The sequence below is a fragment of the Citricoccus sp. NPDC055426 genome (assembly GCF_040677445.1).
Taxonomy (GTDB): Bacteria; Actinomycetota; Actinomycetes; order Actinomycetales; family Micrococcaceae; genus Citricoccus.
In genome coordinates this window covers 1-56,399 of record NZ_JBFARZ010000016.1, presented here as the reverse complement: position 1 = coordinate 56,399, position 56,399 = coordinate 1, and the positions used below count along the sequence as shown (strand labels likewise).

Genomic DNA, 56,399 nt, shown 5'->3' with positions numbered 1-56,399 from the left:
CTGAGGCTGGCGAAATGGGGCAGGTAAGAGCGCATTAACACCGGAGGCATTCCCCTGCACTCGGAGGCTGTTGGCACTTACGGAAGTACTCATGACTACCAGAGCCTGCCCCCAGGGCAGGTGCGCCGTGATGGGTAGTCTCGTCGTCCGGGGAAGTCGGTGTCGTCTTACGCCAGCCCGGTCTCAGCCGCCCGGGTGTCGAAGTGCTCGGCCAGTAGCTCGCCGGAGTTCATCACATGCGTCTCCATGGCAGTGCGGGCTGCCTCAGGATCGGTGGCCTTGATGGCGTCCAGTATGCGGGCGTGGTCCTGTGCTGTCGCCTCCGGCCACCCGGCGATGTTTGCGTAGAACCGCCGCGGGACATACCGCGTGGTCAGTCCCAGAACCCATTGGATCTTGCGGGCCCCGGCAAGGTTGTTGATCTGGCGGTGGAAGGCATGGTTCTTCTCCTCCAGCAGGCCGGTGTCTCTGCGGGCTGCCGCGGCGAGGAGTTCGTGGTGCAGGGCCTCAAGCTCGGCCCGGTCGACCGGGCCGCAATTGTCTGCGGTTCGGAAAGCCAGTTCCCCGGCCAGCAAAGCTTGAGCACGGAAGAGGTCGCGGATATCGTCCCCGGTCAGGGAGGCCACCTGAAACCCCTTCTGCGGCACCAGCTCCAGGAATCCTTCGGCGCGTAATAATTGCAGTCCCTCGCGGGCCGGTGTAGTGGAGATCCCTAGATCCTCGCCTATCGTCTCGGGACGGACTTGGGTGCCCGGTGGGAACTCTCCGGAGATGACCAGGGCACGCACGTGTGCCGCCGCCTCGGCGCTGCGCTGAGGCCGCCGTTGCTGCGTCATTGTCCGCCCTTCGTAAGTGGTCTGGAGTGCAGACGCCAGCTTAGCGGGGGGCGGACAGATGGGAGGCGAACTCTGCCAGGATGGACTCGGTGTGCTCTCCGAGAGGGGACATGCCCCCCAATCCTGACGTTGGCCTCACGGGCAGTCACCGGGGACAGAAGGTTGCCAGTGAAGCCGACCGGGGACTCGACATCACACCACGGCCCAGGGCCTGCAGCTGCGGGTGGGTGGAGAGCTTCGATATGTCCAGCAACTGGGCACTGGGGCCCCGGCGGCATCGAGACGAGCCAGAGCCTCGATGATTCCTAGCCCGGACAGCAAGCCGCCGATTTCGGCATGGAGTTCCTGCCATTGTGCCTCCCCGCTGGATATCGTTGATAAATCGCGGATCCTGCGCTAGCCCCGGGTGGCCCAAGACGGTGGAGCAGAACGCCGCTCACTCGCGCTCGTTCTGGAGGTTGAAGAAGCTGGTGCCATTCGCCACGTCGAACGGGCCGTATGGGGCGATGGTCGCGTGCAGGGCGCTGTTGACCGATAGCAGCCCGGCCTCGCGCTGCACCGACAGGTCCGTAGGTCTTCTTCTGCTCCTCTGGCCGCCGCGCCCGCAACCGGAGATCGAGCCTGGACCAGGCAGGGCTGAATCTCCCTCGCTTCGCCTGGGCTCAGTCCGAGTCGCTCGAGGGCGCCCGGGGCCAAATTCTGGACTAGGACGTCCGCCTCGGTGGCGATCTGCTGCAGGGCCTTGCGGCCGTCGTCAGACTTCACCTACAGCACCACGGATTCCTTGCCGCGATTCAGTCAGACGAACATAGCTAGCCATGCCGTTGGTCTTCTCGTCGTAGCCGCGGGTGACGCCCCCAACATTGCGTTCTATCTTGACCATGCGCGCGCCCAAGCGGCCGGCGAAGGATACAGCCACGGCCTGTTCGATCGAGACGACGGTGATTCCTTCGAGGGCGGCCTGGTCATGAGTGGTTCTTTCCTGCGCGGGTGAGTATCCTGAGCGCGCGCTTGATGACGGGTCGGTCGATCATCTCCCCGTTGGCCTGCGCCGCCCCGGTGTCGGAGACGGTGATTACCTGCTGGGCCCAGTCGATTTCTTCCTGGGTAGGCACGTGGGCCGTGGTGGCGGCCGATAGCTGCGCGGGGTGGATGCATAGTTTGCCGCTGAACCCGAAGCTTCGTCCCAGTCGAGCGTCCTCGGCGACGCGCGCGAGGTCCTTGATGGCGAGTGAGGGGGTGTCCAGCGGCGCGGTGATGTTCGCGGCCCGGGACGCCACGACGATCGCCGAACGCGCGTAATCTAGGGCCCGCGGCTCGCTGCCGGCATCGATGTCCAGGGCGAAGTCCACCGCCCCGAACGCCAACCGGGTGACCCCGGGCACCTGGGCAATGCCCACCGCGTTGGCCACACCCCTGGCGCTCTCAATCAGCGCCACCAGCGCCAGGCCGGCCGGAACTCGTCGGCGGGCGGCCAGCACCTGCTCGGGCTCCTCCGCCTTTGGCAGGACGAACCCGAGCAGTCCATGGCCGGGCTGACTCACGAGTCCCTGCAGTGCTTCGACGTCGGCCTCGAACCAGTCAGAATCCTTCGGGTTCACCCGGACGAGGGCACGGACCGAGGCCTCTGCGCCGGGTGCTAACGCCTGGCAGGCCTGTCGCCGGGCGTTAGCCTTCTCCCCCGCGGCGACGGCGTCCTCTAGGTCGATGATCACGATGTCGGCGTCGGATGCGCAAGCCTTGGCGAAGCGATCGGGTCGATCCCCGGGGACGAAAAGAGCCGTCCGGGCATCAGCCACAGTGGCGAGCACCGCATTACACTCGGGCGTGGAGGCGGTGGCGGTCATGCGTCCTCCTGCACGTCGGGAAGCGAGGACTCATCCGGGCGCGAGCCCTCCACCGAGGGCAGGTGGCCGTGGCGGTAGAGCATGAAGGTGCGCCGGTAGCTGATCACGATCACCCCGTCCTGGTTGAAGCCCTCCGTCGCCACGGTGACCAGGCCTAGGTGCGGGCGGGAGGCTGAGCCGCGCAGGGTAAGCACCTTGGAGCGGGAGTAGATCGTGTCGCCCTCGTAGACCGGGGCCGGCATTCGTACCTCGTCCCAACCCATGTTGGCGAAGACGTTCATAGACAGGTCGATCGTGGACTGGCCGGTGACCAGGGCGAGCGTGAAGGTGGAGTTCACCAGCGGCTTGCCGAACTCCGTCTGGGCACCGAAGTGCGCGTCCACGTGGGCCCTGGATACGTTCTGGGTGCTGAGCGTGAACTGCTGGTTGTCCGCCTGGGTGACCGTCTTGCCGAACGGGTGGTAGTAGATGTCACCCACGTGGAAGTCTTCGAACAATCGACCGGTCCAGCCTCCCACGACGCGCGAACCACTCTGAGGCGATGCCTCAACCTGTGTTTTCATGATGTCCTTCCTCTCTGTTCAGAGCAGTCCTGTCGAAGTAGAATATATTTGCTATCGAAGGCCAGTCTTCCCTGCGTTTCATGAACGGTCAACCCACTGTCGGGGCCTGTATTGGACTCTTGACTGAGCCTAATATATTTCGTAGCTTTTCTCTCAGCAACCGCTTTGTCCGGCTACACCCCAGGGCGTAGATCCCATAACTCCACAGGAGAGACCATGACTGCACAGCCGCTCGATGCTCGCTCGCAGGCCGTCCCGACGCTGGACAATATCCGCCAGACCATCCGGGAACTTTGCGCTGACTTCGGCGACGACTACTGGCGCGCGACCGATCAGGAGCGCCGCTACCCCCAGGAGTTCGTCGACACCCTTACCCGCTCGGGCCTGCTCGCGGCCCTAATCCCGGCCAAGTACGGGGGCCTGGGGTACGGGCTGACTGAGGCCAGCGTGATTATGGAGGAGATCAACCGCTCCGGCGGTCACTCGGCGGCCTGCCATGCGCAGATGTACACCATGGGGGCCCTGCTACGGCACGGCAACGAGTCCCAGAAGACCGCCTACCTGCCCGAGATCGCCGCAGGTCGACTGCGTCTGCAGGCATTTTCCATCACCGAGGACAAGGCCGGCTCCGACACGACCAGCATCGAGACCGTGGCCGTGCGTGACGGCGAGGACTTCATCATTACTGGCCACAAGAGCTGGACGAGCCGGATCGACGAGTCCGACCTGGCCTTCGTGCTGGCCCGTACCTCCCCGAAGAGCGAGCAGCGCACCTACGGTCTGACGCTTTTCCTGGTGGACCTGCGCCAGGTCCGTGCCCAACAGGCCGAGACCCTCGAGATCGTCAAGGTCCGCACCATGTTCAACTACGCCACCAACCAGATCTATTACCATGGCATGCGCGTGCCCACTTCCGCCGTGATCGGCGAGGTGGATCGGGGCTTCGCCTACGTGATCGACGGTTGGAACGCCGAGCGGATCCTGCTGGCCGCCGAGGCTATCGGTGACGGTTACTGGTTTACCCAACGGGGCGCCGACTACGCCAACTCCCGCGAGGTGTTCGGCCGCAAGATCGGCACCAACCAGGGCGTGCAGTTCCCTATCGTGGATGCCTACATGAAGGTCCGGGCCGCAGACATGATGCGCTTCGAGGCAGCCCGTCTATTCGACGCCGGCCAGTCCTGCGGCGCCGAAGCCAACATGGCCAAGCACTTGGCCTCGGACGCCAGCTGGGAGGCTGCGAACGTCTCCCTCAACACCCACGGCGGCTACGGCTTCGTCGACCAATACGACATTGAACGCAAGTTCCGCGAGACCCGCATGTACCAAGTCGCCCCGGTCAACAACAACCTGATCAAGGCCTTCATCGGCACCAAGGTCCTCGGCATGCCCCGCTCCTACTGACCCGCATGATCTAGGCACCGCCGTGGCAGAATCCGAGGCCGCGGTCGAGGATGGGGCGGCCAGCTCCTCCGGCGTCTAGGAAGATGGCCCATCCTTGGTCCTACTCAGCGGTCAGGGCACCGATCGGCGGTGGTGGAACCGTGCTGCCCCGGTAATCGGGCTCTTCGGTCATTGGGTGGGGATCAGGTTGTGAGTCCTCCGGCGACCAGGAGCATGCGGAGTCGGTAGTTTTCACGGTTTCGGTACCCGCGGGCCAGACGACGGTGGAGCTCGATGATTCCGTTGATGGCCTCGGTGCCGCCGTTGTTCGCCCAGTGCGTGGCGAAGTAGGCCAGGAAGGCGTCCTTCCAGCGGAGCAGGGTCCTGCCGAGCCGGGCGATCTCCGGCACCGGGCAGGTATGGAACGTACTCAGGACCTTCTCCGCGATCCTGCGGCCCTCGGCGAGGTCCGTGGCCCGGTAGGCGGCACGGAGGTCCTGGGCGCACTGCCAGGCCAGGTAGACCTCCTCATGGGCCGGGTCAGCCTTCACGGCGGCGCCGATCCGGTCGGCCTGCCGGTCGGTCAGGTTCTCTACTCCGGCCCGCAGGGTGCGCTGGATCCCGTACAGGGGGTCGCCCTTGCGGCCTCGTCGGCCCATGGTCTGCTGCTGTACACGGCGGCGGGCCTCGTCCACGGCCTGGGTGCCGAGCTTGACAATGTGGAAGGCATCGACCACGGCCACGGCGTCGTCGAGTTGGTCCTCGATCGCGCCCTTGTAGCCGGCGAAGGGGTCCAGGGCCGCGACGCGCACTCCGGACCGGAACGCCTCGGAGCGTTCGGACAGCCAGTCGGCGTAGGCCTTCTTCGACCGGCCCGGGACCAGGTCCAGCAGCCTGGCCCGCACCCGGCCCTTGGTATCGCGGGAGAGATCGACCATCCCGGTCAGTTCCTTCGGGCCCCGCCGGCGGGTATCGACATGGTGCCAGATGTGCTCGTCAACGCCCAGCGAGTCGACGCCCTCGAACCGGGACTGATCGGCAGCCATGCGCTCCAGCACGGGCCGGACGGCACCCCAGACGGCCCTCCAGGCGGTGCCGAACTGCCGGGCAAGGCCCGCGATGGTGGCGTGTTCGCGGCGCAGCTGGCCGATGGCCCAGCCCACCGCACGGGTCGTGACCGTCCCACGCGGCGCGACCAGCTCCGGGACCTGCTCGACGAACACCCCACGGCTGCAGTCTGGATCTGGGCACCGCCAGGTGCGTTGGCGCCACCGCAGCCGCACCGGAACGGCCCCGGGAACATCATGCAGCCACCGGTCACGACGGCCCCTGCTCGGGGCCACCACCCCGCAGTCAGGACAGCCCATCAACTGCCAGTGTGTGGAGACGGTCACGGTCATCCGTGACTGACCGCGTTCGACGTGCTCGACGTGGACGCAATCCAGGCCCAACAACACATCGCAGCGAGAACAGGCATTAGTAGTGGCGGGCGCGCTCACGCACCCCGTAGCGTTGGTCAACGTCGAGGTCCTCTGGGTAGATCAGCATGCTTGGTCGCTACTGATCATCGGGGACCTCGACGCCTGCCCCCATCAACTCACCCGGCGAGCCTCACTCCCCACCCAATGACCGAAGAGCCGGTAATCGCCGCTCATCACATGGTGCTGGTGCGATTACTGGGGCACCGGGTTTGGTTCGGCGGCCGACGATGGCGAAGACTCGATGCGCCGACTCATGGGTGACACCGTCGCTGGGGAGATCTGGCAGGCACGGCACTAGAGCGGCGCGTGAGCCGCGGCATAGTCGAACTGCGTCGGCGCTACCGCTCAGGGTAGCGGGTCGGCCACGTTCGACATTGACGGTGATTGACGAGGGACACCCTGAAGTGGTGCCCTAATGTCTGCGTTAGCCGAGGCCGGGGCCATGGCGTTAAGTGCTGAGAGGTCGACTTGTTCAGCCAGGGGACGGCTGAGGACCATGTCGAACACGCTGGCCGCGAGCAGTCGAGCAGCATCTGGGCCGATGAGCTGGCTCGCCTTCGCCTCCAGATCGTCTCTGCTAGCCCGGCGGGGGGGCGAGCCCCGGAAGGCGCCAGTGGATTTGTCGATGACGTTCCCGTCCTTGAGGCGAAGGCGTACCTCGGCCTGCCATGCGGCAGGGTAGGCCGCCTCCAAGTCCTCGGATTCGTAGCAGCGCACCTTCTCGATCCACGGTCTGAGCTCATCCGCGACCGCCGCGGCGCGATCGAACTGCTCCACGGTGGCCGCTCCAGTGGCCAGCGCGACCGCTGCCCCGAAGGGCATGCTGAACTGAGCGTCGACCGAGGTGGTGATCACTCGCTTGCGTTCGGCCGGCACTGCTACCAGGGCTGCCCCTGCCTTGATTACAGCCACCTCGATGGATTCGATGTCCTTGAGGGACAGCTCGGGCATTTCCCGCCGAAGAGCGATGAGCAAGTCGATGTTGCCGTGCATGTATCGGCAGCAGGGGTAGAACTTGATGCTCGTCTCCAAGGCTCCGCGGCCCAACTCTAGATGAAGGGTCCGCCCCGGGATCTGTCCCTGGCCGTACTGGCGCAAAAATCCGTCCCGGCCTTCCAGCGACGTCGCCGGGGCGGTGAATCCGGCCGCGGCCAGTCGAGCGGCTCGGATGCCGGTCGCTGCAGCCTGCCCGGCGTTGAGCCGCTTGGTCCAGGAACCGTCGGAGAGGAACTCCAGGCTGCCTGAGGCCATATCGGCCGCCAAGCCCAGGGCGTGGGTGGTGCGCTCTTCGCCCAAGTCCATAATCGAGCAGACTGCGGCCGTTGCTCCAACAGCACCGGTGATGCCTGTTGGGTGGAAGCCGCGGGCGTAGGACTCCGCTGGCCCCACCAGCACGCCTAGGGCGCACATCACGTCGTACCCGACTGTAGTGGCCTGCAGCACCTTGCCAGCGCTTTCGCCTTGGGCGTCGGCGATTGCCAGGACCGCAGGGAAGATGGCCACCCCGGGGTGAGAGGATGCCTGTTCATAGGTGTCGTCCAGTTCAAGTCCATGAGCGGTGATGCCGTTGACTAGCGCGGCTTCCTCTACAGTGGCCCACGCCGAGATGCCGTGGAGGCTGGCGCACCGCAGCTCGTCAGGTTCCTCCGACAGCGCTGCACTGGCGCGGGCCGCTGCAGCAGAATGGCGGTCCGTGCCTCCGACAGTGACCGTGTAGTAGTCCATGAGCAGGTGACGCATCCAGTCCTGCACCGGTGGTGGCAGCGGCGGGACGTCGATGGTGTGGCGGGCGAGGGTTCTGGCCAGGCTCATCTGGTTACTCCTGAGGATCTACAGGGTGGCAGTGGTTTCGTGCTCTCAGCGTGTGGCATCGCGCCGGGATTGCGAGAAGGGAATCTGGGAGAGGCAACCTCACAGGGAGGAGTGCTGGAGGGCGCGGGCCACCGTTGCGGTGCACCGCAACCCAGCCAGATACCGGATGCGCGGATTGATTAGGCGGCGCGACGATGCCGGCGGCCCGTGAGGTCGTGACCACCACTGACCGGGCATAGGTCAGATGCCATTGCCGCCGTACCGATTCTTGGTCAGCGCCCACCGGATGTGCCTACCGGGATGCGAGCTCCCAGCGATGCCTTGCGGGCCCGTTGGTAGAAGTCGTCACCGTGGTCGTTGATCACGACGAAGGCCGGCAGGTCCTTTACCGTAATCGCCCGGGCGGCTTCCATACCAAAGTCTTCGAAATCGATGACCCGGGAGTCCACGATGCAGTCCTGCGCCAGTCTGGCTGCTGGTCCCCCAACGGTTCCCAGGTAGAATCCGCCGTGCTCGCCGCAGGAGGCAGCGACGTCGGCGGATCGGTTGCCCTTGGCCAAGGTGATCATGCTACCGCCCAGTGGCTGGAAGATCGGGACATAGGAGTCCATGCGGCCGGCTGTTGTGGGGCCGAAGGACCCGGTGGCGTATCCTTCCGGCGTCCTGGACGGCCCGGCGTAGTAGACCGGGTGGTTCTTGAACCAGTCGGGCAGTTCTTCACCGCGTTCGATCAGTGAACGAAGCTCAGCGTGGACGAGGTCCCGCGCCACCACCAGGGTCCCGTTGAGCGAAAGCCGCTCTCCGAGCTCACATTCGGCAAGTTCGGCTAGTAAGGAATCCATGGGTTGGTCCAGGTTGATGTTCCGGGCTTGGCCGTTACGATGCCGATCCGAGGGAAGGTACTTCTCGGGCTGGTGCTCGAGTCGCTCGATCCAGGCCCCGTCTGCGTCGATGCGGCACTCGATCTGCCGGTCGGCGGAACAGGAGACCGCCACAGCGATGGGCAGCGATCCGTTGTGCCGGGGCATGCGGATTACTCGCACGTCGTGACAGAAGTAGCGGCCGCCGAACTGGGCTCCGAAGCCCAGTTCCCGAGTCATTCGGAGCAGTTCTTGTTCAAAGTCGGGATCTCGCAGGGACCAGGACTGCGGTCCGGGTTTGGTGGGCAGGTGATCCAGGTGATGGGCCGAGGCCAGTTTGGCGGTGGTCAGGCACTCCTCGGCGGAGGTGCCACCGATGACGACGGCCAGGTGGTATGGAGGGCAGGCCGAGGTCCCGATCTCGGCGATCTTCTCCCGCAAGAAGTCCAGCATCCGTTCCGGGTCCAGGACGGAGCGGTTCTGTTGGAACAGGAAGGACTTGTTTGCCGATCCTCCTCCCTTGGCCATGATGAGCAGCTCGTAGTCGGAGCCTTCTTCCAGCTCGATATGGATCTGGGCCGGGAGGTTTGTCCCGGTGTTCTCCTCCGTCCAGGTGGTCAGAGGATGCAACTGGGAATACCGAAGGTCCAGGTCGGCGAAGGCCCGCTGGACGCCGCGGGCGATCCATTGCCGATCCTTGCCGTCGGTGATGACTCGATGTCCGCGTCGGGCATGGACGATGATCGTCCCGGTGTCCTGACACATTGGCAAGACCTCGCGGGAGGAGACGACGGCGTTGGACAGCAGGTCCAGGGCCACGAAGTGGTCGTTCGCCGAGGCCTCGGCGTCGTCGAGGATCCCGCGCAGCGAGGCCAGGTGGTCCGGCCGCAGATAGTGGCTGATCTCCCTGACCGCCCGGAAAGCGAGGTCTTCAAGCTGTTTGCCGGCAATGCGGTTCCAGGCCTGATCCGCGACCTTCACGCTCGTGCTGCCCTGACCGATGCGGTCCACTGTCCCGGCGAAGCGCTGGTGGCTGACCAGCGGGATCTGAGTCATAGGCGCATCTTCAGGCATTGCTGCCTCCTTCGCTGATACCTGCAAACTCTACGGCGGGCGCGGTGGTGTCCAAGAACTCAGACAGGACCGCGTCGGTGTGCTGGCCTATCGTGGGCACCGGGCCCCAATGTGGTTCCACGCCCACCGGTGTTGCCGGCGGCACCAGGGCGCGGGCGGTTCCACCAGGCAGTTCGACGGACCGCCACCGGTCACGTTCGGCCAACTGCGGGTGCTGATCATATTCGAACATGTCCCTCATCCGAGCGTTGGCAATGCCGATGGCGTCCAGTCGGGCGATTAGCTCGCCCGAGGCCAGCTTCGTAGTGACCTCCTCGATGATGCCGTGCAGTTCGGGCCGGTTCTCAACCCGGCGTGCGTTCGGGGTGAACCGGGGATCCTCGGCCATCTGTGGGCGGTCGATGACCTCGCGACAGAAGGTCATCCACTCCCGTTCATTCTGCAGGCCGAAGAAGACCGTGCCGTCCGAGGTCGGGAATGGGCCATAGGGAGCGATGGAAGCGTGCTGGGCACCCGAACGCTTCGGTGCCGAGCCGCCGTGCACCGCCAGCAGGTGCGTCTGGGACATCCACTCTCCCAGCGCCTCAAGCATGGAAATCTCCAGAGTCTCGCCCCGCCCGGTGCGGGCCCGTTGCAGCAACGCAGCCAGGATGCCCGAGTAGGTGTACATCCCGGCGGCGATATCGGCCACCGAGACGCCGGCTTTCGCTGGGCTCTCTGGTGTTCCGGTGGTCGAGAGCAGTCCGGCCTCGCACTGGATGATCAGATCGTAGGCCTTGCGCTCCGTGTAGGAACCTCCGGGGCCATAACCGGAGATTGACGCATGGATCAGCTGGGGATTGTACTCGTGCACCGATTGAGCGCCAAAGCCCAGACGGTCCACCGAGCCCGGGGCCAGGTTGGAGACGAACACATCCGCTTGCTCCAGCATGGCGCGCAGAGCTTTATTGCCCAGCTCGGACTTGAGGTTCAAGACCACGGATTCCTTGGTGCGGTTGAGCCAGACGAAATAACTGGCCTGTCCGTGCACAGACTCATCGTATGTTCGCGCGAAGTCCCCGGTGTCACGTTCGATCTTGATGACGCGGGCCCCAAGGTCGGCGAGTTGACGAGTGGCGAACGGCGCCGCCACAGCCTGCTCGATCGACACAACGGTGATGCCCTCCAGAGGGAGAACCGGCTGGATCATTTTCTTCCTTTCGTCCTCGGCCCGACGGTCTTATTCCCTGAATCCAAGAGGCTTACGAGAAGACCGGTCGTAACACTCGCCTTCACCACTCGGAACTGGATCAGCTCCGCGTGATGCTTGACACAAGCAAGTATGCATCACATAGAGAGATCATGCATCCGTTGACTTCTGGTTGCCATTTTCTCGAGCGCTTGTGGCGAACATGCATAATGCATTGATCCCATGCACGAACGTCGTTGACAGGTATGGCTGAGTCATGTGAAGAGGGCCACGCGGCCTGTGCGACTCTCCCGATGCCTTGGACCCTCGGTCGGCTTGGTTTCAAATACCACTACCTTTAGCCGCGGTCCAACGGCTGACCTTAGGAAGGCTATTGATTTTCTGTCGACCAGGGCTGGTGGTTTCGGGGAGCGCTGAGGGACGGGGCCTCCCAACTTGTGTTCCACTGAGTGCCCTCGTCTCACGCCGGCGTCCGGCTTCGACAGTCAGGTCACCACGGCTGGCGGCGGCCCGTGAGTGTGCTCCAATAAGATGCTCCACTGGTTCTGTCAAGGCCAGGGCCGACGTGGGTGCAACTTGATCCGGCGAGCTGAAGAGGCGACTCGGGCCAGGACCTCGATCATCTTGCGGTAGAGGGTGGCGGTGGTTGCCTTGGTCAAGCCGGTACCAGTGATGGTCGCGACAGCCCGGATGAGGTTGACGATGGGCGGCTCAAGCACCAGCCAGGCGGCGTTGGAGGTGAAGACTCCGGAGGGCAGGTATACCAGGGTGCTGTTCTACAGGCCGGTGTCGATCGGGTCGATCACCGAATGCGTCCGGTGGGCTTTGTCCGCGGCGACGGTGTTCAGGGTGCTGGTGGTGAAGAGCGCGTGGAACCGGGGCGCACCAAACAACCCCGGCTGTTCCAGGTTCTTCGGTTCAGCACGGATATCCGGTGCACCACCAACCAGCCTGGTACTCGTCGGACTTCTTGCGGGAGGTGAACACGATGAAGGGCCCCTCGGCGACCTCGGCATTGGAGATCCACCGGTTGCTGGTCTCGTCGTGGATCGCCTCCGAGTACTCGATTTCTGTCCAGACGTCCTCGGCGATGACGGTGATGGTTTACTTCACGGCCGGGTCTACCCGGGCGACGATGGACACATCGGTTCCGGCACTGATCGCCGCGGCGATGGTGGCGCGGCCGTGGAAGGCCCTGCCCATGAGCTGAACCAACCAAACCAAGTATTATTAGGCGTAGCGGTAGAAAGCCGCGGGCAGGAAAGCCCGACTGACTGTACGGGTCGAGTCGCCCTATGATGTGTTGGTAGATGTCACGTTCGGCGTGCGCGACGGTCCCTTAATATCTATTCGTGCATGCCAATTCTCTCGACAGGGCAAAGGCCAGAGTGAAGAGCGCATAAAGGACGCAGTGTGAATGTGTTGAAGCTCGATCTCGGAACGGAGTGGGGATATGCGGGGAGAGCCATGTCCATGAGTCTTCGTGAAAGGAAGAAGGTGGAAACGCACGAGCGACTCTTGGCGTCCACCATCGAGCTTCTCGCCTTAAGGGGCATCGATCAAATAACCACACGAGAAATCGCGGAACGCGCCGGGGTCGGTGAAGCAACCCTTTTTCGCTATTTCCCTAACAAGCGAAACTTGTTTCTATCTGCCTATGGAACGCGGTTCGGCGCTATTGTATCAGGCTACTCGAGGGAGCAGGAGTCCCTTAATGCCGATCCTGGCCTCGGGCACACGGGTCGAGACTACTTAGCTCGGATTCTCAACGGATACAGGGCTTTGGCGGATCTGTATATTTCTGACCCGGAGAATGCCGCGAGCTACATCCGCGAGTCATTCCAACTCGGAAGTGTCGTCGGTGTCGGAGGCCAATCGCACGGGGATCGGTGGATTGGACTAACGACTGACGTTATCCGTAAGGGCCAGGATGTCGGTGAGTTTGTGGTGACGATCGATGCTGACCTTATGGCTCAGAACTGTCACGCGGTCTATGTGCACAATTCGATCAAGACTCATGTTCGGAAGCTGAAGATCGAGAACTACTGGGAGGTATTATCTGCTCGTCTCGAACTTGTTCTCGCACCGCTTCTGCCCCTCAGGCTCGTTTAGAAACAGGACGGTTGCCAGCTTGCCCGCCCATGGCGCGCCTACGCATCAGCCTATGCCAACGAGGTTTGTCGACTTTTCGCCGATCATGCACAGTTTAGGGCTTGAGGTAGGATTGAGGCAGGCTAAATATCAACGGGTGAGAGGTAGGACGTGCCGATTAATACGCCGACTAAGAGAGACGTAATCATCGGTGAGCTTCGCTCTCTCATTGTTTCCGGTGAACTGGCGAGGGGGTCCCATCTTCCTCAGGATGATCTGGCAAAACGTTTTCGAAGCAGCATCACACCCGTTAGAGAGGCCCTTCGTGCTTTGGAAGTTGAAGGGCTGGTCGTATCCGAAGCACGCCGTGGTGTGCGCGTGGCTGGAGTCGATTTTGAACGGGTCAAGGCAACCTACGTTGTCCGTCGGTTGACAGAAAGTTATGCTATTCGTAGGGCCACTATTAGGTTTTCTCCCCATGACATACGTCGGGGAGAGGAACTTCTGGAGGAGCTGAACCAAGCAGCCCGTCTTTCCGGTGCCGAACGTTTGAGAGAACTGAACAAAAAGTATCACTTCTTCTTCTATGAGCGATGTGGCATTCCCGGCTTGGTGAACGAGATCGATACGTTGTGGCGCGCGTTCCCCTGGGACCTGTTGTTGTCTTCCAACGATTCAATGCAACATTCAGAAAGAGAGCACTGTGCCATTCTCGAGGCAGTGCGAAGTGGCCACCCAGATGCGGCCGCCGAAGCAATGGGAAAGCATCTAGAACGCAGCTTCTCAGTCCTTACGACACGGCTCACGGGGCGTCCCGCCAATGATCCTTTCGACATCCACAACGACTGATTCTCGCCCCTGAGGTCGTCGACAGTAAGTGCAACGGCGAACTGCTTCCCTATTGCCCTTGTTGACGCCTGCCCATCAGCACTCTAAAAATGTCATGGGATCTCTACCTTTAACGGCTCCTCACAAATGAGGGTGTAGATGGTGTTCCCGGGCGTAGCGGCGCGTCGATGGCTGGATAGAGGTCGAGACCTTTCGAAGATGGAGGTTCCTACGCCAGCCATCTGAAAGACCTCGACGTGCCTAACGCTACCTTCGACGACTGTGACCTGACCAAGTTCTGCCGCCTCGACGAGCTCGGACTCGTAGCCGTCGGCCAACGCCTGGAACCCCGGCGTGCGGTGCTGGTCTGCCGGGTGGTGGAACCGGATCACTGGTGCCACCGCTGCGGATCCCAAGGAACACCCCGCGGCACCGTGATCCGCCGGCTGGCGCACGAACCGGTGGGCTGGCGGCCCACCACCCTCCACATCACGGTCCCCCGCTACCGATGCGCAGACTGCGCCCATGTCTGGCGCCAAGTGTATAGACGGCTCTTTCGGTAGCAGGTGTGTATCGGTCCGGTGTATCGGTCCGGTAGCGCGGGCGCGGGTATCCGGTAGTGCTTCTATCGGGGTCACTGCGCCCGCGCTGTTGGGTCAGGCAGGTTGGTCGACGGTCGACTCGGCGGCGGCGTCGTCGTCGGTTGTGTTGGCGTTGGTGTGGCGGCGCATGTTCGGGCCGTCGAGTTGGACGATTTCGCTGTTGGAGACGATGCGATTCAGGATGGACTCGGCGATCACGGCGTCGTGGAGGGATTTGTACCAGTCTTCGGGGTCGAACTGCGAGGTCACCATGGTGGCGCCTCGGCCTTCGCGGGCGGCCAGGATGTTGAGTAGCTCGCTGGCGGTGTCCGCGCTGATCGGGGTGGTGAGGAAGTCATCCAGGACCAGTAGGTCGCAGGTATGGATGCCGGCCAGGAACCGCATTCGCTCCGGATCGGCGCGGTTCAACACGGCGAGTTGATTGGCGAGGTCATCGAGGCGGAAGTAGCGGGCGGTGTGGTCTTGCCGGCAGGCGGCGTTGACCAGTGCTTGGGCGAGGTAGGACTTGCCGACGCTGGATTTGCCCAGCACCACGAGGTTCGAGGTGTTCTCGATCCACCGGCAGGAGCCCAGCCGGTCCAGAAACCTCACCAACTACGTAGCCAGATCCCTACTGGAATCCGGCGGATTCAGGCCACTGCTACACCCTCATTTGTGAAGAGCCCCTTTAACAGTGTCGTAAACGCGAATAGTGTGCAAGCAGCCGTCGGCCGCTGCCACTCAAGCTAGCTCTTGAACGGGTAGCGGCCGACGTTTGCATTGCACAACGAATGCGAGCAATCAGGTTTTTGTTCGCAATGTACGTTCGTCAGACTAAAAGGGCGGGATTGCCCGCGGAGGGGCCTTCGGTGTATGCGTTCGTATAGGCCGCAGCAGGATGCGTGGCTTGGACCCGTGAATTGCCGGGTCCCTGCAGGTATTCCCGCAAGGTGCTGCCCTCGTAATCCTTCCAGACGCGGCCGCGCTTTTGAAGCTCTGGCACGACCATGTCGACGAAATCCTTGAACGAAGCCGGTGTCACAGAGCGGGCGAGATTAATGCCGTCCGTCCCCGACTCATCGACCCACCTCTCAATTTCGTCCGCGATTCGCTCTGGCGTTCCCACCAGTACCGGCTCCATGCCCCCGGTGCTCAAGTACTCCGCCACCTCCCTGGCCGTCCATTCTCGTTCCGGATCAGCCTTTGTGACCATATGGAGGATTGTTCGCACTGCATCTGTCTCAACGTACTTAAGGACCTGATCCGGGTCGTACTTACTCAGGTCAATTCCGGTCCACCCGCCGAACATCGCCATGGCTCCATCTGTGGAAGCGTACCGTCGATAATCCTCGAACTTCCGTTGTGCTTCGGCATCCGTTTCCCCAACAACGACGCTCAGGATTGTGTAGATCTTGACCGAGTCGCGGGACCGCCCGAACCGTTCGGCCCTATCTCGAATATCGTCGGCAACCTTGCGTCCGAGCGAAGGCTTCATCGCATGGATGAAGATGCCTTCGCCGTGTTTGGCGGCAAAGTCTCTGCCCCGGGGCGAAGCTCCGGCCTGGAAGATAGCGGGAGTTCGTTGGGCGGAGGGTTCGCATAGGTGCATGCCGGGAACATTGAAGTATTTCCCGGCGTGACCGATTGGGTGGACCTTTGATGGGTCAGTGTAAACACCGTGCTCGGTGTCAATACGGACCGCGTCGTCCTCCCAAGATCCTTCCCACAACTTATACGCTACGTCCATAAATTCCTCTGCGATTTCATAACGCTCATCGTGGGGAATCTGAGACGTCAAACCGAAGTTCTTGGCGGCGCTCTCAAGATAGCTTGAGACTACGTTCCAGCCGACACGACCGTTCGTAAGATGATCCAGAGAGGAGAATTTCCTGGCAAGGGCATAGGGGTTATCCAGTGTCACAGAAGACGTGACTGCAAAAGCAAGATTCTTGGTCGCTGCAGCCATAGCGGATACCTGCATGAAGGGATCGTTGATCGGGACCTGCATTCCGTCGGCTAACGAGGGGTCTGGGGAGTTCTTGTAGACGTCGTAGAGACCGGCTACGTCCGCTATGAACATGGCATCAAACTTTCCCCGCTCCAACGTCTGGGCCATGTCGACCCAGTAGTCCAGAGAGTTGTACTGGTGTCCTCTGCTTTCGGGGTGTCGCCAGATACCCGGCCACTGATGGCCCGGCGCCGTTATTTCGAAAGCATTAAGACTGATCCTCTTGCCCATTCTGTCTCCTAGTGAATTGCCACACCGTCGGCGCGGTCTATTTGATGGAAAGTTTCCGTTTTGCAAGACTAAATTAATTGCGGCGAGATTTGACCCGCATGAGGGCTGATTTGGTATTGCTTTTCGATCCGAAGCAGCCATGCCATGGCGATGAGTCCAACCAAGGGTCCTGCTGCGAGGATGGGCAACGCTAGTTCCCATGACCACTTTGATGCGACGTAGGGAAGCAGTGAAATACTCCCAGTCGTAACCAAGAATCCCAGAGCCAATTGTGTCGTCAAGGCACTGCCAATGTATCGAGGGTCACAATATTCACTGAGTAGCGCGGAGAACTGCCCCGAGTCAGCGATAATCCAGAACCCCCAGAACAGACAGATGGCTACCACCATGGGTAGCGGGATATGCTCTGCCCATAGCAAGGCGAACGCTGAGAGGCCAGAAAGCAAGAGGGAGAGGGAAGCTGATTTCGCCTTCCCTATTCGATCTCCGAGGATTCCTCCAACCACGGAACCTATTCCTCCCACCGCAATGACGGCGAAAGCCATAAGTGCGATGCCTGATATGGAGAGTTGGCCAGCCTGGGTAGAGGCAAATACTGCGAGGAAGGTCCCGACCCACGTCCACATGGCATAGAGCTCCCACATGTGTCCGGCGTATCCGACTGTCGCCAAGAGCACAGGTGGCGATTTTATCGAACGAACGGCCTCTCGAATTTTGAACTTTCTGCGCGTGAACGGGTAGGGGCCCTCCCCTGGAACAGCAACCATAAGCAGTCCTCCGCTTGCCGTTGCTATCGATGTGGCAATAACTACGGGGGCAGCATTCGCGTGTCCTAGGCCGGCAATGAGATGAGGCAATGCCGACCCCACAGTTAGTGCGCCGATGAGAACCCCCATAGGTTTGCCCCGGCGTTCGGCAGGGAACCATGTCGCCATACTCTGAACTGCGGATGGATAAACGGCGGCAAGAAAGACACCCGTTAGCATGCGCAGCACAATGCCCGCCCCGAAGCTGTCAATAGTAAGTAGCAGAAGATTGGTCCCGCTGGCACCCGCAGCAGCAATAGGGAACAGAACTCGGATCGGAACACGGTCGGGGACGCCGGATACCACCAAGAGGATGGCTCCGGCTACAAATCCGAACTGCACGGAAACCGTGAGCAGCGCACCCATGCCCTCAGAAATTACCCAACGGTCTCTGAACTCGGCCAGAATCACGGACGCGGAGAACCAGACGCTCATGGTCAGCAATGTTGAGATGCTGATCAGAACTAGGGCTCGTCGTTGCAGCCCCGTGTTTCGACTATCCACGGAAGCGGTGGGTGCTGTGACCGTCGTAATCACGGAGGAGCCTTAGTTGACGATCTGCTCAGTGTGCAGTCGACGAAAAGACGATCCGTGGAAGACCAGGGGTTCCTGATCGGGGTGCTCCCGCAGACTCATAACTTCTAGCAGGACCACGGCATGGTCCCCTGCGGGGACTTCGTTGAGGATCTCACACTCGAGCCATAGGCAGGCGCCAGCGATAAACAGGGCGTTGAGATCGTTCTCGAAGATCTCGAGGCCCTCGAAGCGGTCTCCAGACTTTGAGGCCAGTTGGCGACATGCAGTTGCCTGCTCAGATCCGAGGATCGAAATACCCAAACGGCGGGCATTGCGGAGAGTCGGCCATGTACTGGAAGTGTTCTGAATGGCGAACGACACCAGGGGGGGGTCCATTGATACGCCGACTGTGAAGGAGGAAGCCACGAGACCGGTGGGCGTCCCATCGACAACGCTTGCGATTGCGGCAACGCCTGAGGGAAATCGCGAGAATGCGGGTCGGAGTGCAGCCGGGTCTGGTTTGGTCATGAGTTGCGACATGCGCCTATCCGTTCTGAGTAGGAATATGCCCGGGTTCGATCCACTGCCTCCTCGTAAACAGGACGGTGGCTCCACGGGAATCCGGAAGTGAGAGCATCCTTCGTTCGAAGCGTGCTCTCATATGTCGAGTAAAGCACTGTGTGGTGTACGACACAAGGGTGTGCATGATTTTCTGTCTTGACCCCCCTTTTGGTCATAGATATATTCAACACCGAGATCATGCATTATGATCTGCATCACCCTCTCTTCGGAACACGGGCTCGGCCGAGACTTCGGAAGCGTCTGCGCCCGCCGGCGTCATCCGGACAATCCGGCCCTTTCAATCGACTTCAAGAGGATAAGATGAATGAAGCAATAGCTGTACAGGACGAGAATCAAGTAGGTTCGAGTAATCGACCTTCGGGGCAATTGAGTTCAGATAATCGGCGCAAATCCCTGCGCGCGGTAGCCGTTGGCAATTTGTTGGAATGGTTTGACTGGACCCTATATGGCGTATTCTCCGCCTATCTTGCTGCGAACTTTTTCGACCAGCAAGATTCAACATCTGCACTGCTCTCAACGCTTGCAGTTTTTGCTGGTGGATTCGTTGCCCGGCCGATCGGGGGATTCGTTTTCGGGCGACTGGGAGACAGGGTCGGCAGAAAGACAATCCTGCTCATCACAATGACGCTCTTGGCGTTGTCTAGTCTCGCGTTTGCGATCCTTCCAACTTATGAGCAGATTGGGCCGTGGGCCTCGGCGCTGTTGCTCATCACGCGGCTTGTCCAGGGTCTGGCTCATGGCGGCGAGGCAGGGGTTTCGTATACTTACGTCGCCGAGATTGCACCGAAAGAACGTCGGGGACTCTGGTCCAGCGCCGTCTACGTCAGCGTGAATCTGGGCGTGATGGCCGCTACGGCGCTAGCGGCTGTCCTAGCCGGCATCCTTGCGGATGACGCGATGAACGCTTGGGGCTGGAGGATCGGCTTTGCGCTTGGGGCCGTTCTGGCTCTCTACGTTTTCTACCTTCGCCGTGCAGCCCATGAAACAGATGTGTTCGAGAGCAACAAGGAGAGTGAAAGCACAGAATCTGTCCAGCCAATAACCAAGAGGCAGATGCTCAAGATTGCGCTTTTCATTATCGCCCTATCAGCGGCAATGAACACCTTCTACAGCATCTGGATCACCTTTGCAGCCAGCAATGCCATCGCTGTCTACAAGATGGATGCTTTCGGAGCTTACATTGCTAGCCTCATAGCGCAAGCTTTGGTACTCGGCTTACTGCCGCTCTTTGGTCGGTTGTCGGACCGGATCGGTCGACGCCCCACGATGGTGATGTTCGGCGTCGGTATCATCCTGGCGATCATGCCAATTCAGATGATCCTGTCGGAACAGCCTTGGACGCTTTTCGTGGCCCAGTTCGTCGGCATGGCCGTGTGGGCCATCGGCGTCAGCATCTATCCAGTCCTCATGGCCGAGCTTGTGCCGACAAGGGTTCGCGCCATGGGTGTTGGAGTCGTCATTTCCCTCTCGGCAGCCATTTTTGCGGGCACGTCTGCATACCTCTACACCTGGCTCAATTCCTTGGACTTGGGTTGGGTATTCGATGCCTATCTCGTCGTTCTGGCACTGTTCACGATCGTGGCGGCTGTGAAGATGCGAGAGACTAAGGGAATGGACCTTAACGACGTAGACGCGGACATCACAGGCAAGGCGTCACAAGCGCGACGATGATTCGTATGGCCGAACATGGCCACCGTGAAGCCAAGGAGCGGGGATGATTTGAATGACTCCCCGCTCCTCCACGTAGCCAGGGTGCAGGTCCAGGCTGCCGGCCTGATGGACTTCGGGGCCGCAGGACGGCTGCTACCGACGCCGACAAACTTCCTGTACGCCTCACTAGCAGACGAGGCTGCGCAGATCGAGGCGATCGGCACGCCCACGGCTGCCCAGGCCTAGCGGGGGGCAGTCGAGTCTCCTGATCCGCAAACCCCACTCTGTCCTCCGGCAAGCCGCCACCCCGAAATCCGGAATTCCACAGTCTTCTGATGAAAAGAGGAACAAGCTATGCTTTCCACCCAAGAATCTACGCCCTTGATCGACCCTTCCCTAGAGGCGATACGGTCGATCGCCATGGGCCGCCTCGACGGGGAGGACGGAACGATCCCCGTGGAGGACCCGGCCACCCAGCAGATAATCGCCACCGTTCCCAATCACACCACGGTGAATGCCCTTGAGGCCGTCACACTCGCAGACTCGGCGGGTCGCGAGTGGGGCAAGACCACTCCACGCCACCGATCCGACATCCTCCACGCGGCGTACGCTCACCTGATCGACAGCAAGGATCGCCTCGCAGCCCTCATTAGCCGTGAGATGGGCAAGCCACTTGCCGAGGCCCACGGTGAGGTCCAGTACGCAAGTGACTACGTGCGCTGGTTCGCTGAAGAGATCCTCCGCGGCAGTGGGGGTTACCGAGAATCCCCGTCAGGGGGGTCCACCATCATCACCACTCAAGGTCCGGTCGGGCTCAGCGTGCTTATCACTCCCTGGAACTTCCCCCTGGCTATGGCCACCCGCAAGATCGCCCCGGCCCTCGCCGCCGGATGCGGCGTGGTCATCAAACCCGCCACCCTGACCCCGCTCACCACCTACCTCGTCGTTCAGTTGCTGGAGGAAGCTGGAGTCCCGCAAGGGCTTGTTCAGGTCGTCACCACGCGCAACTCCTCTGCCTTCAGCGAAGCAGTGCTCACCGACCCGAGAGTACGCAAACTTTCGTTCACGGGTTCCACCCCGGTCGGTAGCACTCTGATGGAGCTGGCAGCGAAGAACATCATTAAGAGTTCGATGGAGCTCGGAGGCAATGCACCGCTTCTGGTCTTCGACGATGCGGATTTGGAACGTGCTGCTGAGCAGGCGATGCTCGCCAAGATGCGCAACAACGGCCAGACTTGTGTAGCCGCCAATCGCATCCTCGTCCAAAACGGCATTGCCGACGCCTTCGTCGAGGCCCTCACTGAGAAGACCAGGGCCTTGCGGCTCGGAAACCCACTGGATGAGGCCACTACGCTCGGACCGGTCATCGACCACCGCGCCGTGGAACGACTGTCCCAATTGGTCAATGACGCCATCGCCAAGGGAGCGACACTGCGCACTGGCGGCAGCGTCCCGGATGCCCCCGGCTACTTTTTCGAGGCGACGGTTCTCGACGACATTCCTATCAACGCGGACATCACCTCCACTGAGATCTTCGGTCCGGTAGCCGCAATCAGTCGGTTCTCCACGGAAGAGGAGGCGATTCGCCTAGCCAACGACACCCCGTTCGGCCTGGCCGGCTACGTCTTCACCGAAAACGCCGACCGTGCCTTTAACGTTGCCGAATCGCTCGAGACCGGAATGGTGGGCATCAATCAAGGCATGATCTCGAACGTCGCCGCTCCCTTTGGCGGCGTCAAGCAATCAGGACTCGGTCGAGAGGGCAGCTCGGAGGGTCTTGAGGAATACCAAGAGACCAAGTACTTCAACTTAGCCCGCCGCAGCAGCTCCTGACTCGGTAACCTCCCAAGTGGCTCGCCTCGTAGGCCGTAGTAGACTCAGATACCGGGCGCACGGCCTACGAGGGCCAACCAAGGACTCTTCTATACTCATCAAGCTGGGCTGGTGGCTGTGCCGGGGGTGTTGAGACTCTGGTAGATCTGGCGGGCTAGCTAGATGACCTTTCTCAGTGTGGAAGACGCCGCCGAGCCCTGCGGCAATGACTTCGGTCGGTACAACGAGGCGATGGAACGCCTCAGTCAAGCGCAGAGCGGCTTGGAATCAGCCAGCGAAACCCTCCAATCGGAACGCTCGGCCTGGGACGGTTCCACTTTCGGTACCGGGACAGGCGTCGATCATCGGTGCCTGTCTGTTGCCCGGCCTCTTCTCGAAGGCCGTCTGCCTCGGCGGGATCATCGGCGGCGGTTTGGGTGTCGCCGGCTCTGAGATCGACCGGCAGGCCGATACCTCCAGTGCTGAAGCCGCCGTCGAACAGGCCGAGCTGATGGTCGAGATGGCCGAGGGAGATGCGGAGATCGCCGCTGGAGCGGCGTTCAGCTGCGTGATCCACTTCATCTCCAAGGGAGCCGAATGACCGCCCGCCGCGCCGGCCCGCACCCGGGAGGGGGGATCGGCCTGCCACGGGCTCGGTTCATCCGCAACCTGAAGCCCGATGCCGTCCAAGCCGCCATGGTCGGCCAGTCCACCCTGTCGGCATTCCTGATCCCGCCCAACAACAACGCCTGCGGCCAAGCACTGGAAATCGCCCACTATGTGCGTGACCACAGCCTCGACGTCCTGGCCGAGAACGGCAACTTCACAGACCCGGACAGGCTCCAAGTCCGCGTCACCAACATCGTGCGTGACTACCAAAGCCACACCACCCTCACCTTCGCCAACGCCCTGGGCCTCTCACTGCGTCTGGCACTGGGACAGCAATAGACGCCAGCACGATTAACCCCCAGTCATCTGGACCGGCACCCCGCAGACCCGACCCACACGACATAGCAAGCCTCGACGCCAGCTGAACTGTCAAGGTGTGACGCCTTGGCTCTCCACGGCGCTGCCGGCTGGCGTCGCTGCCGACTAGGGTCGTATCCGTGAAGTCGACCCCCGTGCCCTCCGTCCCCGACGGCTACGCAGCCCTACTGGAATCCCTGAAGAACCGGGTCCGCCAAGCGCAGACTGCAGCCCGCCGAACGGTCAACACAGAACTGGTCGGCCTGTACTGGTCCATCGGCCACGAGATCCTCCTCCGACAAGACCAGCAGGGCTGGGGCGCTGGCGTCGTACGCCGGCTGGCCGACGACCTGCGCGCTGAGTTCCCCCAGATGAAAGGATTCTCCTCCCGGAACCTGCAATACATGCGCAGCATGGTCGAAGCCTGGGGCGCCGCATCAAATGTGCCACAGCCTGTGGCACATTTGCCGTGGGGCCACATCCGGGCCATCCTCGACAAGGCCGAGAACCAGGACCAACGCGACTGGTACGCCGCAGCCGCCGGCGAATACGGGTGGTCCCGCAACGTCCTGCTGAACATGATGATGAACCGGTCCATGGAACGCACCGGCACCGCACCCTCAAACTTCACCCGGCTACTCACTCCCCCGGACTCCGAGCTGGCCCAACAAGCCGCCAAAGACCCCTACGCCTTCGAATTCCTCGACCTGAGCGGAGCAGTCGCCGAACGCGACCTCGAGCAAGCACTGACCGACCGCATCGTCGAGACCCTGCGGGAACTCGGACCCGGCTTCGCCTTCGTGGGCCGACAGGTCCACGTAGAAGTCGCCGGTGACGACTTCTACATCGACCTGCTCTTCTTCCACGTCGAGCAACTGCGCTACTTCGTCATCGAACTCAAGACCGGCAGGTTCCAACCCGAATACGCCGGCAAACTCAACTTCTACGTCGCCCTCGTCGACGACCAACTCCGCCGCCCCGCCCACTCCCCCACCGTCGGCATCCTGATCTGCGGCAGCAAGAACGACCACACCGTCAGGTACTCCCTAGGCCGGTCCACCTCACCCATGGCCGTCGCCGCCTATACCTACGACCAGCTAACCCCCGCCGACAAGAACCTCGTCCCCGCCGAAGACCAACTCACCGCAGCCCTCGACGCTCTACCCGACGACGAGCAACCCACAGACTGACCGGAAACGATCCACTCCCCCACGGCGATTTTCGAACGCCAGTCGACAGGCCACTCCCCCGGCGGAAGCGGGCCTCCAAGCACACCGGTCATACCCGCGAGACCTCACATACTCTGTCAGTCCGGAAGTTCGTAAGTCTGGCAGTCACAGACTCCCTGGCCACCCCAGAAAGCCAGCTGGGGACGAACGGAAGGTAGCAGCGAGGGCCGAGGGGCACTGCGAGTCACCTGCGCGAGCGAGCGGCTTCTGCGGCGGCCTTCTTCCGCGGACACCCAGCCCGGAGGCATCCGGACGGGCCCACCAGCGCAGCGGGCAACGGGAACAGCATCGGCCAAAAGCCGGGGAAAATCCCTGAAAACCCTTGCCTCCCACCATCTACAATAGTACTATTAGAAGTGTTAGGGGAACACTACGGAGGGATCCATCATGGACACCATCACCGTCTACACCACTGGACCCAGCTGCATGCAATGCACCATGACCAAACGCGCCATGACCAAAGCCGCCCTGCCGTTCGAGGAGGTCAACCTCCGAGTCAGCCCCGCCGCCCTGGAATACGTCCAGGACGAACTCGGCTACGACCAGGCCCCCGTCGTCGTCGCCGGCGACGAGGACCACTGGTCCGGATTCCAACCCGACGAGATCACCCGCCTCGCAGCACTGCACGCCGCCGGCGCCTGAACCGCCCCAACCATCTCCACCCCCTCCCCCTGAGAAAGGCTGCTCATTGGCCGACAAGCCCAAAAAGGTCGGTTTCTACCAGGACCCGGACGACACCGCCCGAATGCGGGGCGCCTATCTGCACACCGTCGCCACCGAAGGCCACCGCTCACTGAGCGCCTTCATCGACCACGCCGTCATGACAGAAGTCCAGCGCCTCGAGGCCGAATACAACCACGGTCAACCCTTCCCACCCGTGACTACCCGTCAGATGCCCCAAGGACGCCCCCTCAGCGAAGAATGACCAGCCAGACCCCAGGGCGAGGGAAGCATGAGGCGCAGCACGGGGCCGACAACCTCATGGCGGGGCATCCCGTCCAAGAGATCCTGCCCCACCTCGACCCCCGACAGCGTGAGGAGACCGTCTCCGGCATCCATCCCCGCTGCTACCCCGGAGCCGAGTTCGGCGACGGTATCGACGCCGCACTGATCCGCGACTGACCCAAAGATGTCCGCCCTGCTGTCTACGCTTTGGCCAAGAGCTACGAGGCCCACCGGGGCAGACCACCAAGAACCTGCCGGAGTACATACCCCGCGCATGTTGAGCGAAGAGGAGGCCGAACGATGGAGACGTTGACGGATATCCAAGCCACGGTTCTGGATTGGCTGGTGGTGTTCTCCGGCGCAATCGTTATTGCAGGACTGGGGTTAATCGTGCTGACGGCGATTGAACGACGCAGACGCAACCCAAGTACCCCCGTTCACTTTCCCTATGGCATCGGGGCGTTCGTCGTGGTCCTGGGCGTCGCCGGCGGGCTCATCGTCCTCTTCCTCCGCTAGCGCCCGGCAGCCCCCGCCAGCATCGATGCCGGTCCCGGCCGGGGGAGCTTGGGCGGTCCTGCCATCACCTGCGGTGGTATCGGCTGGGCACGTCGGGTGCCGCCGGGCAAGAAAGGCGTGTGTTCAGTGCCTGGCTCTGACCCGACGCCGGCTCCAGGTTTAGTCGCCTGGGGTCGGCGCCCGTTGTGTCCCGTCAGGATGCGGCAGGCAGGCAGGCCGCACTGCCTGGACCCCCGTAGCCCGCGTGGATCCTGCTGCGACGGCGGCACCGAGGCGACGGTGGCCGTTTAGACCCCTCGAGGGCGCGCGCCGGGCGCGAAGCCCCGGTGAGACCAGCTGGACGAGAAGTAATAATAGGAGTAACGTAACTATTCTTACTTCTCGTCTCAGGGGGCTCCGATGACCACGACATCGACCACGTCAGCTCAGGACCGCGTTTTCGCGGCCTGCGACCAGCTCGAGGCTGCCGGGGAGCGCATTACCGTGGCCACGGTGCGCCGGCAGGCTCAGGTCTCCATGCAGGATGCCTCCGAGGGCGTGCGCGCCTGGCGTGAGGCCCACACCCAGGCTCAGTCCGTGCCCGAGCCGCCCGAGGCCGTGGCCCGGGCGCTCCGCGGCGCCTGGGGGGCGGCGTTGATGGCAGCGCGGGCTGAGGTGGAGCACCAGGCCGCCGAGGCGCGGCAGGCCCAGGAGCACGCTGAAGCCGAGGCGGCCGACCTGCTCGCCGCGGTGACCGAGACCGAGGCCGGCCGCGACGAAGCCCTCGGTGAGCTGGAACGAGCCCGGGCCGAACTGACCAGGGCCCAGGCTGAACTGCAGGTGGCGGCGGGACAAGCCTCCGACGCGGTCCAGGCCCGCGCCCGCGAGGAGGGCCGGCGAGAGCAAGCCGTCAACGAAGCCGGCCGGCTCCGTGGAGAGCTCGAGGAGGCCCAGGAACGGGTCCGCGAGTTCCGTGAGGTCGCCGAGCAGGCGAAGGTCCAGGCCGATCAGGACCGCCAGGCCCGGACCCAGGCCGAAGCGGACACCAGGGCCGCGCAAACAGCCCTCGCCGAGGCTGAGATCAGTCGGGACGAGGCCCATAGCGCGCTCGAGACCTCGCGATCCGAGGTGACGGCGGCACAGACTGAGCGGGACCAGGCGGTCGAAGCCGCCACCCAAGCCGGTCAGGCCCAGGCGCAGGAGAAGATCCGGCGGGAGCAGGCCGAAGCTGATGTGAAGAAGTTGCGCAAAGACCTCAAGGGTTCCCAGGAGAAGCTCCGCACCGCCGGTGCCGAGACGAAACGCCTCGGCGCCGAGTTGGCCGCGGCACAAGAGGAGCTTCGGGGGCTGCGCGAGGAGGGCCCTCGGGTACGAGAGCGCCCCAAGCCCGAATAGCAACAGGCCCCACCGGGGCAATGAGGGGAGTGGTGGGAATGGTCCTCCATGAGACGGGGAATGACGCCGACCTGGTCGTCGCCAGGGCCTTCCGGTCGGCCGCAGCCGCCCGGTCCGAGGCCGTCCTCGCCCTCAAAACGGTGCACAGAACCAGAAAATATGCTGGCCAGCACGACGCGCCACGGGGCACCTGTCCATGACCGACATGCAGCCACGCCCTGAGGACACCGGCGGGTGGAGGGGCGCCGACCGGACGACACACCGGCCCGCACCTCGGCCGCCGGCGATCGCCTCGCTGCCCACCCCGCAGGCAGCAGACGCGGTGCGTCTGGTCTGGTGGCTCCAGACAGGTTTCCGCCACGGGATGACCAAGGGCGGTGCCGGTGCGCGGCTGCTGTCCGGGGTCCTGTGGATCGGCTGGTGGCCAGCAGTCCCACTCCTGATCATCGTCCAAGCCTTTCTGCTGCTGGGTAGCCGTCGGTCCCGGTACTACCTGAGTCCGGACCGGGAGGCAGTGCTGGCAATCCGTGCCACCGGCCAGGGGTGGCACCTCCAGGACCACCAGAGCCGCCGGCCCGGCACTGGAGCCGGCCGGGCGCTGCGTGCGCAACTGATACCGACCCTGCTGGATGCCGCCGACCGGGACGGCGTCACGATCTACACGACCGCCGCCACCACCCGCCTGGCGGCCCGGTACGCCGCCGAGCTGCCCGGCCTGACCGACATCGGTCAGGGGTGGCCCCGCGGCCGCCTACTGCACCGCCCACCCCGCACACCCCGCGGGCCCGACATCACCGCCCAGCCTGGCGCCCGGCCCTCGGAATGAGACCGCCGTCGAACCCGGCCCCACGCCGGTGGTTCTTCGCCGAGACGAACCTGACCGGCCCTCCGCCGGCGCCCGTCCCCAGCCCCCTGTGATGAGCACCGGGTAAAGGGGAGGTGCGCTAGGTCGGTCTCGGAGAGGCACGGGTCTGCGCCCATCCCGGGACCTGCCGGTCCAGCCAGAACCGGTGCTGCGGATCCAGGCTCCCGTCGCGTAGTGCCTGCCGCTGCTCGGAGAACCAGCGGGCCAGCTGCCGCTCACCAGGCTCGGAATCCCGTTGTCGTTTGACCGGATGGTGGCCGTGCACGTCGATGAAGACCAGCAGCTGCACCAGGTTCTGTCGCCATTGGGCCTCGTACTCGATGCTGCGGTCATCGACCCGCCACGAGGGCAGCACCCGGTCCAGCCAGCGCGCCCGGTGCTCGGCCAGCCGTCCGTGCCGGTCGGCAGAGCGGGCGATGGTCAGCCAGTGCGCCAGGGCCCACTCGGTGCCCTTCGACCGGCCCGTGGTGTCCGAGGAGAGGTGCGGGCGCCGGCCGTGCGTGGCCAGGAAGGCCTCGAACTCCTCGAGGCGGGCCCTGAACCGCCGGTCCGGGTCCGACAGGCTAGCCGGACGCGGGCGCGGCCCGTGCAGCACCAGCGGCGGGGGTGCGAGGCCGCCCCGCACCGTTTCTGCGTGGCGGGCCAGGTACTCGCCCACGTACCGGGGGGACCGGTCGTTCAGGTGGGCGATCACGTCCACGGGGATGCCGGCGTCGGCCATCATCACCCACTCCGGGTGGATGCGCCGCGGTTTCCCCATCCGCCGAGCGTATCCCCGCCAGCAGCCAGGACTCACGGAGCCTTACGGGTCCCGGTGTCTGGGGGGTGTCCGTTGCGCATGGCTATAGGTGGGCTGTGACGAGTTCGTCCCAGTGGGTGGTGGCTCTGGGGGAGAGCATGGCGCGGCGCATCTGCCACGAGGGGGGCGTTCCGAGGCCGCCGTATCCCAGGCCGATACTCCCGATCCCGAAGCGGTCCACTACGGCATCCAGGGTGGGTCCGAGGTTGCGGCCTTCACCGGGTGGGCCGAGGCCGGGCAGGGTCTCGGCCTGGCCGGCGGGGCGCAGATCGGTGAGCACGACGCCGGCCCGCACGTACCGGGTGCCCGGGCGGGTCAGCTCGGCCAGGCCCAGGGCCCCGCGTGCGATCGTCAGCGGCTCTGCCGTCGGCACGGGCAGCACGGCACTGAGCTGAGGGGAATGGGGTTCCTGGTCCGTGGCGAACGGTGAGGTCGAGGCCCAGGCCGTGAGCACCCGGGCCTCTTGGCCGGCGCTGCGCAGGCGGGAGGCGAGTTGCTGGGCGTAGATGGACAGGACCTGGCGCATCGCGGTGGTGGTGGTGACCGGTTCGGAGAAACTGCGTGAGTAGATGAGCTGGTCCTTGTACTGGCGGGGTTCTTCTTCCAGCCGGATGCAGGGGGTGCCGCGCAGCTCGCGCACGGTGCGCTCCACGACCACCGAGAACCGCCGCCGCATCTCACCGGGGTCCTGGGCGGCGAGGTCCGCGGCGGTGTGGATGTTCAGGTGGGCCAGGCGGCGGCCGAGACGCCCGGCCACGCCCCACAGGTCCGTGACGGGGATGCTGGCCAGAATGGTGTCCCGTTGGGTGGGAGAGTAGGCCCCGAAGTGGCACACCCCGACCCGAGACAGGGGTGGGGAGCGTTTCACCCCGAGGAGGGCGACCTTCGCCAGGGTCTTGGTGGGGGCGATGCCCACACGCACGGGGATCCCGGTGCAGCGGGCCACGTCCTGGCGGATGCGCCGGCCGAGCTGCACCAGGTCTTCCACGGTGCCGCGCGCACCGATGAAGGACTCATCGATGCTGTAGACCTCTTGCCAGGCGGCGTGCCGGCCGATGACCTCCATGACCCGCGCCGAGAGGCTGCCGTACAGCTCGTAGTTGGAAGACCGCGCCACGATCCCCTGGGTGGCGGCGAGGGGCTCGAGCTTGAACCAGGGCATGCCCATCGGGATCCCCAGTGCCTTGGCCTGGTGGGACATGGCCACGACGCAGCCGTCGTTGTTGGACAGCACCACCACCGGGCGGTCCTCCAGGCTGGGGTCGAAGACCCGCTCGCATGAGGCGTAGAAGCTCTGGCAGTCCACCAGGGCGAGCATGGCCTCATCAGGCGCGCGGGACATGGTGCAGGGCGACCGTGACCACGCCCCAGATGCGCAGGTCTGACAGTGAGGGGACGGTGATGTCGGGATAGGCCGGGTTCTCGGAGGAGAGCACCACCCGGTCCGCGTCGATTCTGAGCCGCTTCACGGTCAGTTCACCGTCGAGCACGGCGATCACCACGTGGCCGTGCTGGGGACGGATCGAGCGGTCCACCACCAGCTCGTCGCCGTCCCAGATCCCGGCACCGGTCATCGAGTGCCCCCGCGCCCGCACCAGGTACGTCGAGGCCCGGTTGGGCATCAGATGCTCGGTCAGGTCGATCTCGGCGGTGGAGTAGTCCTGGGACGGGGAGGGGAACCCGGCCTGCACCACGCCGTCCTCGACCCGGGTTCGGAGCTGGGCGCCGATGCCCTCAGCCAGGGCCCGGACCTCGGTTGCCAGCAACTCCCCACCCCACCTGAATCGAAGATATGTTCGATTAGTAATCGTACACGCGGCCGGTGGAAGCCGATGGATACGCCAACCCATGGCCGCCTGAAGGGTCCTCGGGGATCCCGGGTCAGGACTGGGTGGGGTTCCTCGCCTGCTCGGAACCCCACTGATGGTCGGCCGCAAGCGGCCGGCTGTTGGCCTGTCCCGCCGGAACGGCGGCGGAGCAGGGCGGGCCCTGACGGGCCATCTTTTTTGCCTGCTGTCCTTCGGATTATGCGCCCCGGCTCCACCGGCACAAGCCCCTGCGCTGGCGCTCCGGGGCCGGGCAGGGCAGAACTTCTGCTCGGTGGTCGCAGGCTCCCTTATTTCCTCGCAGAACTTCTGCCCTGCCCGCCCTGCGGGTTGATGCCGGTTCCGTCCGGGGCAGCTTCACTGCGTTTCGCCAGCAGGCAAAAAACAAGGGGGGAGAGGAACAAGCCCACCACCCCCACGGCGAGAGGAACCCCGCGATGAGCCAGTACGCGATCTACGACAGCATGCAGGACCACAGTGCCGACATCCTGACCCCCACCTGCCCGTTCTGCGGCCAGCAGGGATGGATCACCGTCCCCCAGGCCGGGGCTGATGCCCTGATGGAGGGTCACCCCGTCCAGGACGCCCTACCTGAGCTTGATCACCGACTGCGCGAGCAGATCACCAGCGGCATCCACCCGCGCTGCTTCCCTGGAGCCGAGTTCGGCGAGGGCATCGACCCCGACCTGATCCACGGCCCCTGAACCCGACAATCCCCACTGGAAAGGACCAGACCATGACCACCGTGACCGTTTACAGCAAGCCGGCCTGCGTGCAGTGCAACGCCACCTACCGGTCCCTTCAGAACAAAGGCATCGCCTACGAGACCGTGGACCTATCCCAGGATGCTGCCGCGCTGGAACGGGTGCGTGCCCTGGGGCACCTGCAGGCCCCCGTCGTCATCACGAGCAGCGGGGACCACTGGTCCGGGTTCCGCCCGGACAAAATCGAAGAACTCGCCCAGCAATCAACCCGGGAGCTGGGGCGGACTTGATGCAGGGACATCTCGACGGCCTGGATCTGCTGGTCGCGGCGGGACCGAGGATCGCCCCGCCGCCCCGTCTGGTGTCTGCCGTGCTCTCTAGACTGGCGACCAGCGCCCGCGTCTTCAGGGCGGTGGATGGCAACTCGATCTACTGGAGATTGGCTGGCCGCCAACCCAAGGCATGACGAGCCCCGAAGAAGAAGTCATCGCTGGGTCTTGATCCAGGTGAGCACTGTTGCTGAGGTGACGAGGCAAGTAGGCGTAGCTTGAAAGCCATGAATATATGGGAGGGCTTCGGAAGTTCGATAGTTGCTGCGGCAGTCGGTGCGTTGGTTGCAGTCCTGGCCGTGCATCTGTCGAATGTCGCGGCTCGTCGTTCCTGGTACCACCAGCGACGAATTGAAGCCTTCGCCCAAGTCCTAGATGGCTGGCACCAGTGCTGGGATGTGGCCAGCCGCAACTGGGATTCCTACCCTCGCCGCGAGTCACCACACGGTGAGGCTTCCGAAGCTGCTGGACCAGAGTGGTCGTCGCTGGAAGACGTACTGGAACGACGGGATGGCGACCTATTGCAGACGGTCAATACGACTTACTCTGCAGTGGGTGCCTGGGCGCTGTATCTGGATGAATCCGGTAGAGAGATCGAGGCTGCAACTCGCCGTGCCTTGGGAGTGTTATACGGCGAATGGGACTATTCAGGGCACCTTGAGAAGGGGTCCCTGATGATGTGGATTGACGAACCGTTCATGTCCGATTGGGATCGTTACCTTGATCTTTCCCGCCGCTGGCACCGCGCACATTCGAAACGGGCAAAGAGACCGATCAGCAAAGAGCTGAGGTCAATGTGGCGCTCGGAGCCGAAAACTAAACAAGACATCGTCGAGGAACTTGGCCACGCCCGCAGGTATTTCGTGGAGTAGGGAGTGGTGGGCGCAACTTCTTGCGGCTTTCCACGCTGTATCGATGGTGTCACTTTCAGAATCCGACGACACCCCAAAGCCAGTGATCTTGATGCTCGGCGGGCAGGCCCGTGGTTATGCGCCTGATGCCGGGAGAAGCCCTATCTGGCATGGAAGGGCGACCTATGGCCCTCTAAGCGTACGTTGCATCGAACCCAACGTCTGGTCTCGCTAGCCCAAGTCCAGATCCGGGAGAGAGTTCATTAGTTTGGTGGTCTCCACACTTAGGGCGGTGATGCGACCAATGAGATCGATGATGTACCGGGGCTGGTGGTGTTCGCGAGACCAGTCATTGGGGTCGTTGACGATCCCGGAGGCCTTGTCCGTCTTGACTTGGTAGCGCTCGAGGATCCAATCAAGACCGGACCGGGAGCCAAGCATGTACTCCTGGGCATCTTCGGGGATCCCGGAGATTGTCACGTAGGAGTTGTACGTGATGGTCGTCTTGTCCCAGGCTCCGGACTTGCCGCCATACTTCATCTTGGTCACCGCATACCGCTCATAGGGGTCCTCCGGGGCCGCCGGGGACACCGTCTCCAAAAGTGGGTATGGCTCCAAGCCCTCGTAGCCGATGTGCAGCTCTGACAATCGCTGGCCGGCGTGGACGAAGGCCTCGAAGCGCCCCCTGCCGAGGACCAGGGGGATGCGGGGCTGGGCCTTGCGCAGGTTCGCCTCGTACCGGGTTCTGTATTCCGGTGAGTGCAGCAGCCCGTAGACATAGTGGAAGATGTCGTCCTTAGTGACCTGCGACCCGAAAGCCTGTCTGTACTCGGTGAGCGCGCATTCGGTGATGTTGTCCTGCGCAGCCGTATCTCCGAGTAGGGAGGCCTGATCTTCCCCGGTGTAGAAGTAGCGTGCAAAAAACTGACCGCCACTTGATCCCCACATCGCGAGGTCTGGAATTGAGTCAGTGGCTATTACAGAGAAGGGCTTGTCGCTGCCTGCCGAGACTATGTAGAAGCCGAGGTTCCCGTCGTTAGGTGAAGGAAAGAATCGGCTGTGCTGCCCGATAACTTCATTTAACAAGGGGTCCAAGTAGACAGATTGCTTCTGAAACGGCCGGTACAAAGACGTCCGCAACGCTGAATCGTCGGCCGACAAGATGGCCCCCCGACTCAGAGATGTCCTCAATCCGCGGGACCAGCTGATTTTCGTGGCGTCGGCGGTGATGAAATCGTTTAGGGGTTCAGGCCGGCCGGCTTCTGTCCAACGGTCGAGTGCGGCGTTGTAGTTGTCGATCATCCGATTGACGTTGCTGAGGACCTTCACTGTTGAGGAGTTGTAGACCCACGCGTCGCGGTTGGTTGCTAGCCCCGGCCCGCTCCTAACGAAGATGCTGCGGCCGGTCTTGTCCTTCTTGCCCCCAAGGGGTGCGTAGGTCTCGTAGTGGGGGTCGCGTTGATTGATCCAATCACCGTGCTCGTTCGGTTTGATGGTTTCCCAATCGAGGGTGTCGAGGGTGGCCTCGGCGATGGTGGAGAGTTTGGTGGTGCGGTCGAGGTAGTCGCCGATGTCCTTGTAGTGCAGGGTGCACTTCTCGACGAGGCCGGGGCGCTTGACCAACAGCATGATCGCCGTGGTGGTCTTGGAGCCTTCGCCGAAGATGTTGTCTTTCTCCTTGCGACGAGTCTCGCCAGCAGTCCTGGCGTTGCCGCGGAGGTTGTAGACGTAGATGTCGTGGAACTCATCCGCCAAGGTGAGGCGGAGGCCGTCGGCGGAGTTCGAGTCGATGTAGCCGCCGTTGGAGACGTAGCAGACCACCCCGCCGTGTTCTGAGTTGAGGATGCGGTTGGAAGCCCAGCGGATGGCGCGGATATAGGAGTCGTAACTTGTGCGCGAGCTGGTGGCAGCCGAATGAGCGACATAGGTGGAACGGATGCTCTCGTCCAGCGTCGGATATGACTGGTTGGCGTTGTTGTCGTTGCTGCTGGTCTGTCCTGCGGAGTAGGGCGGGTTGCCGATGATGACGCGAATGTCCAGGGCGTTCTGCTCTAGGACGCGGTCGTTGTTGTTGGTGAAGACCTTCGTATCGAGGGTGTCGCCGTCCTCGGTCATCTGGAAGGTGTCAGTGAGCACGATCCCCTCGAAGGGGGCGAAGTCCTCGACTTCGTGGCCTTGGGCTACTTCGAGGGCGGTGTGGAAGGTGGCTTCGATGTTGATGGCGGCGATGTAATAGGCCATCAGCAGCATCTCGTTGGCATGTAGCTCATGGGCGTACTTCCGGGCCAAATCATGGGGGCTGATGAGCCCGGACTGGATCAGCCGGGTGATGAAGGTCCCGGTCCCGGTGAACGGGTCCAGTACGTGCACGCCTTCGTCGGTCAGGGAGGCCCCGAAGTCCTTGACCAGGACGTCGTCGACGGCTCGGAGGATGAAGTCCACGACCTCGATCGGGGTGTAGACGATGCCCATGGATTCGGACACGTGGGGGAAGGCGAGCTTGAAGAAGCGTTCGTAGAGCTCGGTGATGATCTTCTGCTTGCCGGCTGCATTGGTGATGCCCTCGGCCCGGATGCGTACGGAGCGGTAGAAGTCCTCCAGGGAGTGGGTCTCGGTGTCCAGGTGGTAGGCGTCCAGGGTGGCGAACATGGAGTCCATGACCTGGGAGACCGGGTTGTGCGCGGTGAAGTCATGGTCGGTGAACAGGGCGTCGAAGACCGGTTTGGTGATCAGGTGCTGGACCAGCATGTCCACGGCGTCGTCGCGGCCGATGCCCTCGTTGAGGTTCCCGCGTAGCCCCTGGAGGAAGACCTCGAATTCCTCGGCTGGGCGGGGGTCTTCACCGTCGAGTAGGGCCCGGATGCGGGCGGTCTGGCGGCCGGCAATGTCCTTGACGTCCTTGGCCCAGTCCTCCCAGTACCGGCGGTCCCCGACCTTCTTGACCATGCGCGCGAAGATCGCGTTCTCCCACTCCGCGGCGTTGCGCATGGAGAACAACACCCCCTGCGCATCTTTCTCCCCGTCGCCGGGAGTGCGATCGTTGTCGTCGCCGGTGCCGATGCCGATGACGTCGACGCGGTCGTTGGCCGTGCGGTCGAGGTCGATCTTGTTGACCATCGCGTCGAACCGGTCGTCGTGGGCGCGCAGCGCTTGGAGGACGTCCCAGACGACCTTGTACTTCTTGTTGTCGTTCAGCGCGGTCTCGGGGTCCTGGGAGGCTGGGACGGCGATGGGCAGGATGATGTACCCGTATTCCTTGTTCGTGGTCGTGGACTTGCGCATCACCCGGCCCACGGACTGGACTACGTCGACCTGGGAGTTGCGCGGGTTCAGGAACAGCACCGCGTCCAGGGAGGGCACGTCCACGCCCTCGGTGAGGCACCTGGCGTTGGTCAGGATCCGGCAGGTGTCGGTGCCGGCCTCGTCCTGGAGCCAGTCAAGGCGCCTCGAGCGTTCGAGCACGTTGAACGTGCCGTCCACGTGCTCGGCCTCCAAGCTGAGAGCCGGGCCGTTGCCGGTGTGGTTGGCGACCAGTTCTCGGCCGACGCGTTCGAACTGGGCGGCGGTGGCCTTGGATTCCTTGATGTTCCGGGCGAAGGCTACCGCCCGGTGCATCGGGGTGGTGTCGGTGATGGAGAGGCGTTCGCCGTTGACCCCGCGCTTGGACAGCCCGTTCCAGCAGCCCACGATCCGGGCCACGTCGTCCAGGTTCAGGTCCCCGTCCTCGGCCAGCAGGGATTGGAAGGAGGAGGCCACGGATTCCTCGTCCACGGCCAGGATGAGGACCTTGTAGTCGGCCAGGTGGCCCATCTCCACGGCTCGGCCGAAGCCGAGGTGGTGGAACTCGGGCCCGTAGGTGGCCTCGTCGTCCATGGAGTAGGTGAGGATCCCGTCGCGGGCGGCCTTGGCCTTGGAGTCCTCCACGTAGATCCGCGGGGTCGCCGTCATGTACAGGCGCTTGTCCGCCTCGATGAAGTCTGCGTCGTGGACCCGGATGAACGCCGAGTCGTCCGCGCTGGGCTGGGAGATCCCGGTGGTGCGGTGGGCCTCATCGCAGATGACCAGATCAAACTCAGGTAGCCCCTGTTGCTGGGCCTGGTGGATGACGTCGATGGACTGGTAGGTGGAGAACACCACCGACACGGTGTCCTGGCCGGTGCTGATCGCGAACCGGGCGGCCAGCTTGGTCGGGTCCGTGGTGGCAGGGAACCCCAGGTCGTGTACGGCGACGTCCTCGTCGTCCTTTCTCCGGCCTACGGACGTGTCGGAGCAGACCGCGAACGGGCGCAACGGGACATCGGCCTGGGCGGTCCACTCGTCCAGGGACTGCTGCAACAAGGCGATCGAGGGGACGAGGAATAGCACGGAGCCGCCGGCCGGGACGTGTTCCTCGACCAGCTTCAGGGAGGTGAAGGTCTTGCCCGTGCCGCAGGCCATGATCAGCCGGCCTCGGTCGTGGGTCTCGAACCCGGCCCGCACGTCGTCGATGGCCTCGCGCTGGTACTTCCGCGGGAGCTTGCCCGGGCCCTTGACCATCTGCTCGGGGGCGGCGAGGTCGAACTGGGACCAGTCGATGGTCGAGCCGGCGAAGTCCTGCAACCGGACGCGCTGGACCTGCTTGGACTGGCTGTCCAGGGCCGCTTCGGCGTGTTTGGACCACTTGTCCGTGGTGGAGACGATCATCCCCTCGGAGAACTCCTGGTGGCCCAGTTCGGTGAAGAACGAGTCGATGTGCTGCTTCTGCAGCGTGCGCTCTGGGTCGTAGAACTTCGCCTGGATCGCCACGTATTCGGCGGTGTATCGGTCCTGGGCGACCAGATCCACCCCGGTGTCCACTCGGCCGTCGCGGCCGGGCCAGTCCTGCCACAACCACACGTCCGAGAACCGATCGGCGTATTTCGGTTCCAGCTGCAGGTACCGCTTGAGCATCCGCTCGAACGCCGTGCCCCGTTCCCGCTGGCTGGACTCCAGGAAGAACAGCTTGTCGAAGACCCGACCGAACGAAGCCTGCTGAGTCTCGATTGAGGTGTCCGATGCAACAGTCATGAGGCGTGTCCTTCCCGGTCAATTAGACCGACGCAACTGGGCTTGTCCAGGCGACGGTGCTTAGGACAGCTTCTTCATCCTCCCAGCAGTCATCGCCAGTCATCGACCCCTACACCCGGGGCTCTCCAATCACCATGGATGGGGCATGTCGTCCCGCCAGGGGTGATTCGGTGGCAATCCGACTCTCTGCTCCAGCGCGAGCCGGTGGTAAGCCGGGGGCAGGAGGATGGATGTCTCTGTGGTGGGTGAGGTCAGTTGGTCCCATCGTCCGTCGTAGCCCGCGAAGACTTCGCCCTGGACCCGCGACCGCTCCACGCCGGCGTTCCGCTGCCCGGGCGGCACGCTGGGCTCGGTCAGCCAGGCCATGTGGCTTATCCACGCGGCCGCCGCGACATGATCCCGAGGGGCGATGAAGCCGCGGGGCGGCTGGGTCGGGTCTTTCGGGATGGCGGCCAGGACGAACCATTCGTTGTCGGCGATCGCGGGCAGCTGAGCGTTAGTGCCCAGCACCCACGAGGTCCTCGAGCCGTCGCTCATGGAGGTCTTGACCTGAACTTGGATCATTCGCCCGGTCTGGGTGTGCAACGCCAGGATGTCGGTGCGGGCCAGGCCGTCTCGCGTCATGGCCGGCGCCCACCCGTGGCGGGCCAATTCAGATGCGGCCCAGTGCTCACCGATCGTCTTCGTCTGCTTGGTGTCCACCACATCGCCAGTCTAAGAGGGCCCCACGACGGGTCCGGAAGGGCGGAGAAGTCGAAGCGTGCATGGCAATACAAGCCCGTAAGTAGTCATCAAGTGGTGGACTACGGCTTTTAGCTTCCTAGTAAGGGCATAATTGAAGCTTCTACATTTGCACTGGAAGAGGGACACGCATGCATCGCGGCCTGAAGATCTCGTTGACTGCCGTCACGCTGACGGCCGCACTGACAGCCTGCGCCGGGGAGGTCCGCGAGGACTCCGCGCCGGCAAATCCGTCCTCCGCCTCGACCACCGCCACCGCAGCGGTGGCCACCCCGTCGAAAACGGCATCGCCTACCCCTACACCGTCGCCGACCCTCACCCCGGTGAAGGCTCCGGGGATTGGGGAGGTGCTGGAGATGGAGAACACGGACTTCACCGTGGCCTCCGCGAAAGAGTCCGGCCCCATCAAGGGTGAGTACGGTGCGGACGGCCCTCGCGCGGGCGAGGATGGCACCTTGTTCCTCCTGGAGATTGAGTACACGAACAAAGCCAAAGAGGCCATCAGCAAGGAATGTTGGGGACCCCATTGGGTAGAAATCCGGGTGTTCGATACCCAGGACCGGGAGATGCTGGAAAGCAACGACTCGGGGCACATCCCGGGCAATAACTGCAGCACGGGCATCGTATCCGGCCAGTCAGGACACCGGTACGTCGCCTATGAAGGACCCAAGGACGCCGAGATCGGGTACGCCGTGTTCGACGACTACACCTCTCAAGAGAGCATGCCCATCATCTTGAATCCCGACGTCACCCTGCAGGAGCAGTAGCGCATACCCTCGGGGAGCCCAACCCCGGTTTGCGCATTCGCCGTTCGAGGGCTCCTCAACGGACTTGCTGACGTCAGCAAGTTCTCCGACCGCGCTGGCTAGGGGCTTTGTTTGACCCGTGGCCCTCATGGGTGAATGGAGTCCTCGGTAGCGGTCGGAGCCTCGGCTGTGAAAGCGCAGCTTTGACTAGTGACAGAATGAGGCCGATACGCAATATGACAAGGTCAGGGGGGCAATGGACTACGTCAAATCCTCAACGGTAAGTCTCAAGACACATCCGAAGTTCAATGAGAAGTGGCTCCAGCAGCAAATCGCGTCGGACTCTTCGCTGCTCGGACTGGGCGATGTGGACGTCAAGGAAATAGAGCGACGACAACCAGGCAAGGGCCGTCTGGATGTGCTGTTGTCCGATCCTGAGACCACCACGCGCTATGAGGTCGAGATCCAGCTGGGGGCCACCGACGAGTCTCACATCATTCGCACCCTTGAGTACTGGGACAATGAGCGACGACGCTTCCCCCAGTACGAGCACGTCGCGGTCATCGTTGCCGAACAGATCACCGGCCGCTTTCTGAACGTCATCAACCTCTTCAACCAGTCCATTCCGCTGATTGCCATCCAAATGAACGCCCTGGATGTGGACGGGAAGCTCACTCTCCACGCGACCAAGGTGCTCGACCTGGCGCTTCCTGCCCCAGAGGAGGAAGACGAACCAGGGCAAGAAACCGATCGGCCCTACTGGCTGCAGAAGTCCTCGGCGTCCCTGATGAAGGCGGCGGAGGATGTCCTCCAACTGGTGAACAGCTTCGGCGACCCGGTCGAGTTCAAATACAACAAGTACTACATCGGGTTGCATCGCGATGGAGTTGCCGACAACTTCATCCAGCTCATCCCGCGCAAGAAGTACATGACGCTCCAGTTCCGTATCGAATACTCCGAAGTGCTGGAAGCTCAGATCGAAGAATGGGGCTTTACGACGCTGCCCTACGACAAGCAGTGGAAGCGCTTTCGCATCCAGGTGGACCCGTCACAGGTCAAGAAAGACAAAGCGCATCTTCTGGAGCTCGTCCGGATGGCCCGCGGTGTCCCCGAAGTCCCCTTGGAACCCCTCCCCACGGAGTGAAGCCTTGAAACACGCCTCCCCTGCCTAGGGAGTGCTGTGCTAAAAGTCTGTTCCGTACGACTCCGGTGGGACGTCGTTTTGGGTCTAGTTCTGGAACAGAGTTCATGGCGTGTCGTCGTCCTCGAACCCTCGCGTGGGGAGTGTCCCAGTTCCAAGGAACTGGGACGGTAGCTGTCAGCTTCAGAAGTCGGTTGTACGGAAGTCAAAGATCGCGTGGCGACATTGACGCCAGGCGTCCGCCGCGTACAAGACGCATTGCATCTCGGGTCGCTCTCTGACTTCTAATTCGGAGAAGATGAAGTGGAAGGCCGTTGAGCTTTTCACGATCGTGGGAGGCGTTTCTAGCCTCCTCAGCCTTCTTCTCGCCATCTGCAATATGTAGTCCGCGAAGAAGTCGCTGAATAGCGGTAGGCGGGGACGGCATGAGCCGTCCCCGCCGTTTTATTGCTTGTCTTACTCTCACACCGAAATGACGGGGAACCAATGGATGTATTGAAAAGTTTGGGCGTCGGGGAAACCTGGCTGCTGATCGCTGCCCTAACAGCGGCACTCGTGAAGGCGATGGTGAAGGCTGCGCCAAAATTCGGCGTTATTAGCCAGAGCGAGAAAGCGAAGCGCAAACTCGATGAGGCCGACTCGCTTATCAGCTACATAGTGGCAGTGGCTGCACTAGTGGTAGGGATCCTCCTGTTGGCTAGCAACCCAGGCGGTCTCCTGCCCGCAATCATTGGCCTCTTGATATTGGTGGGAGTCTTTTTTGTCCTTCGGCATTTTGGGAAGGTGGCTAAGAAGGACCTGCAGGAAAATCCCCCCCCGGCCGCGCCGCAGGACCCGGCCGCGCCGCAACCCCAGGAGTAAGAGGGTAGAAAAGCCTTCATGGGGAGTCGGTAACGACGCGGCATGGCCCTATCTATGCCGGGTCGTTGCTGTCTGCAGCATGGTGTTTGCCGTTCGGGCGCCAGGCGTTATCCCCCGCTTCTATCCGCTGTCAGGCTTGGGGCGGTCACTTAGATGGGGCCAGCAGCCCCCGTCGTAAAAAATATCGGTTCACGGTGGGCTTGAGGCAGGCGCGCCGGAGCTTGGTATCCAAATGCACCGGCCCCAGAGGTGTTCCTGTTTAGGCCTTGAACCCGCGTTCACAAACGACCCATTTTGACCCGGCGGATTCTGACATCACGTTCTGGTCCGCAGCCGGGTGCCGCAAGCCAAGTGCGAATTCAATCTCAGGCCCCCACCGATTTCGAGCGGGTTCTGACCCGGTGCAGGGATCGCCGGTGGGGTCGTTCCGGACCGTCAGGCACTCTTGAGTGTGCCAGTCGATGAGTTGGCTCAAGCCACGACTAGGGTCTACCCGCCGGGCTCAGTTCTTGTGGGCGGCCCACAAGACGGCATCGAGGTCTCCGAGCCGCCATTCGCGAAGCTCTGCAGCCCGGGTCAGTACCGCCTCCAGGTGGTCATAACTATGGTTGGCGATCTGTGCGTTGCCGGCGGCCCGGTAGATCCTGGAGTCGATGGCGGCGGCGTCGGTGATGCCGCAGAGGATGTCGAAGTAATCCAGTGTCTTGGCTCCGACCCACTTCACTCGATCCAAGGCTGCGCGAAGCTCCGGACGCTTCTCCTCGTCGCTGAGGTGGTCGCGCAGCTCTCCGGTGGTGTCGATGCCGAACCGCTCCAGGACGGCGGTGGTGTTCTCGATCTGGTCCAGTCGGGCGGGCCGGCGCCAGGCGATGACCTTGCCGAGCTCGCCGGTCTTCAGGCGGCGCCGGAATCCGCTGGTGGTCTCTGCATCTGGCCAGGTGTCGATGAGCTTGGCCACCCGGGGCGCCACGGTATTGGCGTAGGAGCGCTGGCGTTGCAGGGCCGAGTCTACGATTAGCCCACCAATGTGGGCCTGCCCGCGGTTCACCTGGACGGCACCGTCCAGCTCGTTGGCATCCATGTACTTCAACAGCAGCTTGGCGTCGGCGTCCACTCGTTCGTCCAGGTTCTCGCTCATGAGCGCCAAGGTATCAGGGGTGCACTCCACCGAGAGCCCTCTGACCTCGGGCCACTTTCCCTCCAGAGCGACGGACGTGCCTGAACGCTGTCACAACAGCCGCTCTCCACGAATGGTCGCGATGGCGCTGCCACCCGGGTGATGGCAACTCAGTTTGTCGGGGCAGATAGTTCGCGGATGCGTCGGTAGAGGGTGGCTCGGGACATGCCCATATCGCGGGCGACCTGTGCGGCGGGCTGGCCGGACTCGACCAGATGGGCGGCACTGCGGATCTGGGAGTCGGTGAAGGTTTGCCGGCGTCCGCCGAGGTCCTGGCCGGCGGCCCGTCGCTTGGCGACCGAATCGGTAATGCGTTCGCGCTTGATCTCCAGTTCCATCTGGGCCAGGGCGGCCATCACCGTGAAGACCATGGACCCCATGGGGGTGTGGGTGTCCACGTCTCCCCCGCCGAGGTTCAGCACCCGCAGCCCGACACCCCGGCCCCGGAGGGTCTCGGCGAAGGCGAGCATGTTCTGCGTGGACCGACCCAACCGGTCCAGGGTGGTGAGGACCAGGGTGTCGCCCTCCTCGAGGGCGGTCACCGCCTTGTCGAACTTCGGCCGGGAGGCCCGGGCGCCGGACACTCCGTGATCGACGTAGAGGTCATCGCGCCGAACGCCGGCCGCGAGAAGGTCCTCGGCCTGCCGGTCGGCGGCCTGTCGGCGAGTGGAGACCCGCGCGTACCCGATCAACTTCCCCATGACCACCCCGAGTGTCTCGCAACTAACGTTGACTACAAGGTTCTAGCCATAGAGTTCCGATACATAGTTGCGAGAATCTTCGAGGGTCGATGAAGGTCGGAAATCTGTGCAGGATCGGTCTCCCGAAAGGGCGGCCATGAGACGTCTTGCAACCCATGGGATGTGAGACGTCCTCGGTTGCTTAGAGATTTTCGTAGCGAACGCCGCGGTGGTGCTGGCCAGCCAAACCGGTTACCCAGCAGTCGAGTCTTCGTCCTCGAAGCGGTACTCGTAAGGGTGCCTGCGCAGCTGCCACCGCGCGAAAATCATTACAGGAAGCGCCAGGTTGCCCCTCGGCGCGTAAAGCACTAGAAGTTGCGCTGTTTAGCAAGCTGTTCGAAGTTCTCTCCGTAGTTCTCCAATGCTGCGCTAGCCCGAGCCTCCTCGCCGCCGAATAACTGAGCGTTTAGAGGACTCCAGTGTCTACCTTCAGTCGCGAGCTCATGCCGAAAATCACCGACAGGATTGCCATAACTGTGAGAGGCTCGCCACGTGGAACGGCCAAACCAAAACGAGCGCGTCCAATTCCATCGTCCTTCGTCGGTCGACGCGTCTTTCCGTACGTTCTGCAAGTCCTGAGCCAGAACTCCAAGCATCACTTCAGCGCGGTCGAATTCGGCAGCGTAAGAGTCCTCGTCGGGCAATTGGTCTGCGAAAATCGGCTTCAAAATTATGTAAAGCCATTCCGCAACTGGTGTGTGGAACTTGCCAACTCGTCGCTCGATAAAGTCCTTATAGGCCTCAGGGAAGGAGACTCCTTCCTTAGCGGCTCGCGCCAATGTATTGCTCGTCCAGTTTTGATCGTCGAAGGGCTTGTAGAAATCTGTGGCTTCGACTAGAGCTAGCGGCCTTGATTCGTAGCGATCCCGTATTGTCGGATCGACTACGAGGGTTTTAAGGTTCGCCCAGCGGCGACTTGAGATGCTGGCGATGCCAGCAGTCATTAGCCCGATCATTCCGGGCAGATGGCGAAGATCCACTAGGGCGGAGATGCCACCTTCAGGTTTCGTTGCTGCCTGCACGAAGGAGCGCAGTCCATTCGCCCACGGTGTTAGTGAGTCTGGGTCCCCCCAGCGTGCAGCGACTTGTAATGAGGCGCAGAACGGCTTGACTTGTTCCCAGAGCTTTTCAGACTCAGAGGCCAGCCGATCCACCCGTTCATCGTCCGTCTTGCCTAGCGGGCCAGATACCCGTTCACCATCCTTCAGCATTGCTAGGACGCGCTGCACTTCTTGTGCAATTAACTCGTCCAGCTCGATTCGGCGTGCCGGGTCGACCAGCATCTCTTTCGTAAGTTGCTTCAGCATGTCTACGCGCTCTGCGATGTTCGCGTTTTCGACAACTTCTAATGCCGCGGCCGGACTGAGGCGCCTTTCGCCCATGACGTTATGAACTGTGGTGACTAATGAGGCGGCGGAGGTAGCGTAAGACTTCCCGAAGAGGTCCACGTAATTCAGATCGCCGAGCTGTCGACCGGCTCCGAGATCCCAATCTGGGATGTCGCCTGCGTCGAATCGAATTGGAATAAACCACGGGCGTCCGGGCGGCCTCTTGCGATACTCATCGACCGCCAAAGTCAGCTCTTCGTTCATATGAGACACATCTTTGGCGCGCGAGTTGTCCGAAAAGCATGCCAAGAATACAAGTGAACCACTCTGGATCGCTTTTCGAATTTCGGATTTCCAAGCATCGCCTGGGCCGAGTGACTTGCGATCTCGCCAGTAGGGAATCTGTGCCGCTTCAAGGACAGCACACAGTTCATCGACCTGGGTATCGTCCTCTCGTACGTATGACACGAATACATGCTTGCCTTCGCCCAGTTCCATGTCAGGGAGTATAACGGCGTCGCCAGACACCTTCAGATGGCTTATATCTGCACTCATGTGCATCGATGAACCGTTCAATGCCGGGATGCGCAATGCACCTAAGGCTGTGCGAGGCTCGATTTACGTAGTCCATATCTGCCCCCGTTTGGTTGTGAACGACTGTATGAAGAGAGGGTCACGGACGCTATTAGTGGCCGTGACCCTCTGTGCTCGGTTGCTATCGGTCCATGTCCATCCAGGCGCCGGGTCCCTTGCCGATCTGGTGGCGAATCCCCGGCGCTGGCTTGTTGGATGCACGTGGGTCGGGGCTGGACAGCAACAGAGAGTGGTTCATGACGTGACTGCGGTAGTGCTGACGGTCTGCCGCGGTGAGGCGCTGGCGTAGGTCGTTGGGGTCGATGGAGTCGATTAGTGGTTGCGGGTCAAGTCCAAGTGTGGCGGCGTGGTTGGCCTTGCGGCCGAGGGCGCCGGTTGTGTGTCGGGTGATGGCTTCGATGGCGACGGTGCTGCCTCGGGTGATGAATTGGCTGGCGCCGGCGAGGTCGGCCATGTCGGGTCTGCGTGCATCGTCGCAGCGCCGGAAGACGTCGACGAGGCGGTCGGCCTTGATGCTGTCGCCGACGACGTCGGCCAGGAGGTTGTCGCGGATGTGGACGCTGGTAGCGGTGGCGTGGGCGATGACGGCGACTTGTTCGTCGGTCAGTCCGGTCTTGGATTCGGCTCCTTCGGACAGGGCGCGGGAGGCCCATTCGTATTGGGCGGTGGGGGCCATGGTGGCGAGGCGTTGGGCGGTGTCCGGATGGAGGTGGGCCTGTTGGTCTTCGGGGACCGGTTCGTACTGGCGGGTGAGTTCTTCGCGGGTGGCGGCCGGCTGGGCGCCGGTGACCATGGCGTACTCGGTGCCGGCTGTGGTCTCCAGGTCGACTTCGGGGCTCCAGCCGCGATCAGGAGAGAAGAGTTGGAGGCGGTCGTTGTCCACGGCCCAGGCTTGAGCCTGTGTCCCGGTGTGCTGAGTGAAGGCGTCCTGGAAGAGCAGGGCGCGTTCGGGGCCCTCTGGTCCATACCCGATGGCCAGGTAGGAGTTGGCGCGGTCTCCGAAGGCTCGGACGATGTGGTCGGTGACTTCTGCGGTGTGGGCGGGTCCTTCGCCGAGGTCGGCTGCCCAGGTGTGGACGGCGGAGCCGATGTAGTTGGGTCCGTGGAAGCCGAGGATGGCGATCTGGTTGTTGTCTGGTTGGTAGCCGACCATGTGGGGGACGGCTCCGGCGAGGTCGGCGGGTGTGGTGATGCGCATGGTGGGCTTGTCGTCGGCCATGGTTCAGTCCTGCGGTTCGAAGACGACGGTGACTGGTTCCCGGTGCAGGTGCATGTCCACCACGACGGGTGATTCGGGTGCGCTGGCAAGCAGTTCGGAGAGTTTCTCGGTGATGACGGATTCCATGGTGTTCCCCCTGTGGGTGTTGGTGTCAGTCGGTGGACTGGTGCTGGTCGGTTGAACGGCCTGCGGCCGTGGTGTTGGTGCCGGCGGTGTCCTTCGTGGTGCGGCGGCGTTTGGTTGGGCGGAGCTTGTCGAGCTCGGCCTTGGTCCAGCCCTTCCGTTCGGCATCCTTGAAGGCTTTGCGCTCGGCCGCCTGGGCGTCTTTGAGGGCTTGCTCGGCGTCGACACGGGCTTGGACCGCCGCGGCAATGTCTTGCACTGCGGCGAGGCGCTGGTCGTTGAGTTTGCGGGCCTGGTCGATGAAGGATTCGGTGATGTTCTCGCTCATGCTTTCACCCTAGGGCTGGTGCGTCTTTCTCGCTGAGGTGGCGCAGGTAGTTGTGGACATCTTCGAGTCGGTAGCGCCGGATCGAGGATCCGATCTCGATGGCCGGCAGCACGTCGTCACCGGTCACCTGCAGGACTTCGTGGGGGTCGGTGCCGACTAGGTGGGCGACTTCTTCCAGGGTGAGTAGTTCGGGGTACCCGGCCAGGTGTTCGGCGGCTCGGTGGGTCCGGGCGTAGGTGAGGACCTGTTCGCCGGCGTCGTCGCCGAGGAAGTCTTCTAGGGCAGTCTGAAAACCGCGGGTGGTGGGGTCCATGGGGAAGTCTCCTGTCGCTTTGCTTTGGCTGCCGTTCCTTTCGGCGAAGACCGAAATACTCGGGCCGTCAGGTTCGGTCAAGCACGGGAGGGCCGGTCGTGGAATACCGGAGGGAGCGAGGTACGAGCGAGTGAGGATATGCCGCGAAAGCCGGCCCGGATGCTTGACCGGTTCTGGCGGACCAGTACCCTCCAAGGCCGAATGGAACGCTCCGTTCCCGTCAAAAGTTTGCTGGCGCAGCCCGCATCAGTGCCCGCGGCAGCGGTGCCGGCGGAGCCGGAGCAAGCTATAAGGTTAGGTGCCCTAACCTGCTTTCCCTCTTGCGCTGCCGCTTGGTCGGGTGGGACACTCACGAGTGAGCGGCGTTGCACTGGGCGGGATCGTCGAAGAGCGGGAGTCAGAGTCGGAGGTGGTCATGGTGGCTGAGCGGAAGCGTCAGGCCAACGTGGCTGGTGGCCGTCCGGCCCGCCGGGTGGTGAGGCTCTCGGCCTCCGAGGACGCCGCGCTCTCCTTGGCCGCAGCCGAGCACGGCGTGTCCGTAGCGCGGCTGTTGAAGGAGTCCGCCCTGGCTGAGTCCGCCGGCGAGACGACCACGGACCGTCGTCGGCTGCTGACTGCCCTGAACGTGATGACCGGGCAGCTGGCGCGGGTGGGGAACAACCTCAATCAGATCGCCCGCGGACTGAACACCGACGGGGAACTGCATGGCGACGTGCGCGGTTCCCTGGATGAGCTGCGCGGGGTGCTGCGCGACGTCGACGGAGTGATCGAGTCGCTGTCGCTGGATCGGAGTGCACCGTGATCCCGAACGTGGTGCGCGGCGGGCGGATGGTCGGACTGATGAGCTACCTCGTCGGCCCCGGCCGGTCCAACGAGCACACCACCCCAATGGTCGTCAGTGGAGATGGCCGGGTGCTGTTCGAGTTCGAACCCGGACAAGAACTGTCGGTTGCCGATGGGCAGCGGATCGGGAAGATTCTGGAAGCGCCCCGGCGTGTCCATGGGACCGAGGTGAAGGCCGCGATTTTCGAGTGGGATGAGCGCACCGGGGCCAAGGTCAAGATTGGCGAGAGGGACGGGCACGTGTGGCACTGCTCGCTGTCTTTGGGCCAGGGCGATCGGGAGGTGTCCAAGGAGGAGTGGGGTGCCATCGCCCAGGGATTCGTTGAGCGCATGGGATTCGTCGACCCGGACGGGGCGAGATCTTCCCGCTGGGTGGCCGTACACCACGGGACCTCGAAGGCCGGCAACGACCACATCCACCTCGCCGTCCAACTAGTTCGGGAGGACGGGTCCAAAGCGAACATCCACTACGACTACAACCGCGCCCAGCGCATTTGCGGAGAGCTCGAACGCGAGCACGGCCTGGCGGTATTGGAGTCCCGTCAGGTGGCCCGCGGACTGTCCGGGGATAAGCCAGCCGAAGTCGCCCGCGCGACGGACGAGGGCTACCCGCAGGCGCCTCGCCCGGAGCTGCGCCGCCGGCTCCGCACAGCGCTGGCCACCGCTTCAAGCCCGTTCCAGTATTTGGAGCACGTGAAGGACCTCGGAGTGCGGGTAGCCCCGTCGTTCGCGAAGGGATCGACCACCCAGATCCGCGGGTACAAAGTCGCCCTGGGAGAGGGGAAGGACACCATCTGGTACTCCCCCTCCAAGCTGGACGCCACCCTGGGGTGGCCCAACGTCATGGCTCGGTTCGACGGACAAGGCCGAAGCGAAGCCGAGACCCTGCTGGCCTCCTGGCACAACAGCGCCCGCGGCGAGGTTGGGAAGGTCTCGGTGCATCGGTTCGACCCGGCGAAGATCGAGAAGCTCCTCAGCGGGAAGACCGGGACCGGACCGGACGACCTGGCCAGCATCTACGCCCGGGTCTCGATGCAACTTGAGCAAGGCAAACCCGGCCCGGTGTACCGGCTCTCGGAGGAATACGCCCGAGCGGCTCAGAGTGGGGGCGATGTCCGCCACATGGTCCGCCTCGGTGCGCGGTTCGCGGCCAAGGACTCCACCCGTGGATGGTTGGCCGTGCTCAAGCAGGCCAACCGGCTCTCCCGCGCGATGACCGTACACACCCTGACCAGCCAGCGCCCCCAGCTGGCCGAACGCACCACCGCCCTGATGTACACCGTCTCCTCGATCACCCGCACCCAAGAACCGACCCGACCAGACACCCCCCGGTCCGGACCGCTGGCCACCAGGTACACCCGGCCCGCACCGGACACCGGCATCGACCGATAGGAGAGGAAGAGCCATGGCTGAGAACGAGGAAGAATCAGAGATGGCGGCCCAGTTCGGCAACGTGCTGCGCCTGGCCATGGGCTCCGGGATGCAGATCCGCGAAGCCCAGCTGCGAAGGGACCAAATGCGCGTCTCCGAACGCGCCGCCGAGACTGACCGGCAGTCCCGCGGCGAGGCCGGCGTGGCCGCGCTGGTGAACCGGGAACTTTACAGCCCGGAGTTCTGGCGCACCGCCGGCGCCGAATCCATCGCCGACCGGGTCACCGTCGCCGCCCACCTGTCGGGGCACTACCCAGAGGCTCGCGGGGCGTGGATGCACGCCGCCGACATTCTGCGCAACGACTACGGCATCAACATCGAGTCCATGAACAAGGACCACCCCACCTCCCTGGTGGGCCGCCACGCTGCCTTGCGAGATGCGCTCGACGACTACTTCGCCCGTCAGCGCCTGGACGCCGAGAGCGACCAAGCCCTGGCGCCGGAGGTCGGTCAGGATCAAGACACCAACCGCGAGGCGCAGCTGGGAGCCGACGCTCAACCGGAGGCCACTGCTCAGGCCAACGAGGTTGACCAGGCCGCCAGCCAGGGGGCTGAACGGGCAGCAGCGTCTAAGTCCGTGGACGAGGACGCACACCTGGCGCTGGCCGACCGGTACGGAGCCGAATCCCAGCAGGACCAGGTCAACGCCCAGGCCGAGGAGCAGACCGGCGGCCGGGCTCCTCATCAGTACCAGCGGGTCACCGACGCCCAGCTGGAGCAGATCGAGCGCCACGCCAACGCGCCCCAGTTGGCTCTCGTCCGTGCCAGGCAGGCTGCCGGGTTCCCCCAGTCGACTGCTGACAGGATCGCCTCCAGCACGAAGGGCATTAAGGCCACGAAGCCGGCCGCCACCGGACATGGCCTCGGTCAGGGCCAGGAAGCAGGACTGAGTCGATGAGCGCCGCCTACGAGTTCGACGACGACCCCGTCACCGAGACAGTCAGCACGGTCGCCCCCGAGCTGGAGGACGAGACCGAGGCTGCGGCCGAGCGGCCGCTGTACTTTCCCAACGCGGAACAGTGGGTGCAGAACTGGCTACTCCCCCACTACCGTCGCAAACTGTCCAGCGGCAGACGGTGGGATCCGGAGTGGTGGCGTTACGAAGAGGTCGGCACGATTCTTGAAGCCCTATGGGAGTCCTGGGAACAAATGCGGTGGGAAGACGCCATGACCGCCGTGGCCTGGTATCGCGACTACTTCTGGCCCGTCATGGACCGCCTTACCGCAGAAGACGGCCCCTTCTGGGACTACGACCCACCCCGCTCCACCGACGTCCCCCCGTTATGGGAGGCCACGCCGGCCCCTAACGGCTGGTTCTGAAAAGCCGCCTGTACCCTACTCTCGTTGATGCGTGGGCCTGAGGGACAGGATCATCGTTTGCCGCTATGCCGCGGTTTTCCCTCTGGAAAGAACCATGAAGCGGTATCCAACATCGCTGCAGGCGAATCTGCAGGAAACCGATTCATTGGGCCAATGAATGTATTCTTACCCGCGAACTGGATGCCTACCTCAGGGCTGCGAGTTCTGTCGACCGGCTTGAATGGATTCGCCGCGAAGCGGCAGTCCTGAAAGGTGAACAAGTAGTTCATGCTATCGCGAGGGACTTGGATTGTTCGACTTGCGAATGTGCACTTCTCGAAGACGATCTGGCGCGCCAGCGGGGGCGTGTTGGGCTCATCAATACGGATCAGAGATGCATCGAACAGCGAGTTCTTGAAAACTACTTTCGAAGTTTGGTTCACTGCTGGGGGCATCCAGAATCGCAGCCGAAGCTGAGCCCCATGCAAAGCTAGAGCGGCGAAGACCATGTAGTCCATTTTCGTGCTGTTCATCGTGACTTCGAGGCTGCCCCCTTGAACCCGTATTGATTGGATCACGGGAGTCTCGTTCCCGAGAGACAACTGCGCCGAATCGATCTTTACCAACCGATTGATGGTCCAGTCGACGATTCTCCCAAACGGGGCGCGGGTGGTGCCGAACAATATAGGAGCGGAAGACCAGCTTGCGCGGTGGGTATCCGGGGACATCCGTTCTTGGAAAATGGTCTGGATTGTCGATCGTTGAAGGTGATTTCCGCTGTCATCCCAAGGGCCCTCAGGCAGAGCCGCAATTAGCATCCTGATGCAATCATCCCGATCGGCGTATCGCTCCAGTCGATGCCACTCATCAGCGATCGTGGCCATGGATATGCATCCTGCGATGACTAAACTCGGCCTGTCTTCACCTATCTGCTGTGCAGCCGTGGAGTATCGGTTCCGCAGTTGGTTCTCGAACTCGGCCACTTGCTGCTGTCGCGTCAGTTCGTACGTCTTAGCTGAAAGTTCCAGAGTTTCGGTTGCCTGTAGTTGGGCTTCTGCAGATAGCTGGAGTGCCCTCTCGGCCACATGCTGCCGCCGATATGAGAGGAAAAGCGTCACGCCAACGCCGAGGGCCGCTACGGCGGTGACAGCGTTTCGGATCACGCGGAACATGTCATCTTGTGAAAGTGCGGGAAACCACCACCAGACAGTCGGCCTATCCATCGTCGCCTGGTAAGCGAAGTACCAGATGGCTAGAAGCAGCGCCAGACAGGAGAAAAAGAAGCCGATCAGTGCGACTTTCCAGAGCGACCACGGGGGTTTTTCCTGGGCTTGTTCTGGGCTCGTAAGTGGTTCTGCAGTCATAGTCCGATCCTATGATCGAGTAACCGAGCAGAGGTGAAGGTAGTCGATCGCCATCGAGGCAAGGCCTTTGGGTCACCGTGGTAACGCCAGCCGTCAGCTTTCGCGTAGAAGCCCTCGTGCGACTAGTTGCTCGAAGTAGTTCTTCGAGTCGACCACGTCGCTCCCGTAGGGCTGGTCGCTGTAGTGCTGGAGCTCTACCAAGGCCGGGGGCAGCCCGGAGGTGGATAGCACTGCACGGCCGCGGGGTAGGGCGGCGAGGTCGTTGACGTCGAGCAGGCGTTCGCGCTGGATGGCGGTGGAGATGGATCGGCCGCCCTTTTGGGTGGAGGAGGTGCGGCGGGTGACGTCGTGGTCGCCGATGAGCTGGGACAGAAACGGCAGGAACGAGGAATCGGAGAGCCCGGAGCCGGCGACCCGGATGTTCGCCGACGACCAGAGTTTCTTCATGCCCTTCTCGCCGAAGGCCTCCAGGCCTTGGTCCCAGCCCTGGAAGAACGAGGAGAGAACGATCCCGCGGGAACCATAATGCGAGTAGACGTCGGGCAGCTGGCGCCATCGGACGACGTTGGCGACCTCGTCGAGCACTCCGGTCATCGGCGGGGAAAGTCGGCCGCCGGGTTGGCGGGCGGCGATCTCCTCGGCCTCGGTGAGCACGGCCACGGCGAGGGCGCCGGCGATGGCGCGGGTGGACCCGGAGCCTTCCTTGGAGATCAGGTAGAGGGTGTCGGTGGAGGTGGCGAAGCGTTTCGGGTCGAACTCGGCCCGGCCGAGCTGGCCGGTGTCCCGGACCCAGGGCACCACCCGGTCGTAGGAAAGCACGTTGACCCAGGGGCGCATGGTCCCGTAGACGCCGTCGCGTTGTTTCGGGGTGAGTTGCTGGATCTTGGCCAGCGAGGACGCCACCGCCTCCTGGCCGTGCTTGAGCAGCAGGTCCCGCGGGGTCTTGTCCTCGGGATCCTGGGCCCAGGTGAAGACGTCGGTGATGGGCCTCTCCCCCACTGATGCTGCGTAGAACATCATCGACAGCAGCCGGCGGCCGTCGGATTCGAAGTAGGCGTCCTGGGTGGCGCCGGCGCTGGTGGCGGAGGAGACGAAGATGTCGGCGAGCATCTCGGCTCGTTCCATGGACGTGACGAAGGACAGGGGGTTCCACCACCACGTGGGTTCCTCCCCGATGATGCCCTGCACGTCATGGACCCAGACGACCCCGGTGCGGGCTCGTGGGCCTCGGGTCATGTCCACGAGGTCGCGCTTGTTTGAGGTCGCCACTACGGGCCCCTTGGTCTCGAGGATTTGGGGGACGCAGACGGAGGTGGTTTTGCCGGCGCGGGGGCCCATGAGCCAGATCTGTACCCATTCCCAGGACGCGAAGAGGCGCTTGCCGTTGTTGACCAGCTTGGCCAACGGTACTCCGGGCCCGGCCCCGGTGGCCCGGAGCCGTTCGGCCTCCTGGGCCATGGCGGGTTCGGTGAGGGCGTCGAACTCGCGGGCCTTGGCCATCTTCGGGGCCAGATGGTCCACGCGGCTGCGCCGCTTGCTGGAGCGCAGGGCGACGACCGCGAAGGCGGCCCCCAATCCCAGCAACAGCAGCAGGCCGGTGAGGAACACGGCCAGCTGAACGCCGCCCACGGAAGCGTCGCCGGTGGCTTGGCCGATTAGGAGCTCGACCGGTCCGCCTGCGGCGCCGGCGTCCACGGCGGGGTCGAGCCATGCCCCAGCCACCCAGAGCACGGCACCGCCGATGACGGCGGTCAGTACCCCGGCGGCGAGGATCCATCCGGTCTCGGCGGAGGCCGGCTGCGTGCGCCGGCCGGGGCGGGGGTCGGTGAGGCTCATGTGAGCATGTCCCAGTCGCGGTTGGTGTTGGTGTTGTCGATCTCCAGGTCGGTCAGCTGCACGTGCAGCGGAACGCCGGCTTCTTTGCCGGTCTTGAGGAGGAAGTTCCCGGCTCCGGGGCGTAGGCCGGCCTCGCCGGTCCAGGCGTCGACGGGGGCTTCGGCGATCCAGTCCGAGAGCTGGGCGACTTCGGCGCGGGAGAGGTTAAAGACCTCTCGGAGGTTGCCCATCTCGCCTTCGGCCAGTCCGCCGAGGAAGACCATGGCGGAGCGTTCCACGAATCCCCAGGCGGTGGCGGTCAGGTGTGGTTCGGCGAGTTTGAGGTCGTTCATGGTGTGGGTGACCATGACCTGGGCCATCATCCGGCCTCGGTTCAGGCGGGTGATGGCGTCGATGAAGTGCACCATGTCTGCCGAGGCGCGCAGGATGCGCCAGAGCTCGTCCATGACCAGTAGGTAGGTCTTGCGCTGGCGGCCCTCGTCGGCAGCCAAGTAGGCCTCGGCGGAAACCGTCGCGCTGCCGAGGTTCCAGCACAGGGATTGCACGGCGGCCATGAGCACGTGGTCGTTCTCGTTGACTCCGGAGATGTCGAACACGGCGGGGCGGCCGACCTGGATGTGTTCGGAGGTCGGTTCGGAGAACATCGTCCCGTACATCCCCGACGGGCCCAGGGAGATCAGGGCGTCGAGCACGTTCCGGACGCGGGCGTCGTACTCGGCGTCGTGGTCGTTGGTCAGGGTCACCGAGCGCAGGGTACTCGGCCGGGAGGTGATGTGGTTGATGACGTCCCCCAGTAGCGGAGGGTCGGTCAGGTCTGGGTCGAGGTCGTGTAGGGATGTGGCGATCACGGAGCGTTCGTGGGGGGCCAGCTCGCGGCCGAGCATCATGCCCACCACCCCGGCGATCAGCGACCGGCGGCGTGAGGCCATCTCCTCGAGAGCCTTGGTGCGCTCGGTGGGGTCCTTGATGTCGGCCATGCGGGCCACAATGGGGCCCAGGTCCATCGGGTTGATATGTCCCTGGCCGGGTGAGAAGCGGATGACCTGGCCGCCGAGGTCGCGGATGGTGTGTACGTAGTCGGGGCGGGTGTCGGCCAGTACCAGGGGGATGACGCCCCAGTCGGCCAGCACGGTGATCCACCGGTGCACCATGGACGTCTTACCCAGCCCGGGCTGGCCGAGGATGAAGGCCGAGGGGTTGGAGATGATCCCGGCGCGGAACCACGACACCGGGTCCGCGCAGACCAGGGAGCGGCGGCGCAGGTGGTAGCCCAGCGGGGAACCGATAACCGGCAGCCCGGCCCCGGCCGAGAACGGGTAGAACCCGCAGACCTGCACCGTGGTGCCTTGCAGCTCGAAGGGGGCCTCGATGACGTCCATCGGTCCGCCGGCGGCACGGTTCCACCCGCGTGGACCAGGCCTGAGGCGGGAGGCCGCGCGTTGTTCGCGCCACCGCGCAGACAGGCCCGGGGCGGACGAGCGTTCCTCGCGCTGGCGCTTGCTGTCCTCGCGCTTGAGGCGGGCCAGGTCTTTCTTGCTCAGCGTCAGCGACGGCGCGGGGTGTGAGTGCAGGTCGGTCATCAGAAGAACTCGCGAATCTCGTCGGGGATGAGCATGTGGTCCGGCGCCACCAGGCCCAGGGGCAGGCCGGCCTGGAAGGTCACCGCCTGATTGGCCAGGGCCGGGCGGACCCGGAGTCGTGCCGGGCCGAGCAGCCCGGGGATGCGTTTGTCCCAGGGGCGCAGCTCGTCCTCGGAGGTGCCGGTGATGGTGATGACCAGCCCGAATCGGGTCAGTCCGGCGCCCTGGGCTTCTTCCTGGGCGGTCTTGGCGGCGGCGGCCTGGCGTAGGGCGGCTCGGGCGTTGCGGCGGGTCTGGGAGCCGGCGAACGCGGCGTCGTTCTGTTCCTGTTGGACCAGGGCGGTGGTTCGCTCGGCCGGGATCGGCCGGTAGAGCAGGGTGATGCGCTTGCGTAGCAGCCCCGGTGAGGGCTCGAGGACCCGCTTGAGGGAGCTGGAGGTGAAGTGCCCGGCCGGCCCCTGGTACATGGTCCACGACTTGGACACGGCCCGGTCGTGGCGGTAGTGCTCGAAGCCGTCTTGGGCGAAGGATGGCCCGGCGTCCTCCCACCTCAGGCCGGTGCCGGACTCGGCCTGCATCTGTTCCACGATGGAGGCCACGGTGGGGTCGTAGGCCACGCGGGTGAAGTCGGTGATCTGCTGTGCGGTGCAGGCCCGGACAGCACCGGCCCCGGTGCCCTGGAGCCCGCCGACGATGCCAGGCAGGCGGGTGCCGATGTCTTCGGCCATCTCGGTGAAGCCGCGGTCTCCGACCTTGCCGTCCAACCGGCGGCCGTCGAAGGTCACGGACACCCGGGCCACCAGTTGCGGTGCCCCTTCCTGGTAGGTCTGCCCGATCCTGGCGGTGACAGCCCGGGCATAGTCGGGGCTGTCCTCGGCCCGGTTCGTTTGGAGGAGTCCGGCCAGGCGCAGTCCGGAGTCGGGGGCGGACTCGATGGTGACCGAGGCGCCGCGGATGCCCTCGTCCAAGCCACGCTGGGTCAGCCAGGCCCCCCAGGTCGCGACGCGGTGGTCGACCTGTTCGCGGTCCACCAGCGAGTCGCCGTCGGGGTGGGCCTCGATGACGACCGAGTAGTGGTGCACCCCGGCCCCCGAGGTACGCAGTAGTCCGAAGGGGTTGCCGTAGGAGTCGGTGA

Annotated in this window: 55 protein-coding genes and 2 pseudogenes; 27 read left to right on the top strand and 30 right to left on the bottom strand. The window is 63.4% G+C overall.

What is annotated here, in order from left to right; all coding sequences use genetic code 11:
* Nucleotides 1-167: 167 nt before the first annotated feature.
* The 5 genes and pseudogenes from AB0K08_RS16280 to AB0K08_RS16260 form a co-directional block, all read right to left on the bottom strand.
* Nucleotides 168-836 (bottom strand): GntR family transcriptional regulator, encoded by a 669-nt coding sequence (locus AB0K08_RS16280; protein ID WP_363356261.1) that lies wholly within the window; start codon nt 834-836, stop codon nt 168-170.
* Between the two features lie 436 nt (nt 837-1,272).
* Nucleotides 1,273-1,395: a hypothetical protein gene (locus AB0K08_RS16275; RefSeq protein ID WP_363356301.1), complete on the bottom strand. Its 123-nt coding sequence runs from the start codon at nt 1,393-1,395 to the stop codon at nt 1,273-1,275.
* Nucleotides 1,396-1,511: 116 nt separating this feature from the next.
* Nucleotides 1,512-1,601, bottom strand: a pseudogene (locus tag AB0K08_RS16270) (hypothetical protein); the annotation flags it as partial.
* A gap of 200 nt (nt 1,602-1,801) precedes the next feature.
* A complete protein-coding gene (locus tag AB0K08_RS16265) occupies nt 1,802-2,683 on the bottom strand; it encodes a CoA ester lyase (RefSeq protein WP_363356259.1) in 882 nt (293 codons plus the stop codon).
* Nucleotides 2,680-3,246, bottom strand: coding sequence for a MaoC family dehydratase (locus tag AB0K08_RS16260; RefSeq protein ID WP_363356257.1), 567 nt, complete (start codon nt 3,244-3,246; stop codon nt 2,680-2,682). The genes AB0K08_RS16265 and AB0K08_RS16260 overlap by 4 nt, the downstream gene beginning before the upstream one ends.
* Nucleotides 3,247-3,462: 216 nt before the next feature.
* Here AB0K08_RS16260 and AB0K08_RS16255 point away from each other — a divergent pair, with 216 nt between their 5' ends.
* Nucleotides 3,463-4,650, top strand: a complete 1,188-nt coding sequence (locus tag AB0K08_RS16255) for an acyl-CoA dehydrogenase family protein (protein WP_363356255.1) — start codon at nt 3,463-3,465, stop codon at nt 4,648-4,650.
* A 182-nt stretch (nt 4,651-4,832) separates the two neighbouring features.
* Here AB0K08_RS16255 and AB0K08_RS16250 read toward each other — a convergent pair whose 3' ends face one another.
* The 4 genes from AB0K08_RS16250 to AB0K08_RS16235 form a co-directional block, all read right to left on the bottom strand.
* Nucleotides 4,833-6,029, bottom strand: coding sequence for an ISL3 family transposase (locus AB0K08_RS16250; protein ID WP_363356254.1), 1,197 nt, complete (start codon nt 6,027-6,029; stop codon nt 4,833-4,835).
* Between the two features lie 426 nt (nt 6,030-6,455).
* Nucleotides 6,456-7,922, bottom strand: coding sequence for an MmgE/PrpD family protein (locus AB0K08_RS16245; protein ID WP_363356252.1), 1,467 nt, complete (start codon nt 7,920-7,922; stop codon nt 6,456-6,458).
* A 272-nt stretch (nt 7,923-8,194) separates the two neighbouring features.
* Nucleotides 8,195-9,838: a fumarate hydratase gene (locus tag AB0K08_RS16240; RefSeq protein WP_363356250.1), complete on the bottom strand. Its 1,644-nt coding sequence runs from the start codon at nt 9,836-9,838 to the stop codon at nt 8,195-8,197.
* Nucleotides 9,839-9,848: 10 nt separating this feature from the next.
* Nucleotides 9,849-11,045 carry a CaiB/BaiF CoA-transferase family protein gene (locus AB0K08_RS16235; RefSeq protein ID WP_363356248.1) on the bottom strand — a complete coding sequence of 399 codons (1,197 nt, stop codon included), beginning with the start codon at nt 11,043-11,045 and terminating at the stop codon, nt 9,849-9,851.
* Nucleotides 11,046-12,033: 988 nt separating this feature from the next.
* Between AB0K08_RS16235 and AB0K08_RS16230 the strand changes: the two genes are divergently transcribed.
* From AB0K08_RS16230 to AB0K08_RS16220, 3 genes are all read left to right on the top strand, one after another.
* The gene (locus tag AB0K08_RS16230; protein ID WP_363356246.1) at nt 12,034-12,255 is read left to right on the top strand and encodes a hypothetical protein; all 222 of its coding nucleotides are present in this window, start codon (nt 12,034-12,036) and stop codon (nt 12,253-12,255) included.
* A gap of 209 nt (nt 12,256-12,464) precedes the next feature.
* On the top strand, nt 12,465-13,157 hold the full coding sequence (locus tag AB0K08_RS16225; protein ID WP_363356244.1) for a helix-turn-helix domain-containing protein: 693 nt from the start codon (nt 12,465-12,467) through the stop codon (nt 13,155-13,157).
* A 150-nt stretch (nt 13,158-13,307) separates the two neighbouring features.
* Nucleotides 13,308-13,985 (top strand): GntR family transcriptional regulator, encoded by a 678-nt coding sequence (locus tag AB0K08_RS16220; protein ID WP_363356242.1) that lies wholly within the window; start codon nt 13,308-13,310, stop codon nt 13,983-13,985.
* Nucleotides 13,986-14,077: 92 nt separating this feature from the next.
* Here the strand turns inward: AB0K08_RS16220 and AB0K08_RS16215 are convergent, their stop codons facing one another.
* Nucleotides 14,078-14,365 carry a hypothetical protein gene (locus AB0K08_RS16215; protein ID WP_363356299.1) on the bottom strand — a complete coding sequence of 96 codons (288 nt, stop codon included), beginning with the start codon at nt 14,363-14,365 and terminating at the stop codon, nt 14,078-14,080.
* Here AB0K08_RS16215 and AB0K08_RS16210 point away from each other — a divergent pair.
* A pseudogene (locus tag AB0K08_RS16210) lies at nt 14,252-14,503 on the top strand (transposase family protein); the annotation flags it as partial. The gene AB0K08_RS16215 and the pseudogene AB0K08_RS16210 overlap by 114 nt on opposite strands.
* Before the next feature lie 117 nt (nt 14,504-14,620).
* On the opposite strand, the gene AB0K08_RS16205 reads toward AB0K08_RS16210, so the two are convergent.
* The 4 genes from AB0K08_RS16205 to AB0K08_RS16190 form a co-directional block, all read right to left on the bottom strand.
* Nucleotides 14,621-15,097 carry an ATP-binding protein gene (locus AB0K08_RS16205; RefSeq protein WP_363356240.1) on the bottom strand — a complete coding sequence of 159 codons (477 nt, stop codon included), beginning with the start codon at nt 15,095-15,097 and terminating at the stop codon, nt 14,621-14,623.
* Nucleotides 15,098-15,374: 277 nt separating this feature from the next.
* Nucleotides 15,375-16,784 (bottom strand): LLM class flavin-dependent oxidoreductase, encoded by a 1,410-nt coding sequence (locus AB0K08_RS16200; RefSeq protein ID WP_363356238.1) that lies wholly within the window; start codon nt 16,782-16,784, stop codon nt 15,375-15,377.
* 68 nt (nt 16,785-16,852) lie between these two features.
* Nucleotides 16,853-18,094 (bottom strand): MFS transporter, encoded by a 1,242-nt coding sequence (locus tag AB0K08_RS16195; protein WP_363356294.1) that lies wholly within the window; start codon nt 18,092-18,094, stop codon nt 16,853-16,855.
* A 42-nt stretch (nt 18,095-18,136) separates the two neighbouring features.
* Nucleotides 18,137-18,634: a flavin reductase family protein gene (locus AB0K08_RS16190; protein WP_363356292.1), complete on the bottom strand. Its 498-nt coding sequence runs from the start codon at nt 18,632-18,634 to the stop codon at nt 18,137-18,139.
* A 354-nt stretch (nt 18,635-18,988) separates the two neighbouring features.
* On the opposite strand from AB0K08_RS16190, the gene AB0K08_RS16185 reads away from it, so the two are divergent.
* The 12 genes from AB0K08_RS16185 to AB0K08_RS16130 all read left to right on the top strand — a co-directional run bounded on the left by AB0K08_RS16185 (nt 18,989) and on the right by AB0K08_RS16130 (nt 28,006).
* Nucleotides 18,989-20,359 (top strand): MFS transporter, encoded by a 1,371-nt coding sequence (locus AB0K08_RS16185; protein ID WP_363356236.1) that lies wholly within the window; start codon nt 18,989-18,991, stop codon nt 20,357-20,359.
* A gap of 48 nt (nt 20,360-20,407) precedes the next feature.
* Nucleotides 20,408-20,584, top strand: a complete 177-nt coding sequence (locus tag AB0K08_RS16180) for a hypothetical protein (RefSeq protein WP_363356234.1) — start codon at nt 20,408-20,410, stop codon at nt 20,582-20,584.
* Nucleotides 20,585-20,692: 108 nt separating this feature from the next.
* Nucleotides 20,693-22,171, top strand: coding sequence for an NAD-dependent succinate-semialdehyde dehydrogenase (locus tag AB0K08_RS16175; RefSeq protein ID WP_363356232.1), 1,479 nt, complete (start codon nt 20,693-20,695; stop codon nt 22,169-22,171).
* A 358-nt stretch (nt 22,172-22,529) separates the two neighbouring features.
* Entirely contained in the window at nt 22,530-22,751 is a 222-nt protein-coding gene (locus AB0K08_RS16170) for a hypothetical protein (RefSeq protein ID WP_363356230.1), read from the top strand.
* Nucleotides 22,748-23,098, top strand: coding sequence for a hypothetical protein (locus tag AB0K08_RS16165; RefSeq protein WP_363356228.1), 351 nt, complete (start codon nt 22,748-22,750; stop codon nt 23,096-23,098). Before AB0K08_RS16170 ends, AB0K08_RS16165 begins: the two co-directional genes overlap by 4 nt.
* Nucleotides 23,099-23,256: 158 nt before the next feature.
* A complete protein-coding gene (locus AB0K08_RS16160) occupies nt 23,257-24,306 on the top strand; it encodes a PDDEXK nuclease domain-containing protein (protein ID WP_363356226.1) in 1,050 nt (349 codons plus the stop codon).
* A gap of 426 nt (nt 24,307-24,732) precedes the next feature.
* The gene (gene nrdH / locus AB0K08_RS16155) at nt 24,733-24,987 is read left to right on the top strand and encodes a glutaredoxin-like protein NrdH (RefSeq protein WP_363356223.1); all 255 of its coding nucleotides are present in this window, start codon (nt 24,733-24,735) and stop codon (nt 24,985-24,987) included.
* 46 nt (nt 24,988-25,033) lie between these two features.
* A complete protein-coding gene (locus tag AB0K08_RS16150) occupies nt 25,034-25,270 on the top strand; it encodes a hypothetical protein (protein ID WP_363356221.1) in 237 nt (78 codons plus the stop codon).
* A complete protein-coding gene (locus tag AB0K08_RS16145; RefSeq protein ID WP_363356219.1) occupies nt 25,267-25,467 on the top strand; it encodes a hypothetical protein in 201 nt (66 codons plus the stop codon). Before AB0K08_RS16150 ends, AB0K08_RS16145 begins: the two co-directional genes overlap by 4 nt.
* Before the next feature lie 123 nt (nt 25,468-25,590).
* On the top strand, nt 25,591-25,806 hold the full coding sequence (locus AB0K08_RS16140; RefSeq protein WP_363356217.1) for a hypothetical protein: 216 nt from the start codon (nt 25,591-25,593) through the stop codon (nt 25,804-25,806).
* A 399-nt stretch (nt 25,807-26,205) separates the two neighbouring features.
* Nucleotides 26,206-27,180: a DNA-binding protein gene (locus AB0K08_RS16135; RefSeq protein WP_363356215.1), complete on the top strand. Its 975-nt coding sequence runs from the start codon at nt 26,206-26,208 to the stop codon at nt 27,178-27,180.
* A gap of 205 nt (nt 27,181-27,385) precedes the next feature.
* Nucleotides 27,386-28,006: a hypothetical protein gene (locus AB0K08_RS16130; protein WP_363356213.1), complete on the top strand. Its 621-nt coding sequence runs from the start codon at nt 27,386-27,388 to the stop codon at nt 28,004-28,006.
* 118 nt (nt 28,007-28,124) lie between these two features.
* On the opposite strand, the gene AB0K08_RS16125 is transcribed toward AB0K08_RS16130, so the two are convergent.
* The 3 genes from AB0K08_RS16125 to umuD form a co-directional block, all read right to left on the bottom strand.
* Nucleotides 28,125-28,805 (bottom strand): helicase associated domain-containing protein, encoded by a 681-nt coding sequence (locus AB0K08_RS16125; protein ID WP_363356211.1) that lies wholly within the window; start codon nt 28,803-28,805, stop codon nt 28,125-28,127.
* 82 nt (nt 28,806-28,887) lie between these two features.
* Nucleotides 28,888-30,186, bottom strand: coding sequence for a Y-family DNA polymerase (locus AB0K08_RS16120; RefSeq protein WP_363356209.1), 1,299 nt, complete (start codon nt 30,184-30,186; stop codon nt 28,888-28,890).
* Nucleotides 30,170-30,586, bottom strand: a complete 417-nt coding sequence (gene umuD / locus AB0K08_RS16115) for a translesion error-prone DNA polymerase V autoproteolytic subunit (protein WP_363356290.1) — start codon at nt 30,584-30,586, stop codon at nt 30,170-30,172. The genes AB0K08_RS16120 and umuD overlap by 17 nt, the downstream gene beginning before the upstream one ends.
* Nucleotides 30,587-31,107: 521 nt before the next feature.
* Between umuD and AB0K08_RS16110 the strand changes: the two genes are divergently transcribed.
* From AB0K08_RS16110 to AB0K08_RS16100, 3 genes are all read left to right on the top strand, one after another.
* Nucleotides 31,108-31,374: a hypothetical protein gene (locus tag AB0K08_RS16110; protein ID WP_363356207.1), complete on the top strand. Its 267-nt coding sequence runs from the start codon at nt 31,108-31,110 to the stop codon at nt 31,372-31,374.
* Between the two features lie 32 nt (nt 31,375-31,406).
* Nucleotides 31,407-31,664 (top strand): glutaredoxin-like protein NrdH, encoded by a 258-nt coding sequence (gene nrdH, locus AB0K08_RS16105; protein ID WP_363356205.1) that lies wholly within the window; start codon nt 31,407-31,409, stop codon nt 31,662-31,664.
* Between the two features lie 266 nt (nt 31,665-31,930).
* Entirely contained in the window at nt 31,931-32,575 is a 645-nt protein-coding gene (locus AB0K08_RS16100) for a hypothetical protein (RefSeq protein WP_363356203.1), read from the top strand.
* Between the two features lie 210 nt (nt 32,576-32,785).
* Here AB0K08_RS16100 and AB0K08_RS16095 read toward each other — a convergent pair whose 3' ends face one another.
* Nucleotides 32,786-37,600 (bottom strand): type ISP restriction/modification enzyme, encoded by a 4,815-nt coding sequence (locus AB0K08_RS16095; protein WP_363356201.1) that lies wholly within the window; start codon nt 37,598-37,600, stop codon nt 32,786-32,788.
* A 129-nt stretch (nt 37,601-37,729) separates the two neighbouring features.
* Nucleotides 37,730-38,302, bottom strand: a complete 573-nt coding sequence (locus AB0K08_RS16090) for a hypothetical protein (protein ID WP_363356198.1) — start codon at nt 38,300-38,302, stop codon at nt 37,730-37,732.
* Nucleotides 38,303-38,472: 170 nt separating this feature from the next.
* Here AB0K08_RS16090 and AB0K08_RS16085 point away from each other — a divergent pair, with 170 nt between their 5' ends.
* The 3 genes from AB0K08_RS16085 (at nt 38,473) to AB0K08_RS16075 (ending at nt 41,089) form a co-directional block, all read left to right on the top strand.
* Nucleotides 38,473-39,108, top strand: coding sequence for a hypothetical protein (locus AB0K08_RS16085; RefSeq protein ID WP_363356196.1), 636 nt, complete (start codon nt 38,473-38,475; stop codon nt 39,106-39,108).
* A 235-nt stretch (nt 39,109-39,343) separates the two neighbouring features.
* Nucleotides 39,344-40,231 (top strand): hypothetical protein, encoded by an 888-nt coding sequence (locus AB0K08_RS16080; protein WP_363356194.1) that lies wholly within the window; start codon nt 39,344-39,346, stop codon nt 40,229-40,231.
* Nucleotides 40,232-40,714: 483 nt separating this feature from the next.
* Nucleotides 40,715-41,089, top strand: a complete 375-nt coding sequence (locus AB0K08_RS16075; RefSeq protein WP_363356192.1) for a hypothetical protein — start codon at nt 40,715-40,717, stop codon at nt 41,087-41,089.
* Between the two features lie 502 nt (nt 41,090-41,591).
* On the opposite strand, the gene AB0K08_RS16070 is transcribed toward AB0K08_RS16075, so the two are convergent.
* From AB0K08_RS16070 to AB0K08_RS16040, 7 genes are all read right to left on the bottom strand, one after another.
* Nucleotides 41,592-42,227 (bottom strand): hypothetical protein, encoded by a 636-nt coding sequence (locus AB0K08_RS16070; RefSeq protein ID WP_363356190.1) that lies wholly within the window; start codon nt 42,225-42,227, stop codon nt 41,592-41,594.
* Nucleotides 42,228-42,376: 149 nt separating this feature from the next.
* The gene (locus AB0K08_RS16065) at nt 42,377-42,967 is read right to left on the bottom strand and encodes a recombinase family protein (RefSeq protein WP_363356188.1); all 591 of its coding nucleotides are present in this window, start codon (nt 42,965-42,967) and stop codon (nt 42,377-42,379) included.
* Nucleotides 42,968-43,314: 347 nt separating this feature from the next.
* Nucleotides 43,315-44,832: a toll/interleukin-1 receptor domain-containing protein gene (locus AB0K08_RS16060; protein ID WP_363356186.1), complete on the bottom strand. Its 1,518-nt coding sequence runs from the start codon at nt 44,830-44,832 to the stop codon at nt 43,315-43,317.
* 217 nt (nt 44,833-45,049) lie between these two features.
* Nucleotides 45,050-46,147, bottom strand: coding sequence for a DUF4192 family protein (locus AB0K08_RS16055; protein WP_363356184.1), 1,098 nt, complete (start codon nt 46,145-46,147; stop codon nt 45,050-45,052).
* A 3-nt stretch (nt 46,148-46,150) separates the two neighbouring features.
* Nucleotides 46,151-46,273, bottom strand: a complete 123-nt coding sequence (locus AB0K08_RS16050) for a hypothetical protein (RefSeq protein ID WP_363356182.1) — start codon at nt 46,271-46,273, stop codon at nt 46,151-46,153.
* 25 nt (nt 46,274-46,298) lie between these two features.
* Complete coding sequence (locus tag AB0K08_RS16045) at nt 46,299-46,598, bottom strand: hypothetical protein (RefSeq protein WP_363356180.1); 300 nt, start codon at nt 46,596-46,598, stop codon at nt 46,299-46,301.
* A gap of 4 nt (nt 46,599-46,602) precedes the next feature.
* Nucleotides 46,603-46,911 carry a hypothetical protein gene (locus AB0K08_RS16040; protein ID WP_363356178.1) on the bottom strand — a complete coding sequence of 103 codons (309 nt, stop codon included), beginning with the start codon at nt 46,909-46,911 and terminating at the stop codon, nt 46,603-46,605.
* Between the two features lie 355 nt (nt 46,912-47,266).
* Here AB0K08_RS16040 and mobC point away from each other — a divergent pair, with 355 nt between their 5' ends.
* Genes mobC through AB0K08_RS16020 form a run of 4 tightly spaced genes read left to right on the top strand, consistent with a single transcriptional unit; the run spans nt 47,267 to nt 50,505 of the window.
* The gene (gene mobC / locus AB0K08_RS16035; RefSeq protein WP_363356176.1) at nt 47,267-47,713 is read left to right on the top strand and encodes a plasmid mobilization relaxosome protein MobC; all 447 of its coding nucleotides are present in this window, start codon (nt 47,267-47,269) and stop codon (nt 47,711-47,713) included.
* Complete coding sequence (locus AB0K08_RS16030; protein ID WP_363356174.1) at nt 47,710-49,146, top strand: hypothetical protein; 1,437 nt, start codon at nt 47,710-47,712, stop codon at nt 49,144-49,146. The genes mobC and AB0K08_RS16030 overlap by 4 nt, the downstream gene beginning before the upstream one ends.
* 13 nt (nt 49,147-49,159) lie before the next feature.
* Nucleotides 49,160-50,083: a hypothetical protein gene (locus AB0K08_RS16025; protein ID WP_363356172.1), complete on the top strand. Its 924-nt coding sequence runs from the start codon at nt 49,160-49,162 to the stop codon at nt 50,081-50,083.
* Nucleotides 50,080-50,505 (top strand): DUF4913 domain-containing protein, encoded by a 426-nt coding sequence (locus tag AB0K08_RS16020; RefSeq protein WP_363356170.1) that lies wholly within the window; start codon nt 50,080-50,082, stop codon nt 50,503-50,505. The genes AB0K08_RS16025 and AB0K08_RS16020 overlap by 4 nt, the downstream gene beginning before the upstream one ends.
* Before the next feature lie 50 nt (nt 50,506-50,555).
* Here the strand turns inward: AB0K08_RS16020 and AB0K08_RS16015 are convergent, their stop codons facing one another.
* The 4 genes from AB0K08_RS16015 to AB0K08_RS16000 all read right to left on the bottom strand — a co-directional run.
* The gene (locus tag AB0K08_RS16015; protein WP_363356168.1) at nt 50,556-51,848 is read right to left on the bottom strand and encodes a hypothetical protein; all 1,293 of its coding nucleotides are present in this window, start codon (nt 51,846-51,848) and stop codon (nt 50,556-50,558) included.
* A 93-nt stretch (nt 51,849-51,941) separates the two neighbouring features.
* Nucleotides 51,942-53,684: a TraM recognition domain-containing protein gene (locus AB0K08_RS16010; protein WP_363356166.1), complete on the bottom strand. Its 1,743-nt coding sequence runs from the start codon at nt 53,682-53,684 to the stop codon at nt 51,942-51,944.
* The gene (locus tag AB0K08_RS16005) at nt 53,681-55,264 is read right to left on the bottom strand and encodes a hypothetical protein (protein WP_363356163.1); all 1,584 of its coding nucleotides are present in this window, start codon (nt 55,262-55,264) and stop codon (nt 53,681-53,683) included. Before AB0K08_RS16005 ends, AB0K08_RS16010 begins: the two co-directional genes overlap by 4 nt.
* Nucleotides 55,264-56,399, bottom strand: a 1,136-nt coding sequence (locus AB0K08_RS16000) for an SCO6880 family protein (RefSeq protein ID WP_363356161.1), incomplete at its 5' end; no start/stop codon positions are given. The genes AB0K08_RS16000 and AB0K08_RS16005, both read right to left, overlap by 1 nt.

Bases quoted from the DNA above. Each gene is read 5' to 3' on its own strand.
- AB0K08_RS16025 (WP_363356172.1), top strand. From the start codon at position 49,160: ATGGCTGAGAACGAGGAAGAATCAGAGATGGCGGCCCAGTTCGGCAAC.
- AB0K08_RS16010 (WP_363356166.1), bottom strand. From the start codon at position 53,684: ATGAGCCTCACCGACCCCCGCCCCGGCCGGCGCACGCAGCCGGCCTCC.
- AB0K08_RS16250 (WP_363356254.1), bottom strand. From the start codon at position 6,029: ATGACCGTGACCGTCTCCACACACTGGCAGTTGATGGGCTGTCCTGAC.
- AB0K08_RS16005 (WP_363356163.1), bottom strand. From the start codon at position 55,264: ATGACCGACCTGCACTCACACCCCGCGCCGTCGCTGACGCTGAGCAAG.
- AB0K08_RS16020 (WP_363356170.1), top strand. From the start codon at position 50,080: ATGAGCGCCGCCTACGAGTTCGACGACGACCCCGTCACCGAGACAGTC.
- AB0K08_RS16065 (WP_363356188.1), bottom strand. From the start codon at position 42,967: ATGGGGAAGTTGATCGGGTACGCGCGGGTCTCCACTCGCCGACAGGCC.
- AB0K08_RS16015 (WP_363356168.1), bottom strand. From the start codon at position 51,848: ATGACTGCAGAACCACTTACGAGCCCAGAACAAGCCCAGGAAAAACCC.
- AB0K08_RS16165 (WP_363356228.1), top strand. From the start codon at position 22,748: ATGACCGCCCGCCGCGCCGGCCCGCACCCGGGAGGGGGGATCGGCCTG.
- AB0K08_RS16245 (WP_363356252.1), bottom strand. From the start codon at position 7,922: ATGAGCCTGGCCAGAACCCTCGCCCGCCACACCATCGACGTCCCGCCG.
- AB0K08_RS16175 (WP_363356232.1), top strand. From the start codon at position 20,693: ATGCTTTCCACCCAAGAATCTACGCCCTTGATCGACCCTTCCCTAGAG.
- AB0K08_RS16060 (WP_363356186.1), bottom strand. From the start codon at position 44,832: ATGGAACTGGGCGAAGGCAAGCATGTATTCGTGTCATACGTACGAGAG.
- AB0K08_RS16260 (WP_363356257.1), bottom strand. From the start codon at position 3,246: ATGAAAACACAGGTTGAGGCATCGCCTCAGAGTGGTTCGCGCGTCGTG.
- AB0K08_RS16045 (WP_363356180.1), bottom strand. From the start codon at position 46,598: ATGAGCGAGAACATCACCGAATCCTTCATCGACCAGGCCCGCAAACTC.
- AB0K08_RS16265 (WP_363356259.1), bottom strand. From the start codon at position 2,683: ATGACCGCCACCGCCTCCACGCCCGAGTGTAATGCGGTGCTCGCCACT.
- AB0K08_RS16080 (WP_363356194.1), top strand. From the start codon at position 39,344: ATGGACTACGTCAAATCCTCAACGGTAAGTCTCAAGACACATCCGAAG.
- AB0K08_RS16055 (WP_363356184.1), bottom strand. From the start codon at position 46,147: ATGGCCGACGACAAGCCCACCATGCGCATCACCACACCCGCCGACCTC.
- AB0K08_RS16110 (WP_363356207.1), top strand. From the start codon at position 31,108: ATGAGCCAGTACGCGATCTACGACAGCATGCAGGACCACAGTGCCGAC.
- AB0K08_RS16120 (WP_363356209.1), bottom strand. From the start codon at position 30,186: ATGTCCCGCGCGCCTGATGAGGCCATGCTCGCCCTGGTGGACTGCCAG.
- AB0K08_RS16190 (WP_363356292.1), bottom strand. From the start codon at position 18,634: ATGACCAAACCAGACCCGGCTGCACTCCGACCCGCATTCTCGCGATTT.
- AB0K08_RS16240 (WP_363356250.1), bottom strand. From the start codon at position 9,838: ATGACTCAGATCCCGCTGGTCAGCCACCAGCGCTTCGCCGGGACAGTG.
- AB0K08_RS16235 (WP_363356248.1), bottom strand. From the start codon at position 11,045: ATGATCCAGCCGGTTCTCCCTCTGGAGGGCATCACCGTTGTGTCGATC.
- AB0K08_RS16280 (WP_363356261.1), bottom strand. From the start codon at position 836: ATGACGCAGCAACGGCGGCCTCAGCGCAGCGCCGAGGCGGCGGCACAC.
- AB0K08_RS16040 (WP_363356178.1), bottom strand. From the start codon at position 46,911: ATGGACCCCACCACCCGCGGTTTTCAGACTGCCCTAGAAGACTTCCTC.
- AB0K08_RS16095 (WP_363356201.1), bottom strand. From the start codon at position 37,600: ATGACTGTTGCATCGGACACCTCAATCGAGACTCAGCAGGCTTCGTTC.
- AB0K08_RS16200 (WP_363356238.1), bottom strand. From the start codon at position 16,784: ATGGGCAAGAGGATCAGTCTTAATGCTTTCGAAATAACGGCGCCGGGC.
- AB0K08_RS16050 (WP_363356182.1), bottom strand. From the start codon at position 46,273: ATGGAATCCGTCATCACCGAGAAACTCTCCGAACTGCTTGCCAGCGCA.
- AB0K08_RS16130 (WP_363356213.1), top strand. From the start codon at position 27,386: ATGCAGCCACGCCCTGAGGACACCGGCGGGTGGAGGGGCGCCGACCGG.
- nrdH (WP_363356205.1), top strand. From the start codon at position 31,407: ATGACCACCGTGACCGTTTACAGCAAGCCGGCCTGCGTGCAGTGCAAC.
- AB0K08_RS16230 (WP_363356246.1), top strand. From the start codon at position 12,034: ATGAAGGGCCCCTCGGCGACCTCGGCATTGGAGATCCACCGGTTGCTG.
- AB0K08_RS16135 (WP_363356215.1), top strand. From the start codon at position 26,206: ATGACCACGACATCGACCACGTCAGCTCAGGACCGCGTTTTCGCGGCC.
- AB0K08_RS16125 (WP_363356211.1), bottom strand. From the start codon at position 28,805: ATGGGGAAACCGCGGCGCATCCACCCGGAGTGGGTGATGATGGCCGAC.
- AB0K08_RS16185 (WP_363356236.1), top strand. From the start codon at position 18,989: ATGAATGAAGCAATAGCTGTACAGGACGAGAATCAAGTAGGTTCGAGT.
- AB0K08_RS16075 (WP_363356192.1), top strand. From the start codon at position 40,715: ATGGATGTATTGAAAAGTTTGGGCGTCGGGGAAACCTGGCTGCTGATC.
- AB0K08_RS16070 (WP_363356190.1), bottom strand. From the start codon at position 42,227: ATGAGCGAGAACCTGGACGAACGAGTGGACGCCGACGCCAAGCTGCTG.
- AB0K08_RS16140 (WP_363356217.1), top strand. From the start codon at position 25,591: ATGGAGACGTTGACGGATATCCAAGCCACGGTTCTGGATTGGCTGGTG.
- AB0K08_RS16085 (WP_363356196.1), top strand. From the start codon at position 38,473: ATGCATCGCGGCCTGAAGATCTCGTTGACTGCCGTCACGCTGACGGCC.
- AB0K08_RS16100 (WP_363356203.1), top strand. From the start codon at position 31,931: ATGAATATATGGGAGGGCTTCGGAAGTTCGATAGTTGCTGCGGCAGTC.
- nrdH (WP_363356223.1), top strand. From the start codon at position 24,733: ATGGACACCATCACCGTCTACACCACTGGACCCAGCTGCATGCAATGC.
- AB0K08_RS16145 (WP_363356219.1), top strand. From the start codon at position 25,267: ATGACCAGCCAGACCCCAGGGCGAGGGAAGCATGAGGCGCAGCACGGG.
- AB0K08_RS16255 (WP_363356255.1), top strand. From the start codon at position 3,463: ATGACTGCACAGCCGCTCGATGCTCGCTCGCAGGCCGTCCCGACGCTG.